Source organism: Halomonas sp. PAMB 3232, from assembly GCF_031954225.1.
In the GTDB taxonomy this organism is placed as follows: domain Bacteria; phylum Pseudomonadota; class Gammaproteobacteria; order Pseudomonadales; family Halomonadaceae; genus Vreelandella.
The window spans coordinates 396,411-453,347 of sequence record NZ_CP134865.1; the positions used below are offsets into that span (position 1 = coordinate 396,411).

Annotated in this window: 50 protein-coding genes, 2 tRNA genes and 3 rRNA genes (2 of these 55 running past the window's edge); 30 read left to right on the forward strand and 25 right to left on the reverse strand. The window is 62.4% G+C overall.

Annotated features, from left to right (window positions below):
* From carA to greA, 3 genes are all read left to right on the forward strand, one after another.
* Positions 1-398, forward strand: partial view of a glutamine-hydrolyzing carbamoyl-phosphate synthase small subunit gene (gene carA / locus RN346_RS01845; RefSeq protein ID WP_311962685.1) — the end only. The gene continues 748 nt to the left of window position 1, outside the view; 398 of the gene's 1,146 nt are visible here — the last part of the coding sequence; its start codon lies beyond the left edge, outside the window; the stop codon is at positions 396-398.
* A 61-nt stretch (positions 399-459) separates the two neighbouring features.
* Positions 460-3,690, forward strand: coding sequence for a carbamoyl-phosphate synthase large subunit (gene carB / locus RN346_RS01850; protein ID WP_311959718.1), 3,231 nt, complete (start codon positions 460-462; stop codon positions 3,688-3,690).
* Complete coding sequence (greA, locus tag RN346_RS01855; protein ID WP_252108378.1) at positions 3,687-4,163, forward strand: transcription elongation factor GreA; 477 nt, start codon at positions 3,687-3,689, stop codon at positions 4,161-4,163. The genes carB and greA overlap by 4 nt, the downstream gene beginning before the upstream one ends.
* 132 nt (positions 4,164-4,295) lie before the next feature.
* Here greA and RN346_RS01860 read toward each other — a convergent pair whose 3' ends face one another.
* Positions 4,296-4,622, reverse strand: coding sequence for a YhbY family RNA-binding protein (locus tag RN346_RS01860; protein WP_263585307.1), 327 nt, complete (start codon positions 4,620-4,622; stop codon positions 4,296-4,298).
* A gap of 122 nt (positions 4,623-4,744) precedes the next feature.
* Between RN346_RS01860 and rlmE the strand changes: the two genes are divergently transcribed.
* The 16 genes from rlmE (at position 4,745) to RN346_RS01940 (ending at position 21,731) form a co-directional block, all read left to right on the forward strand.
* Positions 4,745-5,392, forward strand: a complete 648-nt coding sequence (gene rlmE, locus RN346_RS01865; RefSeq protein ID WP_311961958.1) for a 23S rRNA (uridine(2552)-2'-O)-methyltransferase RlmE — start codon at positions 4,745-4,747, stop codon at positions 5,390-5,392.
* 193 nt (positions 5,393-5,585) lie between these two features.
* Positions 5,586-7,583 carry an ATP-dependent zinc metalloprotease FtsH gene (gene ftsH, locus RN346_RS01870; RefSeq protein WP_311959724.1) on the forward strand — a complete coding sequence of 666 codons (1,998 nt, stop codon included), beginning with the start codon at positions 5,586-5,588 and terminating at the stop codon, positions 7,581-7,583.
* Positions 7,584-7,683: 100 nt separating this feature from the next.
* A complete protein-coding gene (gene folP, locus RN346_RS01875; protein ID WP_263585304.1) occupies positions 7,684-8,589 on the forward strand; it encodes a dihydropteroate synthase in 906 nt (301 codons plus the stop codon).
* Positions 8,586-9,935 (forward strand): phosphoglucosamine mutase, encoded by a 1,350-nt coding sequence (gene glmM / locus RN346_RS01880; protein ID WP_263585303.1) that lies wholly within the window; start codon positions 8,586-8,588, stop codon positions 9,933-9,935. Before folP ends, glmM begins: the two co-directional genes overlap by 4 nt.
* 97 nt (positions 9,936-10,032) lie before the next feature.
* A complete protein-coding gene (gene tpiA, locus RN346_RS01885; protein ID WP_311961959.1) occupies positions 10,033-10,782 on the forward strand; it encodes a triose-phosphate isomerase in 750 nt (249 codons plus the stop codon).
* A 4-nt stretch (positions 10,783-10,786) separates the two neighbouring features.
* Positions 10,787-11,146: a preprotein translocase subunit SecG gene (gene secG / locus RN346_RS01890; protein WP_252108387.1), complete on the forward strand. Its 360-nt coding sequence runs from the start codon at positions 10,787-10,789 to the stop codon at positions 11,144-11,146.
* Between the two features lie 34 nt (positions 11,147-11,180).
* Positions 11,181-11,267 (forward strand) — tRNA-Leu (locus tag RN346_RS01895).
* A 133-nt stretch (positions 11,268-11,400) separates the two neighbouring features.
* A tRNA-Met gene (locus tag RN346_RS01900) sits at positions 11,401-11,477 on the forward strand.
* A gap of 311 nt (positions 11,478-11,788) precedes the next feature.
* Positions 11,789-12,250 carry a ribosome maturation factor RimP gene (rimP, locus tag RN346_RS01905; protein WP_311961960.1) on the forward strand — a complete coding sequence of 154 codons (462 nt, stop codon included), beginning with the start codon at positions 11,789-11,791 and terminating at the stop codon, positions 12,248-12,250.
* Between the two features lie 76 nt (positions 12,251-12,326).
* On the forward strand, positions 12,327-13,841 hold the full coding sequence (nusA, locus tag RN346_RS01910) for a transcription termination factor NusA (protein WP_252108391.1): 1,515 nt from the start codon (positions 12,327-12,329) through the stop codon (positions 13,839-13,841).
* Positions 13,842-13,867: 26 nt separating this feature from the next.
* Positions 13,868-16,402, forward strand: a complete 2,535-nt coding sequence (gene infB, locus RN346_RS01915; protein ID WP_311959732.1) for a translation initiation factor IF-2 — start codon at positions 13,868-13,870, stop codon at positions 16,400-16,402.
* An 18-nt stretch (positions 16,403-16,420) separates the two neighbouring features.
* On the forward strand, positions 16,421-16,828 hold the full coding sequence (gene rbfA, locus RN346_RS01920; RefSeq protein WP_311961961.1) for a 30S ribosome-binding factor RbfA: 408 nt from the start codon (positions 16,421-16,423) through the stop codon (positions 16,826-16,828).
* On the forward strand, positions 16,828-17,748 hold the full coding sequence (gene truB / locus RN346_RS01925) for a tRNA pseudouridine(55) synthase TruB (protein WP_311961962.1): 921 nt from the start codon (positions 16,828-16,830) through the stop codon (positions 17,746-17,748). Before rbfA ends, truB begins: the two co-directional genes overlap by 1 nt.
* A 116-nt stretch (positions 17,749-17,864) precedes the next feature.
* Positions 17,865-18,134, forward strand: coding sequence for a 30S ribosomal protein S15 (gene rpsO, locus RN346_RS01930; protein WP_074397689.1), 270 nt, complete (start codon positions 17,865-17,867; stop codon positions 18,132-18,134).
* Positions 18,135-18,319: 185 nt separating this feature from the next.
* The gene (gene pnp, locus RN346_RS01935; RefSeq protein WP_263585298.1) at positions 18,320-20,482 is read left to right on the forward strand and encodes a polyribonucleotide nucleotidyltransferase; all 2,163 of its coding nucleotides are present in this window, start codon (positions 18,320-18,322) and stop codon (positions 20,480-20,482) included.
* An 82-nt stretch (positions 20,483-20,564) separates the two neighbouring features.
* Entirely contained in the window at positions 20,565-21,731 is a 1,167-nt protein-coding gene (locus RN346_RS01940; protein ID WP_311961963.1) for an MFS transporter, read from the forward strand.
* Between the two features lie 190 nt (positions 21,732-21,921).
* On the opposite strand, the gene RN346_RS01945 is transcribed toward RN346_RS01940, so the two are convergent.
* The 10 genes from RN346_RS01945 to dksA all read right to left on the reverse strand — a co-directional run bounded on the left by RN346_RS01945 (position 21,922) and on the right by dksA (position 33,838).
* Positions 21,922-23,100, reverse strand: a complete 1,179-nt coding sequence (locus RN346_RS01945; protein ID WP_311959744.1) for an acetyl-CoA C-acetyltransferase — start codon at positions 23,098-23,100, stop codon at positions 21,922-21,924.
* Positions 23,101-23,299: 199 nt separating this feature from the next.
* Entirely contained in the window at positions 23,300-24,148 is an 849-nt protein-coding gene (panC, locus tag RN346_RS01950; protein ID WP_311961964.1) for a pantoate--beta-alanine ligase, read from the reverse strand.
* Positions 24,149-24,201: 53 nt separating this feature from the next.
* Positions 24,202-24,993: a 3-methyl-2-oxobutanoate hydroxymethyltransferase gene (gene panB / locus RN346_RS01955; RefSeq protein ID WP_311961965.1), complete on the reverse strand. Its 792-nt coding sequence runs from the start codon at positions 24,991-24,993 to the stop codon at positions 24,202-24,204.
* A 102-nt stretch (positions 24,994-25,095) separates the two neighbouring features.
* Positions 25,096-25,599, reverse strand: a complete 504-nt coding sequence (folK, locus tag RN346_RS01960; RefSeq protein ID WP_311961966.1) for a 2-amino-4-hydroxy-6-hydroxymethyldihydropteridine diphosphokinase — start codon at positions 25,597-25,599, stop codon at positions 25,096-25,098.
* On the reverse strand, positions 25,599-26,984 hold the full coding sequence (gene pcnB / locus RN346_RS01965) for a polynucleotide adenylyltransferase PcnB (protein WP_263585292.1): 1,386 nt from the start codon (positions 26,982-26,984) through the stop codon (positions 25,599-25,601). Before pcnB ends, folK begins: the two co-directional genes overlap by 1 nt.
* Positions 26,985-27,928: 944 nt before the next feature.
* Positions 27,929-29,305 carry a sigma-54 dependent transcriptional regulator gene (locus tag RN346_RS01970; protein ID WP_311959762.1) on the reverse strand — a complete coding sequence of 459 codons (1,377 nt, stop codon included), beginning with the start codon at positions 29,303-29,305 and terminating at the stop codon, positions 27,929-27,931.
* A complete protein-coding gene (locus RN346_RS01975) occupies positions 29,283-32,228 on the reverse strand; it encodes an ATP-binding protein (RefSeq protein WP_263585290.1) in 2,946 nt (981 codons plus the stop codon). Before RN346_RS01975 ends, RN346_RS01970 begins: the two co-directional genes overlap by 23 nt.
* The gene (locus RN346_RS01980) at positions 32,218-32,394 is read right to left on the reverse strand and encodes a hypothetical protein (RefSeq protein ID WP_263585289.1); all 177 of its coding nucleotides are present in this window, start codon (positions 32,392-32,394) and stop codon (positions 32,218-32,220) included. The genes RN346_RS01975 and RN346_RS01980 overlap by 11 nt, the downstream gene beginning before the upstream one ends.
* Before the next feature lies 1 nt (position 32,395).
* Positions 32,396-33,307 carry a tRNA glutamyl-Q(34) synthetase GluQRS gene (gluQRS, locus tag RN346_RS01985; protein WP_311961967.1) on the reverse strand — a complete coding sequence of 304 codons (912 nt, stop codon included), beginning with the start codon at positions 33,305-33,307 and terminating at the stop codon, positions 32,396-32,398.
* Between the two features lie 93 nt (positions 33,308-33,400).
* Positions 33,401-33,838, reverse strand: a complete 438-nt coding sequence (dksA, locus tag RN346_RS01990) for an RNA polymerase-binding protein DksA (RefSeq protein ID WP_263585287.1) — start codon at positions 33,836-33,838, stop codon at positions 33,401-33,403.
* 182 nt (positions 33,839-34,020) lie between these two features.
* Here dksA and RN346_RS01995 point away from each other — a divergent pair, with 182 nt between their 5' ends.
* Together RN346_RS01995 and sfsA are read left to right on the forward strand one after the other, a co-directional pair.
* Complete coding sequence (locus RN346_RS01995) at positions 34,021-35,181, forward strand: aminotransferase class I/II-fold pyridoxal phosphate-dependent enzyme (RefSeq protein WP_311961968.1); 1,161 nt, start codon at positions 34,021-34,023, stop codon at positions 35,179-35,181.
* On the forward strand, positions 35,178-35,909 hold the full coding sequence (gene sfsA, locus RN346_RS02000; protein WP_311961969.1) for a DNA/RNA nuclease SfsA: 732 nt from the start codon (positions 35,178-35,180) through the stop codon (positions 35,907-35,909). Before RN346_RS01995 ends, sfsA begins: the two co-directional genes overlap by 4 nt.
* Here sfsA and metW read toward each other — a convergent pair.
* From metW to RN346_RS02025, 5 genes are all read right to left on the reverse strand, one after another.
* Complete coding sequence (gene metW, locus RN346_RS02005; protein ID WP_263587354.1) at positions 35,906-36,499, reverse strand: methionine biosynthesis protein MetW; 594 nt, start codon at positions 36,497-36,499, stop codon at positions 35,906-35,908. The two genes, sfsA and metW, sit on opposite strands and share 4 nt — an antisense overlap.
* The gene (locus tag RN346_RS02010) at positions 36,499-37,695 is read right to left on the reverse strand and encodes a homoserine O-acetyltransferase (protein ID WP_311961970.1); all 1,197 of its coding nucleotides are present in this window, start codon (positions 37,693-37,695) and stop codon (positions 36,499-36,501) included. Before RN346_RS02010 ends, metW begins: the two co-directional genes overlap by 1 nt.
* Positions 37,696-37,732: 37 nt before the next feature.
* The gene (locus RN346_RS02015) at positions 37,733-38,326 is read right to left on the reverse strand and encodes a YggT family protein (protein ID WP_263585283.1); all 594 of its coding nucleotides are present in this window, start codon (positions 38,324-38,326) and stop codon (positions 37,733-37,735) included.
* Between the two features lie 54 nt (positions 38,327-38,380).
* Entirely contained in the window at positions 38,381-39,205 is an 825-nt protein-coding gene (proC, locus tag RN346_RS02020) for a pyrroline-5-carboxylate reductase (RefSeq protein WP_311961971.1), read from the reverse strand.
* Positions 39,206-39,270: 65 nt separating this feature from the next.
* Positions 39,271-39,975 carry a YggS family pyridoxal phosphate-dependent enzyme gene (locus tag RN346_RS02025; protein WP_263585281.1) on the reverse strand — a complete coding sequence of 235 codons (705 nt, stop codon included), beginning with the start codon at positions 39,973-39,975 and terminating at the stop codon, positions 39,271-39,273.
* Positions 39,976-40,007: 32 nt separating this feature from the next.
* Between RN346_RS02025 and RN346_RS02030 the strand changes: the two genes are divergently transcribed.
* A complete protein-coding gene (locus RN346_RS02030) occupies positions 40,008-41,051 on the forward strand; it encodes a type IV pilus twitching motility protein PilT (protein WP_263585280.1) in 1,044 nt (347 codons plus the stop codon).
* A gap of 7 nt (positions 41,052-41,058) precedes the next feature.
* Here the strand turns inward: RN346_RS02030 and RN346_RS02035 are convergent, their stop codons facing one another.
* A complete protein-coding gene (locus RN346_RS02035) occupies positions 41,059-42,213 on the reverse strand; it encodes an anhydro-N-acetylmuramic acid kinase (protein ID WP_311961972.1) in 1,155 nt (384 codons plus the stop codon).
* A gap of 123 nt (positions 42,214-42,336) precedes the next feature.
* Here RN346_RS02035 and tyrS point away from each other — a divergent pair, with 123 nt between their 5' ends.
* The 5 genes from tyrS (at position 42,337) to RN346_RS02060 (ending at position 50,061) form a co-directional block, all read left to right on the forward strand.
* Positions 42,337-43,533 carry a tyrosine--tRNA ligase gene (tyrS, locus tag RN346_RS02040; RefSeq protein ID WP_311959784.1) on the forward strand — a complete coding sequence of 399 codons (1,197 nt, stop codon included), beginning with the start codon at positions 42,337-42,339 and terminating at the stop codon, positions 43,531-43,533.
* 451 nt (positions 43,534-43,984) lie between these two features.
* Positions 43,985-45,519: ribosomal RNA gene (locus RN346_RS02045) — 16S ribosomal RNA — on the forward strand.
* A 332-nt stretch (positions 45,520-45,851) separates the two neighbouring features.
* A 23S ribosomal RNA gene (locus RN346_RS02050) occupies positions 45,852-48,741 on the forward strand.
* Positions 48,742-48,871: 130 nt separating this feature from the next.
* A 5S ribosomal RNA gene (gene rrf / locus RN346_RS02055) occupies positions 48,872-48,987 on the forward strand.
* The 16S, 23S and 5S rRNA genes sit together here, the layout of an rRNA operon.
* 477 nt (positions 48,988-49,464) lie before the next feature.
* Positions 49,465-50,061: an isochorismatase family protein gene (locus RN346_RS02060; RefSeq protein ID WP_311961973.1), complete on the forward strand. Its 597-nt coding sequence runs from the start codon at positions 49,465-49,467 to the stop codon at positions 50,059-50,061.
* Here the strand turns inward: RN346_RS02060 and yaaA are convergent.
* Complete coding sequence (gene yaaA / locus RN346_RS02065; RefSeq protein WP_311961974.1) at positions 50,033-50,815, reverse strand: peroxide stress protein YaaA; 783 nt, start codon at positions 50,813-50,815, stop codon at positions 50,033-50,035. The genes RN346_RS02060 and yaaA overlap by 29 nt on opposite strands.
* A 117-nt stretch (positions 50,816-50,932) precedes the next feature.
* On the reverse strand, positions 50,933-51,964 hold the full coding sequence (locus tag RN346_RS02070) for an NADP(H)-dependent aldo-keto reductase (protein ID WP_311961975.1): 1,032 nt from the start codon (positions 51,962-51,964) through the stop codon (positions 50,933-50,935).
* Positions 51,965-52,204: 240 nt separating this feature from the next.
* Between RN346_RS02070 and RN346_RS02075 the strand changes: the two genes are divergently transcribed.
* A complete protein-coding gene (locus RN346_RS02075) occupies positions 52,205-52,690 on the forward strand; it encodes a tetratricopeptide repeat protein (RefSeq protein ID WP_263585274.1) in 486 nt (161 codons plus the stop codon).
* Positions 52,691-52,700: 10 nt separating this feature from the next.
* Entirely contained in the window at positions 52,701-53,234 is a 534-nt protein-coding gene (locus RN346_RS02080) for a hypothetical protein (RefSeq protein WP_263585273.1), read from the forward strand.
* 16 nt (positions 53,235-53,250) lie between these two features.
* Here RN346_RS02080 and RN346_RS02085 read toward each other — a convergent pair whose 3' ends face one another.
* Genes RN346_RS02085 through RN346_RS02105 form a run of 5 tightly spaced genes read right to left on the reverse strand, consistent with a single transcriptional unit; the run spans position 53,251 to position 55,985 of the window.
* On the reverse strand, positions 53,251-53,796 hold the full coding sequence (locus tag RN346_RS02085) for a TIGR00730 family Rossman fold protein (protein WP_311959788.1): 546 nt from the start codon (positions 53,794-53,796) through the stop codon (positions 53,251-53,253).
* A 46-nt stretch (positions 53,797-53,842) separates the two neighbouring features.
* Entirely contained in the window at positions 53,843-54,361 is a 519-nt protein-coding gene (locus tag RN346_RS02090; RefSeq protein ID WP_263585271.1) for a DUF501 domain-containing protein, read from the reverse strand.
* 11 nt (positions 54,362-54,372) lie between these two features.
* A complete protein-coding gene (locus RN346_RS02095) occupies positions 54,373-54,675 on the reverse strand; it encodes a hypothetical protein (protein WP_252109432.1) in 303 nt (100 codons plus the stop codon).
* A 29-nt stretch (positions 54,676-54,704) separates the two neighbouring features.
* Entirely contained in the window at positions 54,705-55,106 is a 402-nt protein-coding gene (locus RN346_RS02100) for a thioesterase family protein (protein ID WP_263585270.1), read from the reverse strand.
* Between the two features lie 54 nt (positions 55,107-55,160).
* Complete coding sequence (locus RN346_RS02105) at positions 55,161-55,985, reverse strand: hypothetical protein (protein WP_311961976.1); 825 nt, start codon at positions 55,983-55,985, stop codon at positions 55,161-55,163.
* A gap of 63 nt (positions 55,986-56,048) precedes the next feature.
* Here RN346_RS02105 and RN346_RS02110 point away from each other — a divergent pair, with 63 nt between their 5' ends.
* Positions 56,049-56,402, forward strand: a complete 354-nt coding sequence (locus RN346_RS02110) for a hypothetical protein (RefSeq protein WP_311959796.1) — start codon at positions 56,049-56,051, stop codon at positions 56,400-56,402.
* A gap of 202 nt (positions 56,403-56,604) precedes the next feature.
* On the opposite strand, the gene RN346_RS02115 is transcribed toward RN346_RS02110, so the two are convergent.
* On the reverse strand, positions 56,605-56,937 hold the 3' portion of the coding sequence (locus tag RN346_RS02115) for a hypothetical protein (RefSeq protein WP_263585267.1). 99 nt of this gene lie beyond the right edge of the window; only the last 333 of its 432 coding nucleotides appear in the window; its start codon lies off the right edge, out of view; it ends in the stop codon at positions 56,605-56,607.

The following is a 56,937-nucleotide window of genomic DNA, read 5'->3' on the forward strand; positions in this document are numbered from 1 at the left end:
CCTGCGACTACGCCATCAAGGCGATTCAGGAAGTGCTCGAAACCGACACGCCGGTGTTCGGCATCTGCCTGGGCCACCAGCTGCTGGCGCTGGCAAGCGGGGCAAAAACGGTGAAGATGAGCCATGGCCACCACGGCGCCAACCACCCGGTGCAGGATCTGGACACCGGCACGGTGATGATCACGAGCCAGAACCACGGCTTCGCCGCGGACGAAGCGACGCTGCCCGCGAACGTGCGCGCCACGCATCGCTCGCTGTTCGACGGCACGCTGCAGGGCATCGAGCGCACCGACCGCCCGGCGTTCAGCTTTCAGGGGCACCCGGAAGCGAGCCCCGGCCCGAAGGACGTGTCGCCGCTGTTCGACCGCTTCATCGACCTGATGCAGGCGCGCCGCTGATCCGTCCGGCGCTTTAACCGTTTATTTCGCTGCTCATCGCCACTTTTTTGCGGGAACCGTTATGCCCAAGCGTACCGATATCAACACCATTCTCATCATTGGCGCCGGCCCGATCGTCATCGGCCAGGCCTGTGAATTCGACTACTCCGGCGCCCAGGCGTGCAAGGCGCTGCGCGAGGAAGGCTTCCGGGTCGTGCTGGTGAACTCCAATCCGGCCACCATCATGACCGACCCGGCCATGGCGGACGCCACCTACATCGAGCCGATCACTTGGCAGGCGGTGGAGAAGATCATCGAGGCGGAGAAGCCCGACGCCATCCTGCCCACCATGGGTGGCCAGACCGCGCTCAACTGCGCGTTGGATCTGGAAAAACACGGCGTGCTGGAAAAGCACGGCGTCGAGATGATCGGGGCCAACGCCGACGCCATCAACATGGCCGAAGACCGCGACCTGTTCGACCAGGCCATGAAGCGCATTGGCCTTGAGTGCCCGAAGGCGAAGGTTGCGCACACCATGGACGAGGCCTGGGAGATCCAGGCGGAGCTCGGCTTTCCGACCATCATTCGCCCCTCCTACACCATGGGCGGCTCCGGCGGCGGCGTGGCGTACAACAAGGAGGAGTTCGAGGAGATCTGCACCCGCGGGTTCGAGCTTTCCAACAACCATGAGCTCTTGATCGACGAGTCGCTTTTGGGGTGGAAGGAGTACGAGATGGAGGTCGTTCGGGACAAGAACGACAACTGCATCATCGTCTGCGCGATCGAAAACTTCGACCCGATGGGCGTGCACACCGGCGACTCGATCACCGTGGCCCCGGCCCAGACGCTGACGGATAAAGAGTACCAGATCATGCGCGACGCCTCTCTGGCGGTGCTGCGCGAGATCGGCGTCGAAACCGGTGGCTCCAACGTCCAGTTCGGCATGGACCCGCAAACCGGGCGCCTGGTGGTCATCGAGATGAATCCGCGGGTCTCGCGCTCATCGGCCTTGGCCTCCAAGGCCACGGGCTTCCCGATCGCCAAGATCGCCGCGAAGCTCGCCGTCGGCTACACCCTGGACGAGCTGCAAAACGACATCACCGGTGGCGCGACCCCGGCCTCCTTCGAGCCGTCCATCGACTACGTCGTCACCAAGATTCCGCGCTTCACCTTCGAGAAGTTCCCCCAGGCCAACGACCGCCTGACCACCCAGATGAAGTCGGTGGGCGAGGTGATGGCGATCGGCCGCACCTTCCAGGAATCCCTGCAGAAGGCGCTGCGTGGCATGGAGACCGGCAACGACGGCCTCGACCCGATTTTCGAGCAGTTCACCGATGAGGCGATGGCGCAGATCAAGGGCGAGCTGCAGGCCGCTGGCGCCGAGCGTATCTTCTTCGTGGCCGACGCGATGCGCGCCGGGATGAGCGTGGAAGAGGTTTTCGCGCTGACCAATATCGACCGCTGGTTCCTGGTTCAGCTGGAAGACTTGATCCTGACCGAGAAGGCGGTGGCCGAGCGTAACCTTTCCGACTTCACCGCTCAGGAGCTCTACCGCCTCAAGCGCAAGGGCTTCGGCGATGCGCGGCTGGCCAAACTCCTCAATGTCAGCGAAAAGGCGTTCCGTCAGGCCCGCCAGGCCGCGGGCATTCGCCCGGTCTACAAGCGGGTCGATACCTGTGCGGCCGAATTCGCTTCCAGCACCGCCTACATGTACTCCACTTATGAGGAGGAGTGCGAAGCAGACGTATCCGATCGCCAGAAGATCATGGTGCTCGGCGGCGGACCGAACCGCATCGGCCAGGGCATCGAGTTCGACTACTGCTGTGTTCACGCGGCGTTTGCCATGCGCGACGACGGCTATGAAACCATCATGGTCAACTGCAACCCGGAAACCGTCTCCACCGACTACGACACCTCGGATCGCCTCTATTTCGAGCCGGTGACCCTCGAGGACGTGCTCGAGATCGCGGACAAAGAGAAGCCGGTCGGCGTGATCGTCCAGTTCGGCGGCCAGACGCCGCTGAAGCTCGCCCGCGAGCTCGAAGCCGCCGGCGTACCGATCATCGGCACCACGCCGGATGCCATCGACCGCGCCGAGGATCGTGAGCGCTTCCAGCAGATGATCGACAAGCTGGGGCTCAAGCAGCCGCCCAATGCCACCGCCAGAAGTTTCGACGACGCCTTCGCCAAGGCCGAGACCATCGGCTACCCGCTGGTGGTACGGCCAAGCTACGTGCTCGGCGGGCGCGCCATGGAGATCGTCTACGACGCCTCCGAGCTCGAGAACTACATGACCAACGCGGTGAAGGTCTCCAACGACTCGCCGGTGCTGCTGGATCACTTCCTGAGCGCGGCGGTCGAGGTCGATATCGATGCGGTTTCCGACGGTGAGCAGGTCGTGATCGGCGGCATCATGCAGCACGTCGAGCAGGCGGGTGTCCACTCCGGTGATTCCGCCTGCGCGCTGCCGCCCTACTCGTTGCCGGCGGATGTGCAGGACGAGATGCGCGATCAGGTCAAGCGCATGGCGGTCGAACTCGGCGTGAAGGGGCTGATGAATGTGCAGCTTGCCTGGCAGGACGGCGAGATCTACGTCATCGAGGTCAACCCGCGCGCCTCGCGTACCGTACCGTTCGTGTCCAAGTGCATCGGCACCTCGCTTGCTCAGATTGCCGCGCGCTGCATGGCCGGCACCACACTTGCCGCTCAGGGCTTCGAGCGCGAAATCGTGCCGCACTTCTACAGCGTCAAGGAAGCGGTGTTCCCGTTCAACAAGTTCCAGGGCGTCGACCCGATCCTTTCGCCGGAGATGAAGTCCACCGGTGAGGTAATGGGTTCCGGCGAGACCTTCGCCGAGGCGTTCTTCAAGGCGCAGCTTGGCGCCGGCGAGGCGATTCCGGCCCTCGACGGCCCGCGCAAGGCATTCCTTTCCGTGCGCGAGCCGGACAAGGCGGGGATTATCGAAGTCGGGCGTTCTCTGCTAACATTGGGCTTCACGCTATGTGCCACCCGCGGCACGGCCGCTGCACTCGAAGCGGCCGGTCTCGAGGTCGAGCACGTCAACAAGGTATACGAAGGTCGCCCCCATATCGTCGATTCGCTCAAGAACGATGAGATCGCCTATATCGTGAACACCACCGAAGGTCGTCAGGCAATCAACGACTCTTCGATCATTCGCCGTACTGCTCTCGCGCGCAAGGTGCCCTATGCGACCACTTTGGCGGGCGCCAATGCCGTTTGCATGGCGCTGGAGTACGGCCGGGAGATTACGGTGCGGCGCCTTCAGGATTTGCATGCAGGAGCGAGTCAATGAACAAGGTCCCGATGACCGTTGCGGGCGAAAAAAGCCTTCGCGAAGAGCTCAATCACCTCAAGGGCGAAGCGCGCCCTACGGTGATTGCGGCCATCGCCGAGGCGCGTGAGCACGGTGATCTCAAGGAGAACGCCGAGTATCACGCCGCCCGCGAGCAGCAGGGCTTCATCGAAGGGCGCATTCAGGAGATCGAAAGCAAGCTCTCCGGCGCCCAGGTGATCGACGTGACCAAACTGCCCAAAACCGGCAAGGTGATCTTTGGGGTGACCGTGTCGCTTTTGAATCTCGATAGCGACGCCGAGGTGACCTACCGGATCGTCGGCGAGGACGAAGCCGACATCAAGTCCGGGCGCATCTCGGTCACCTCACCGATCGCCCGCGCGCTGATCGGTAAGGAGGAGGGCGACGTGGTGGTGGTGAAAACGCCAGGTGGCGACGTCGAGTACGAAATCGAAAGCGTCGAGCACATTTAGCTCGTTCGAAGGCCGGCGCGCAAAGCGCCGGCCTTCGAAAAAGCCCGAAGAGCGTGACTCTTCGGGCTTTTTTGATGCCGCCAGGTTTTGCCAGAGCGATGCTTGCCGGTGCGACGCGGCGCCGAGCAGGCGTTAGTGGCGGCCGTGATGGTTCTCGAAGCGGGTCACGTTGGAGAGCTTCGGGTTGGCCTTTGGGTTGCGGCGATAAAACAGCGCCATTTTACCGATGGTTTGAATGAGTTCGGCGCCGCCTTCGGTGGCAAGCTCCTGAATCATCGCTGCGCGGTCGTCCCGCTCGGGTAGGGCCAGCTTGACCTTGATCAGCTCGTGGTCTCTGAGCGCGCGGTCGAATTCGGCGAGCAACGTCTCGGAGATGCCGTTTTCAGAGACCGTCACGACAGGGTTCAGGTGATGGCCAATGCTGCGAAATGCTTTCTTTTGTGCCTGTGACAAGCTCATGGTATCTTGCGGTATCCCGGTTTGCGCTTAACGCTCCATCTTACGGTGAAACGCCGTCGAGTGAAAGCGCCCCTCCCGGCACTTTCGCACATTCACCCTTCACGCCCAGATATAGACGCCCCATGCAGCAAAAGCCCCCAGGTCAAAAACGTGCCGCCAGCAAGACCAGCGCCAGCTGGATGAAGGAGCATTTCGACGACCAGTACGTCAAGCAGAGCTGGCAGGACGGCTACCGCTCCCGGGCAAGCTACAAGCTTCTGGAGCTCGACGAGAAGGACAGGCTCTTTCGTCCCAACATGACGGTGATCGATTTGGGCGCCGCCCCTGGTGGCTGGAGCCAGGTCGCCGCCGAGAAGGTCGGCATCGACGGCGTGGTGATCGCCTCCGACATTCTCGAGATGGACGCTTTGGCCGGCGTGGACTTCGTTCAGGGCGATTTCACCGAAGAGAGCGTGCTGAACGCGATCCTCGAAAAGCTCGGCGACCGCCGGGTGGACCTTGTGATGTCGGACATGGCCCCCAATATGAGCGGTATGGCCGCCATCGACCAGCCACAGGCGATGTATCTGGTCGAGCTCGCCCTGGAACTTGCGCGAGAAACCCTGCCCAAGGGCGGTACGTTTCTGGCCAAGGTGTTTCAGGGCGAGGGCTTCGATGCCTACCTCAAGGAGCTCAAGGGGTCGTTCGACCGCGTGGTGACGCGCAAGCCCGGTGCTTCCCGTGCACGCTCTCGGGAAGTCTACTTCCTGGCCCAGGGCTTTCGCGGTTAACGCCCGTAATACGAAAAACTTATCAAGGCGATTGCCGAGCCGGCAGGCGCAAAGCGTGTCACACTGCTCAAAAGCGGGATGGCACGGATGGCCCAAAGTCGAACGTGCTTTGGCAATGGTTGAACGTAGTACTCTAGTGTAAGGTCTGAGTGTCGACGGTTAACTGACGGATTCTTGTAATGAGGGTAGCCCCTTGAACGATATGGCGAAGAACCTGATTCTGTGGTTGGTCATTGCGGCCGTGCTGCTGACAGTGTTCAACAATTTCAGTACGGAAAGCGCACCTCAATCCACCAACTACTCTCAGTTCGTGCAGCAGGTGCAAAATCAACAGGTCCGCAGCGTGACCATCGACGGCTACACCATTCAGGGTGAGCGTACCGACGGTTCGCAGTTCCAGACCATCCGGCCGGCAGCGGAAGATCCGAAGCTGATGGATGACCTGTTGAGCAACAACGTCACCGTGGTGGGCAAGGAGCCTGAGCAGCAGAGCATCTGGATGCGCCTGTTGATCGCCAGTTTCCCGATCCTTTTGATCCTCGCCATCTTCATGTTCTTCATGCGCCAGATGCAAGGCGGTGCCGGCGGCGGTAAAGGCGGGCCGATGAGCTTTGGCAAGTCCAAGGCCAAGCTCCTCTCCCAGGATCAGATCAAGACGACCTTCGCGGATGTCGCCGGCTGCGACGAGGCCAAGGAAGAGGTCGAAGAGCTCGTCGACTTCCTGCGTGACCCGACCAAGTTCCAGCGTCTGGGCGGCACCATTCCACGCGGTGTGCTGATGGTGGGCCCGCCGGGTACCGGTAAGACGCTGCTGGCAAAATCAATCGCTGGCGAAGCGAAAGTGCCGTTCTTCTCGATTTCGGGTTCCGATTTCGTCGAGATGTTCGTGGGTGTCGGTGCCTCGCGCGTGCGCGACATGTTCGAGCAGGCCAAGAAACAGGCGCCTTGCATCATCTTCATCGACGAGATCGACGCCGTGGGTCGCTCGCGCGGCGCCGGCATGGGTGGCGGTAACGACGAGCGTGAGCAGACGCTCAACCAGCTGCTGGTGGAAATGGACGGCTTCGAGGCCAACGAAGGCATCATCGTGATCGCCGCGACCAACCGCCCGGATGTGCTCGACCCGGCGCTTCTGCGCCCGGGGCGTTTCGACCGTCAGGTGACGGTTGGTCTACCCGATATTCGTGGCCGTGAACATATCCTTGGCGTTCACCTTCGCAAGGTGCCGCTGTCGGACGACGTCAAACCCGTCATCATCGCCCGGGGGACGCCTGGCTTCTCTGGCGCTGATCTGGCTAACCTGGTCAACGAGGCGGCGCTGTTTGCCGCGCGTCGCAACAAGCGTCTGGTCAGCATGGAAGAGCTCGAGCTTGCCAAGGACAAGATCATGATGGGCGCCGAGCGCAAATCCATGGTCATGACCGACAAGGAGAAGCTCAACACCGCCTATCACGAATCCGGCCATGCGATCATTGGTCTGGTGATGCCCGAGCACGACCCGGTCTATAAGGTGACGATCATTCCGCGCGGACGCGCCCTGGGTGTGACCATGTTCCTGCCCGAGGAGGATCGCTACAGCCTGTCGCGCCAGCAGATTATCAGTCAGATCTGCTCGCTGTTCGGTGGCCGTATTGCCGAGGAGATGACGCTGGGTGCCAACGGCGTGACCACCGGTGCCTCCAACGACATCAAGCGGGCAACCGAACTGGCCCACAACATGGTCGCCAAATGGGGACTTTCCGACGAGATGGGCCCGATCATGTACGACGAGGACGAATCACACCAGTTCCTCGGCGGCCCCGGGCAGGGCGGCAGCAAGCTGAAATCCGGCGAAACCACCACGCGTCTGGACAAGGAAGTACGCAAGATCATCGACGACTGCTACGAGCAGGCGCGCCAGATTCTGCACGACAACCGTGACAAGCTGGACGCCATGACTGAGGCGCTGATGAAGTACGAGACCATCGATGCCAGTCAGCTCAAGGACATCATGGAAGGCAAGGACCCGCGTCCGCCGGAAGGCTGGGACGACGGTGACTCCTCTGGTGGCGGTACCCCGGTAGGTGGCGACAAGCCGCAGCCCAAAGCCGACGAGCCGGACACCCACGCTTCCGACGACGACAGCGAAGAGGATGACGACGAGCCGCGCCGCCGCCCGTCCGACCCGCTGGGCGGCCCGGCTGGCCCCTGATCAAAAGAGCCGGTTCATCATCGAGGCGCCCCGCGGGGCGCCTTTTTTTTGCTATGCTGAGCGCCCTCGAGCCGCAACGTTTTTATTTACAGGCTGTGCCATGAAATCAACTACCCCAGCGCTCTTGCCCGAAGCGGCGTCGTCACTGCAGTGCGGTCGCCATCGGCTGGATCTCTCCTTTCCCCGCGTCATGGGCATTCTCAACGTCACGCCCGACTCCTTTTCCGATGGCGGCCGTCACGTCGCGCTCGACGATGCGCTGCGCCACGCCGAACAGATGCTCGCCGAGGGGGCGGCCATGATCGACGTGGGCGGCGAGTCGACCCGGCCGGGGGCCGAGGCGGTGCCCGAGCAGGAGGAGCTCGACCGGGTCGCGCCGGTGGTCGAGGCGCTGGTGCGCGAGCTCGACGCGCTGGTCTCCGTCGATACCAGCAGCGCCCTGGTGATACGCGAGTCCGCCGCCCGCGGGGCGAGCATGATCAACGACGTGCGCGCGCTGGAGCGCGAAGGGGCGCTGGCCGCCGCCGCGCAGAGCGGGCTACCGGTTTGTCTGATGCATCGTCAGGGCGAGCCCCAGGCGATGCAGCACGCCCCTCACTATGAGGTGCCCGTCGAGCAGGCCGTCGCCGAGTTTTTGAGCAAGCGTGTAACCGCCTGCGACGCCGCCGGGCTGCCCCGTGATCGACTGCTGCTCGACCCGGGCTTTGGCTTTGGTAAAAGCGTCGAGCACAATCTGCGCCTTTTGAACCGCATGGATGCACTCGAGGCACTGGGGCTGCCGCTGCTGGTCGGCATGTCGCGCAAGAGCATGATCGGTAAGGTGCTCGGCCGTCCGGTCGAGGAGCGCCTGTTCGGCGGGGTGGCGCTGTCGGCGATGGCGGTCGAAAGAGGCGCAAAAATACTACGAGTGCATGATGTCGGCCCCACCGTGGATGCCGTTACCATGGCGTGGGCAGTTTTACAGGAAGGCTGCGAGCCGTCGATCAACAAGGAACACCTCTCATGACACGACGTTATTTCGGTACCGATGGTATTCGTGGCACGGTGGGCGAGGCGCCCATCACCGCCGATTTCATGCTCAAACTCGGCTGGGCGGCAGGCCAGGTGCTGCGCCGCGAGAAGGGGCGCACCCGCGTGCTGATCGGCAAGGACACCCGCATCTCGGGCTACATGTTCGAATCCGCCCTGGAGGCCGGGCTTTCCGCCGCCGGCGTCGATGTCTCGCTTTTGGGCCCCATGCCGACACCGGGCATCGCGTACCTCACCCGCACCTTTCGCGCCGACGCGGGCATCGTTATCTCCGCCTCGCACAACCCCTTCGCTGACAACGGCATCAAGTTTTTCTCCGCCGAGGGCAAGAAGCTTGCCGACGAAGTGGAGGACCGCATCGAGGCGATGCTGGACGCACCGCTCGACACCGTGGGCGCCGGCCAGCTTGGCAAGGCCGCACGGATCGACGACGCCGCCGGGCGCTATATCGAGTTCTGTAAGTCGACGCTGCCGGATCGCTTGAGCCTGCACGGCTTGAAAGTCGTGCTCGACTGCGCCCACGGCGCGACCTATCACATTGCCCCGAGCGTGTTTCGCGAGCTGGGCGCCGAGGTAAGCGTCATCGGCTGTGCGCCGGACGGACTCAACATCAACCGCGACGTGGGCTCGACCCATCCAGCGGCGCTGCGCGCGGCGGTCATTCAGCAGGGGGCGGATCTGGGGATCGCTTTTGACGGTGACGGCGACCGCGTGCTGCTGGTCGATGCCGACGGCCGCGAAGTCGATGGCGACGACATTCTCTATCTGATCGCCCGCGACCGCTTCGACCGCGGCCTGCTACAGGGCGGCGTGGTGGGCACGCTGATGAGCAACTTCGGCCTCGCCATGGCGCTGGAAAAGCTCGGCATTCCCTTCGAGCGCGCCAAGGTAGGGGACCGTTTCGTCATGGAGAAGATGGCCGCCAACGGCTGGGAGCTGGGTGGCGAGTCGTCTGGCCATATCGTTTGCGCCCACGCGCAAACCACCGGTGACGGCATCGTCTCGGCGCTGCAGGTGCTGGCGCTGATGATGCGTGAGCAAAAAACGCTGGTGACGCTGTTACGTGAGTTCGAGAAGGTGCCCCAGGCGCTGGTCAACGTGCGCCTGCCCGCCGGCACCGATGCCAGGGAAGTCATGAAGGCGCCGGAGCTCGACGCGGCGGTAAGCGGGCTCGAGGCGGAGCTTGGCGACCAGGGGCGGGTGCTGCTTCGTCCGTCGGGTACCGAGCCGTTGATTCGCGTGATGGTCGAGGGGCGCTCGCACCTGGATGTCATGGGGCTTGCCAAAAACCTCGCCCAGCGCGTCGAAGCGCTGCTGGCCTGACGCGACGATTCACCAGAAAAGGCCCTGATGTTGACAGCGGTTGTCTTGACAGGGCCGCTCCTATACCATTTCGCCCCACCTTGAAAGAGGACAACGAATGCGCACACCATTGATCGCCGGTAACTGGAAGATGAACGGCTCCACGTCGTTGATCGAGGACTTTGGCCGCAAATTTGCCGATGCGACATTGTCCGAGGCGGTCAGGGTCGTGGTGATTCCGCCTTTTCCCTACCTGGAGGCGGCCCGTCAGGCGTTTCTCGATACGCCGCTCGCGCTTGGCGCGCAGACGCTCAATCCGGCCGATTCCGGGGCGCATACGGGCGAAGTCAGTGGTCGCATGCTGACCGAGCTCGGCGCTACCTACGTACTGGTTGGCCACTCTGAGCGCCGCGAGCTCTACGGGGAAAGTGATGAGCAGGTGTTCGACCGTTTGCTTGCCGCGCTGAGCGTGGGGCTCGTGCCGATCCTGTGCGTGGGCGAATCGCTTGAAGAGCGTGATGCTGGACGGACCATGGACGTGGTGCTGCGCCAGGTAGGTTACGCCATGGCAAGGCTCGACCCCGAACAGCGTCAAAAGGTCGTCATCGCCTATGAACCCGTTTGGGCCATCGGTACCGGGCGCACGGCGACCCCGGAGCAGGCTCAGGAAGTGATGGCCGGCATCCGCGCCTATCAGGCAGAATTCAATACCGCGCTTGCCGAGCAGCTCACGCTGCTTTACGGCGGCAGTATGAATGTAAAGAACGCGGCTGAGTTACTTGCCCAGCCCGATATCGACGGCGGTTTGGTGGGCGGCGCTTCGCTCAAAACCGATGATTTTTTCGCTATTTGTCAGTCAGCAGGATAACGCCATGCAAGTTGCAATTTTAATGGTTCACGTGGTCATCGCGATCGCGCTCGTTGTACTTATTCTGCTTCAGCAGGGTAAAGGGGCCGATGCCGGCGCCTCCTTTGGCGGTGGTGCATCGCAAACCGTCTTTGGCTCGCGCGGTAGCGGTAACTTCCTGTCGCGCACCACCGGCGTTCTGGCCGCGGGTTTTTTCGTCACCTCGCTGGCGCTCGCCTACTACGCGACCCAGGCGGGACAGTCGCCAGAGGCCGGTATTCCGGACTCGCGTTTGATCGAGCAACAACAAAGCGTGCCAACGCTTGACGAAGGCTCGGAAAGTGTGGATAATGCAGCGCCAGTGCTAGAGGGAAACGGCGAGTAAGTAGTTGAGCCGCTTTCATTTAGCCTCCCCTGATGCCGAAGTGGTGGAATTGGTAGACACGCTATCTTGAGGGGGTAGTGGCCTTACGGTCGTGCGGGTTCAAGTCCCGCCTTCGGCACCAACGAGATACCTGTAACGGGTTCTCAGCGTTCGACGCAGCTGGCAACAGATGTCGTTTGAGCGAGCAGTATCTGCGGCGAGAAAGGCGCTTGACGAAAGCAGTGCAAGTCGCTAGTATCGTCCAGCTTGATTGATGCGGGGTGGAGCAGTCTGGTAGCTCGTCGGGCTCATAACCCGAAGGTCATCGGTTCAAATCCGGTCCCCGCTACCATCTTCTACAAGCGGTGTATGCGCAGCGACGTTTTCAGAATGCTGGCAACCACATCTCACCGGTTTGTCGAAATGGTTTTACAGGTTTCTTTTAAAAAGCCCCTTCCTGTGAAGGGGCTTTTTGTTAGTAGCGCCTTTGCATCGCGGCGCTTTTGACAGTTTAAGAGTAGCTTTTTGCGAGCCAAGCGTGTCTGGCGTGCCGGCAGGGCCGGGCGGTCGAAGACACATTTTCAGGTAACGCCAATCAGCCACCTAGCTTTTCTCATGACTCCTGGCCAGGTGCCTGATGCAACGGCTAAAGGAGCTTCGTCTGTGGCCACGAAACATGCAGCGCTGCACGCGCTGGTCGAGCCCGTTGTTGCCGCCATGGGCTTTGAGCTATGGGGCATTGACCATCTTTCTCAGGGCAAGCACTCCCGGCTTGTGATCTATATCGAGCGTGAAAGCGGCGTCAGCGTCGAAGACTGCGCCGATATCAGCCGCCAGGTCAGCGCCGTTTTGGACGTCGAAGACCCGATTCCTGGCGAGTATCGCCTGGAAGTCTCGTCGCCGGGCATGGCGCGTCCCTTGTACACTCTGGATCATTTTACGCGCTTTCAGGGCCACCAGGTCGCGCTCAAGCTGCGCACCGCCTTCAGTGGTCGGCGCAAGTTTCAGGGCCTGCTTGCCGGGGTGGAAGGCGACGAGGTGTTGCTTCAGTTTGACGACGAAGAGTACTGCTTTCCCATCGAAAGTATCGATGCTGCACACATTGTCCCGCAGTTCGACGACTAGGCTCGACGATTAAAAAAACGGCGGCCCCCCGGTTTGGGCGAGGCATAAAGGACAGGTTTACTGGCGAGGCATACGCATGAGTAAAGAAATTTTAATGGTCGTTGACGCGATCTCCAACGAGAAAGGCGTTTCGCGCGACGTCATTTTTGAGGCGGTCGAAGCGGCGCTTGCCAGCGCCTCACGCAAGCGTTTCGAACACGAAGAAGCCAACGTGCGCGTATCGATCGATCGCCGCAGCGGTGACTACGATACCTACCGTTTCTGGACGGTGGTCGAGGACGACGAGTTCGAAACCCCGGATTACGAAATCAAGCAGACCATCGCCGAGCAGCGCGATCCGCCGCTGGCGTTGGGTGACATCGTCGAAGAGAAGATCGAGAACGCCGTCTTTGGCCGTATCGCCGCGCAAACCGCCAAGCAGGTCATCGTGCAGAAAGTGCGCGAAGCCGAGCGCGCCGAAGTCGTGCGCCAGTACGCCGACCGCGAAGGCGAGCTGGTCGCCGGTATCGTCAAAAAGACCACTCGCGATGGTTTGATCATCGATCTGGGCGAGAACGCCGAGGCGTTTTTGGCGCGTAACGAAATGATCCATGGCGAACGCTACCGCATGAACGAGCGGGTACGGGCGCTACTGGTCAAGGTCGACGCCGACGCGCGCGGTGCCCAGCTTCAACTCTCGCGCACCAATCCGCAGTTCATCATCGAGCTGTTCAAGATCGAGGTGCCGGAAATCGCCGAGCAGCTCATCGAGATCAAGGGCGCGGCGCGCGATCCGGGCTCGCGGGCCAAGATCGCGGTCAAGACCAACGACCGGCGCATCGACCCGGTCGGCGCCTGTGTCGGCATGCGCGGTTCGCGCGTTCAGGCGGTCTCCTCGGAGCTGCAAAACGAACGCGTGGATATCGTGCTGTGGGACGATAACCCGGCTCAGTTGGTCATCAATGCCATGGCCCCGGCGGACGTCGCCTCCATTCTGGTGGACGAAGACGCCCACGCCATGGACGTTGCCGTCGCCCAGGACAACCTCGCCCAGGCCATCGGCCGCAGCGGTCAGAACGTGCGCCTGGCCTCGGAGCTCACCGGCTGGCGGATCAACGTCATGACCGAGGACGAAGCCGAGTCCAAGCGCGAGCAGGAAATCGATAGCCTCGTGGACTCCTTCGTTCACCACCTGAGCGTGGACGAAGACGTTGCCCGCCTGCTGGTTGAAGAAGGGTTCACGACGCTGGAAGAAGTCGCCTACGTGCCGCTTGAAGAGATGCTCGAAATCGAGGAGTTCGATGAAGAGCTGGTCGAAGAGCTGCGCGCACGTGCCAAGGACGAGCTACTCACCATGGCGATCGCCTCGGAAGAAGCACTCGATGGTGCGCAGCCGGCGGACGATCTGCTTGAAATGGAGGGCATGGAGCGCCATCTGGCCTTCATTCTCGCCAGTAAGGGCATCGTTACCATGGAGGATCTCGCCGAACAGTCTGTCGACGATCTGGTCGATATCGAGGAGTTAGACGAAGCGCGCGCAGCGGCACTGATCATGACTGCCCGTGCGCCCTGGTTTGAAGACGATAGCGAAGCGGCTTCGAACACACAGTAAACAGGTCACGGGCTTGGAGGGTCACAATGTCGGATATGACAGTTAAAGATTTTGCAGTAAAGGTGGGCCGCGACGTGCCCCGCTTGCTAGAGCAGATGAAAGAGGCGGGACTCAAGCACGCCTCGGAAAGCGATGCGGTGTCCGAAGAGGACAAGCAGACGCTCTTGAGCTTTTTGAAGAAAAGCCACGGCGGCAGCGACACCGCCGATGCGGGTAAAAACCGGATCACTCTGACGCGCAAGACGCGCAGCCGCATCAAAACCGGCGAGCGCGGCAAGACGATCGAAGTTCAGGTCAGAAAGAAAAAGACCTACGTCAAGCGCGCCGAAGAAGAGAAGCCGAAAGCCCAGGAGCCGGTCCACAGCGGCCCGCGTCAGCTGGTCGGTGACATGGCCGAAGCCGAAGCCGAGCGCAAGGTGCAGCAAGCGCGTGAAGCCGAAGAGCGCGCCGCCGCCGAAAAAGCCCGCGCTGAAGAAGCCGAGCGTCAAAAGCAGGCCGAAGCCTCCAACAAAGCCGTCGCTCCCGAGATCGACGTGCCGGAGCTTCAGATCGACGACAGCGCGCCCTCGGAAGAGATGCCTCCGGCACCGCCGAAGGAAGGCCGTACCGACCGTCGCACCGCGCCGCCGAAGAAAGCCGCGGCGAAGAAGAAGGGGCGTGACGAGGACGATGATCGCGGCGATCGCGAAGAGCGTAAGCGCGGCGGCGGGGCCAAAAAGGCCAAGCGCTCCGAACGCCGCGGCGGCCGCCGTGGCCCGGGCGGCAGCGGCAACGGCAAGCACGGCTTCCAGAAGCCGACACAACCGATCGTGCGCGAAGTCTCGATCCCCGAGTCGATCAGCGTTGCCGAGCTTGCCGACAAGATGTCGATCAAGGCCAACGAAGTGATCAAGGCCATGTTCACCATGGGCGCGGCCGTGACCATCAACCAGACCATCGATCAGGACACTGCCGCGATCGTCGTCGAGGAGATGGGCCACAAGGTCAAGCTGGTCAAGGACGATGCGCTCGAAACCGAAATGATCGAGGGTATCTCCTACGAAGGTGAAGAGATCACTCGTTCGCCGGTCGTGACCGTCATGGGGCACGTCGACCACGGTAAGACGTCTTTGCTCGACTACATTCGTCGTGCCAAGGTCGCCACCGGCGAAGCCGGCGGTATCACCCAGCACATCGGTGCCTACCACGTGGAAGACAACCACGGCGGCGTCACCTTCCTGGATACCCCGGGTCACGCGGCGTTTACCGCCATGCGTGCTCGCGGTGCCAAGGCGACCGACGTGGTGATCCTGGTGGTCGCGGCGGACGACGGCGTCATGCCGCAGACCATCGAGGCGATCGAGCACTCCAAGGCCGCCGAAGTCCCCATGGTCGTGGCGGTGAACAAGATCGACAAGACCGGCGCGGATTTCGACCGTATCCGTAACGAGCTCTCCCAGCACGGCGTGATTTCCGAGGACTGGGGCGGCGATACACAGTTCGTTCACGTTTCCGCGAAAACCGGTGATGGCATCGAAGAGCTGCTGGAAGCGATCCAGCTGGTGTCCGAAGTGCTCGAGCTCAAGGCCGTTCCGTCGGCGCCTGGTAAGGGTGTGGTCGTCGAATCGCGCCTGGACAAGGGCCGCGGTCCGGTCGCCACGGTGCTGGTACAAAACGGCACGCTCAAGCGCGGCGACATCGTGCTGGCCGGCCTGCACTATGGCCGCGTGCGCGCGCTGACCAACGAGCTCGGCCAACAGGTCGAGGAAGTGGGTCCGGCCATGCCTGTGGAAATTCAGGGCCTGGACGGTACGCCGGACGCCGGTGATGACTTCATGGTCGTGGCGGACGAACGCAAGGCGCGCGAAGTGGCCAACTTCCGTCAAGGCAAGTACCGCGAAGTACGCCTGGCGCGTCAGCAGAAAGCCAAGCTCGAGAACATGTTCAGCCAGATGGGTCAGGACGAAGTGGCCAAGGTCAACATCGTACTGAAGGCCGACGTGCAGGGCTCGCTTGAAGCGATCCGTGGTGCGCTCGAAGAGCTCTCCACCGATGAAGTTCAGGTGGCCGTGGTGTCTTCCGGCGTGGGTGGTATCACCGGTACCGACGCCAACCTGGCGCTCGCCTCCGAGGCGATCGTGGTCGGCTTCAACGTCCGTGCCGACGCCGCTGCCCGCGAGATCATCGAACGTGAAGGTCTGGATCTGCGCTACTACAGCGTCATCTACCACCTGATCGACGAGGTCAAGCAGGCGATGAGCGGTATGCTCGCGCCGGAGTGGAAAGAAGAGATCGTTGGCGTTGCCGAAGTGCGCGACGTGTTCCGCGCGCCGAAGATCGGTGCGGTAGCCGGCTGTATGGTCGTCGAAGGCACCGTGTCACGCAGCAAGCGTATCCGCGTACTGCGTGAAAACGTGGTCATCTATGAAGGCGAGCTCGAGTCGCTGCGCCGCTACAAGGACGACGTGCAGGAAGTTCGTAACGGCGTCGAGTGTGGTATCGGCGTGAAGAACTACAACGACGTCCAGGTCGGCGACAAGATCGAAGTCTTCGACCAGGTCAAGGTCGAGCGCACCCTGTAAGGGCCGCGAGGAGCAATCATGCGCGAATTCAAGCGTACCGACCGGGTAGCCGACCAGCTCCAGAAGGAGCTGGCGGTACTCATCCAGCGTGAAATCAAGGACCCGCGCCTTGGCATGGTGACGGTCAGCGGCGCGACCGTCAGCCGCGATCTGGGCTACGCCGACATCTACGTCACCCTCCTAGGTGAACAGGCGCCCGAGCGTATCAAGGAGAACCTGCAGGTGCTCAAGCGCGCCAGCGGTTTTTTGCGAAGCCAGATCGCCAAGCGCATCCAGCTTCGCCATGTACCGGAGCTGCGCTTTCATTTCGATGAAAGCGTGGTGCGCGGTCAGCAGCTCTCCTCGCTGATCGACGAGGCGGTCTCCACTGACCGCGCGCGTCAGGGTGAGGAAGGCGAAGACGCCCAGGGCGAGGAGCCGCGCTAATGGCGCGTCGCCGCAAGGGGTTGCCGGTCAACGGCGTGATGCTGCTGGATAAGCCCAAGGGCCTTTCCAGCAACCACGCGCTGCAGCGCGTACGCCGTCTGTTCGAGGCGCAAAAGGCGGGGCACACCGGCACCCTCGACCCTATGGCGACGGGCCTTTTACCGATTTGCCTGGGCGAGGCGACCAAGTTTTCCGCCCACCTGCTGGAAGCCGACAAGATGTATCGTACCCGAGTCGAACTCGGGGTGATGACCGATACCGGCGACGCCGAAGGCGAGGTGCTGGAGCGTCGCGACGTGCCCGCGCTCACCGAGCACGATATCGAGGCCGCGATCGCGCGCTTTCGTGGAGAGATCGACCAGGTGCCGCCGATGTACTCGGCACTCAAGCACCAGGGTAGAAAGCTCTACGAGCTTGCCCGGGAAGGCAAGGAGGTCGAGCGCAAGGCGCGGCGCGTGTGCATTCACGAGGCGCGCTTGATCGGCTTCGACGGCGCGGCCTTCGAGCTCGAAGTAAGCTGTAGCAAGGGTACCTACATTCGAACGCTGGCCGAAGATATCGGCGCGGCACTCGGGTGTGGCGCCCACATCAGCGCCTTGAGACGGCTCAGGACCGGGCCGTTTGATAGCGAAGCGATGTGGACGCTCGAGGAGATCGAGGCGCTCGCCGATCAGCCCACCCGCGAGGCGAAGCTCATGCCCGTGGACGTGCTGGTCGACCATTTGCCGGCGCTGACGGTAGACGATACCGGTCACCAGCGTCTTTCTCACGGCCAGCCCGCGGCGCTCGACGCCACGGCGCTGGGCCTGGAGAATTTGGCACGTCTTTATCACGCCGACGCGTTTATCGGGCTCGGCGTTGTAAAGGGGCCGCAGGAAGTGGCCCCGAAGCGGCTGTTGAGTACGGTCGCTCGTTCGTAAATTCGTCGGAGAATCGTTGCAAGGATGCGGCGATCTGCGCGAAAATAGCCTTGAGACTGCAAATATGCGTGGTCTCACCCATTCAATGTTAAGCATATTGCTGACTGGAGAGACAGATGGCACTAACCGCTGAGAAAAAGGCCGAGATCGTCAACGAATACGGCCGCGGCGAGAGCGACACCGGTTCCCCCGAAGTGCAGGTTGCCCTGCTGAGCGCCAACATCAACGGCCTGCAGGACCACTTCAAAACCAACAAGCAGGATCACCACTCCCGTCGTGGTCTGATCCGGATGGTAAACCAGCGTCGTAAGCTGCTGGACTACCTCAAGCGCAAGGATTTCGAACGCTATCAGTCTCTGATTCAGCGTCTGGGCCTGCGTCGCTAAGACGCTTTGCCGCTCTTTGGGGTGGCAAGCGCTGCGTGCAGTCGAAACGGGCCGCCTTCTGGGCGGCCCGTTTTTTATGCCTGCCCGGTGCGCGGCCTATTTCGGGTTTCTGGTAGCCGTTGACGGCGACAGCGCCTAGAATAGTGGCAGTCAAAACGACCCCAGAAAAGACAAGTAGCTATTTCATGTTAAAGGAAGTCGCCGTGAATCCGGTAAAAAAGACGTTTGAGTTTGGTCGCAGCACCGTCACCCTGGAAACCGGGCGCATCGCCCGCCAGGCAAGTGGTGCCGTCATGGTCACCATGGATGACACCGTGGTGCTGTGCACCGTGGTGGCAAAGAAGGAAGTGAACCCCCATCAGGCGTTCTTCCCCCTGTCGGTGCATTACCAGGAAAAGACCTACGCGGTCGGCAAGATTCCCGGCGGTTTCTTCAAGCGTGAAGGGCGCCCCACCGAGAAAGAGACGCTCACCTCGCGCCTGATCGACCGGCCGATTCGTCCGCTCTTTCCGAAGGGCTTCATGAACGAAGTGCAGGTGATCTGTACCGTTCTCTCCACCGATCGTAACCACGACCCGGACATCGCCGCCATGCTCGGCACCTCGGCGGCGCTTTCGATCTCCGGCGTGCCGTTCAACGGCCCGATCGGCGCGGCGCGCGTCGGCTTCAGCGAAGAGCAGGGTTACTTTTTGAACCCGACCGTCGAAGAGCTCGCCACCTCCGAGCTCAACATGGTCGTCGCCGGTACCCAAAACGCCGTGCTGATGGTCGAGTCCGAAGCCCAGGAGCTACTCGAAGACGAGATGCTCGGCGCCGTACTTTACGGCCATCAGGAGATGCAGGTCGCCATCAGCGCCATCGACGAGCTGACCCGGGAAGCCGGCAAGCCGCGCTGGGAGTGGCAGGCTGCCCAAGAGAACGCCGCGCTCAAGAGCGCCATGGCCGAGCAGTTCGAAACGAAGGTGGGCGAGGCCTACCGCATCACCGACAAGATGGAGCGCCAGGACGCGCTGGCCGGGCTGAAAGAGCAGGCCATCGAAGCGCTGGGCGCCGTCGAAGGTGAACCGGTCAACGACAAGTTCGACCGCGACGAAGTAAAGGGCGCCTTCTCGAGCCTCGAGAAGCGCGTGGTGCGCTCGCGCGTGGTGAAAGGCGAGCCGCGTATCGACGGCCGCGACAACACCACCGTGCGTCCGCTTTCCATCGAAGTCGGCGTGCTGCCCAAGACCCACGGCTCGGCGGTGTTCACTCGCGGCGAAACCCAAGCGATCGCGGTGGCCACCCTCGGCACGCTGCGCGACTCACAGCTGATCGAGTCGCTGGAAGGCGAGCGCAAGGACCGCTTCATGCTGCACTACAACTTCCCCCCCTACTCGGTGGGCGAAGCGGGCTTCATGGGCGGGCCGAAGCGCCGTGAAATCGGCCACGGCCGTTTGGCGCGCCGTGGCGTGCAGGCGATGCTGCCGTCCGAAGAGGAGTTCCCCTACACCATTCGCGTGGTCTCCGAGATCACCGAGTCCAACGGCTCGAGCTCCATGGCCTCGGTGTGCGGCTCCTCGCTGGCGCTGATGGATGCGGGCGTGCCGCTGAAGGCGCCGGTCGCCGGTATCGCCATGGGCCTGGTCAAGGACCCGGAAGGTTACGCGGTGCTGACCGATATCCTGGGTGACGAAGACCACCTGGGCGACATGGACTTCAAGGTCGCGGGTTCCGAAGAGGGCGTCACCGCTCTGCAGATGGACATCAAGATCGAAGGCATCAACGAAGAGATCATGGAGACCGCGCTGCAGCAGGCCCACCACGCGCGCATCGCGATCCTCGAGCAGATGAACGCCGTGATCAACCACAGCCGCACCGAGGTGTCCGAGAACGCCCCGTCGATGGCCACCATCAAGATCGACCCGGAGAAGATCCGCGACGTCATCGGCAAGGGCGGCGCCACCATCCGCAAGATCTGCGAAGACACCGGCGCGTCGATCGATCTCGACGATGATGGCACCGTGCGCATCTACGCCGAAGACAAGAAAGCGGCCAAGGCCGCGATCGACACGGTACTGGCGATCACCGCCGAAGCCGAGATCGGCAAGCTCTACAACGGCAAGGTGGTTCGGATCGCCGACTTCGGCGCGTTCGTGAACATCATGCCGGGCACCGACGGGCTGGTACACATCTCGCAGATCGTTGCCGAACGCGTCAATAACGTGCGCGACTTCCTCAACGAAGGCGACGATGTGGTGGTCAAGGTCCTCGATATCGACAACCGCAACCGCGTGAAGCTCTCCATCAAGGAGATCACCGAGGAAGAGAAGGCGGCCTTTACCGCTGAAAGCGAAAACGCCGCCGAGTAATTCTCGCCGCGGTGCTCACTCCGCCCCCGCAGCCCCTGGCTGCGGGGGCGGAATCGTTTGGATACGCAGGACAGGAGAGGGCATGGAGCAGCAAGCAAGGTGGTGGGCGGTCATTGCGGTCATGAGCGGCATCTTTCTACTGGTGACCGCCGAGCAGCTGCCGATCGGGTTGCTCTCCCAGGTGGCGTTGGATCTGGGCGTTACCGAGGGCACCGCCGGGCTGATGGTCACGGTGCCCGGGGTGGTGGCGGCGCTCTCGGCACCGCTTCTGCCGGTGGCGGTGGGGCGGCTCGACCGGCGGGTGATGCTCACCGGCCTGATGATCATCATGACGCTTGGAAGCGTGCTCTCGGCGATGGCGGAAAGCTTTGGGCTGCTGCTGGCCGCACGTGCGCTGATCGGCATGAGCATCGGCGGTTTTTGGGCCATCGCCGGCAGTATCGCACCGAGGCTGGTGCCCGAGGAGAAGGTCGCCCGCGCGATGACGATCATTTTCGGCGGCGTGACCGCGGCCTCGGTGCTCGGCGTGCCGCTGGGCACGCTGCTGGGTGATATCAGCAGCTGGCGCTGGGTGTTCGGCGGGCTCGGCGCTTTTAGCCTGCTGACCGCCGGGCTGATCTGGTTGTGGCTGCCGACGCTGCCGCCTCGCGAGCCGGTACGCCTTGGCATGCTCTTCCAGCAGGTGTTCAACCGCGGCGTGCGCGTTGCGGTACTCACCACTGCCTGCGTGGTCGTGGGCCACTTCGTCGCCTACACCTTCATCAGCCCGATTTTGCAGAACATCAGCGGCATCGAACAGCGCAATGTCAGCACGCTGCTGTTGCTCTACGGCGCCGCCGGCCTCATCGGCAACGTGGTGGCGGGCATGAAGGCCGCGCGCAACCCCTACGCCGCCGTGCTGGCCATTCCGGTGCTGTTGCTGCTGGTAGTGGCGAGCTTTCCGCTTCTGGGCACCCGTCCGGTCAGCGGCGTTTTGCTTTTGATGGTGTGGGGGGCGATCTTTGGCAGTATCTCGGTGAGCATTCAGACCTGGATACTGCGTACCGCGCCGAATACCGAGGCGGCCACCGCGCTGATGGCGTTCGTGTTCAACATGTCGATCGGCCTTGGGGCGCTGATCGGCGGGCGAGTGGTCGACGCCACCAGTCTGCCCACCACCATGTGGGCCGCCGCGGCGCTGTTTCTGGTCGGCGTGGTGCTGGTCGGGCGCACGCCGTCGCGGCTGGTCAACGGGGGGCGGATTCGCTGATCCGCACGTGCAGGCAATAGAAAACCCCGCTTTCAAGCGGGGTTATTTGTTTTATCTGTACTGGCACACTGTCAGCTGAGGCCAGAAGGACCCGTAGCGAGGGTCTTTCGCCAGGGATGGCGAAAGTAGCGTACAGGGACGTATTCACAGCGCCCTCGCGTAGGGTCGCTTCTGGCCGGAGCACAGAAGCTTAAGGACGCTCGATCGCCAGCGCCACGCCCTGACCGCCGCCGATGCAAAGAGTGGCGAGGCCCTTTTTGGCATCGCGGGCGATCATCTCGTGAATCAGCGAAACCAGTACGCGACAGCCCGAGGCGCCGATGGGGTGGCCAAGGGCGATGGCGCCGCCGTTGACGTTCACTTTCGAGACGTCCCAGCCAAGCTCCTTGTTGACCGACATCGCCTGAGCGGCAAAGGCTTCGTTGGCCTCGACCAGGTCCAGGTCCTCAAGGCTCCAGCCCGCTTTCTCCAGGCAGCGCCGGGTCGCCGGTGCCGGGCCGATGCCCATGATCGCCGGATCCACGCCGGCGTTGGCGTAGGCCTTGATACGTACCAGCGGCTCGAGTCCCAGCTCTTTCGCCTTCTCGGCGGAGCAGACCATGACCACCGCGGCGCCGTCGTTGAGCGACGAGGCGTTGCCCGCCGTCACGGTGCCATCCTTCTTGAACGCGGGCTTCATGCCGGCGAGCTTCTCGGCGGTCACTTCGCGCGGATTCTCGTCGGTATCGAACACGATCGGATCACCCCGGCGCTGGGGGATTTCGACCGGCACGATCTGGCTTTTGAACTTGCCTTCCTTGATCGCGTTGGAGGCGTTCTGCTGCGACTGGGCAGCGAATTCGTCCATCTGCTCGCGGGTGATGCCGTACTTTTCGGCCAGATTTTCTGCGGTGATGCCCATGTGGTAGTCGTTGAAGGCATCCCACAGGCCGTCATGCACCATGGTGTCGATCGCCTTCCAGTCGCCCATGCGCTGACCATTACGCGAATTCGGCAGCACGTGGGGAGAAAGCGACATGTTCTCCTGGCCGCCGGCAATGATCAGGTCGGCGTCGCCGCAGAGAATCGCTTGGGTCGCCAGATGAACGGCCTTGAGACCAGAGCCGCACACCTTGTTGATGGTCATCGCCGGGACGGAGTCCGGCAGCCCCGCCTTGATCGAGGCCTGGCGCGCCGGGTTCTGGCCCACGCCCGCGGTCAGCACCTGACCGAGCAGCACTTCGTTGACCTGCTCCGGTGGGACGCCGGTGGAGGCGAGGATGTCCTTGATGACGTATGAGCCGAGATCACTTGCAGGAATACCTGCGAGCGAGCCGCCGAAGCTACCCACCGCGGTGCGCCGCGCGGCGACAATGACCACTTCTTGCATGACAGAACTCCCGATATGAATAAGGCCGTGGGCCTGTGAACGCGCTCGTTTGTTTCAAGCGTTAGCTGTTTCAAGCGTTTGGTTATTTTAAGCGCCTGATTGTTTCAACCTGGTTGTTTCAAGCGTGTTCTTTCAGCATAGGGAAAGTTGTGCGTTGCGACAATACGCCTTTGGCTCGCGCGCCGCCGGGTTGAGTAGGCTATTGGCCCAGCGTGACGCGGACGTTGTCGATCAGCCGCGCCGGGCCGAGCTTGGCCGCGGCCAGCAAAATGGCCTCGCGCGTTTGCGGGGTGACCGGGCCGAGCTCGGCGCTTTTGAGCTCCACGTAGTCCGGCGCAAAGCCGGCCGCCCCGAGCGCCTCAATCGCCCGATCCAGCACGTTGGGCGCCGGCTCGCCACGCTCGAGTGCCGCCCTGGCCGACATGAGCGTTTGGTAAAGCGCCGGGGCGGTGGCGCGCTCGGCCTCGCTTAAATAGCCGTTGCGCGACGACAGTGCCAGCCCGTCCTCGGCACGCTGAGTCGCCACGCCGAGAATCTCGATTGGCAGGTGCAGATCCGCCGTGAGCTTTCGAATGACCGCCAGCTGCTGGTAATCCTTCTCGCCGAACAGGGCGATGTCTGGCTGCACCAGGTTGAACAGCAGTGTCACGACGGTCGCCACGCCATCGAAGTGGCCAGGGCGTGCGCCTCCGCAGAGCCCTTCGGACACCAGAGGCACCTGCACGCGGGTCTGGCCCTGGAGCCCGTTGGGGTAGAGCGCGGCGGTGGACGGGGCGAACAGCAGGTCACAGCCGGCCTCGGTGAGTTTGACCTGGTCCGCTTCGAGAGTGCGCGGGTAGGCGTCGAGATCTTCGCTGGGGCCGAACTGCATCGGGTTGACGAACAGACTCGCCACCACGACATCGGCGTGGCGGCGCGCGGTTTCCACCAGCGCCACGTGGCCGGCGTGAAGATTGCCCATGGTGGGCACCAGCGCGATGCGCTTGCCGGCGCGGCGGTGCTGGGTCAGCGTGGCACGTAAATCGCCCAGGTCGTGCAGTGTGCGCATGATGAAGTCGCCTGACAGTGAAGCTGAAAAGTTAACAATGGGGCAAGGCCGCGTTAGAAGCAGTGCTCGGCGGCGGGAAAAGCGCGGCTTTTCACCGCCACGTGGTAGCGCTCGAAGGCCCCCGGAATGCTGTCGGCATCCATCATGAAGTTTTTGACGAAGCGCGGGGTATGGCCGTGGGTGACGCCGAGCACGTCGTGCATTACCAGTATCTGCCCGTCGGTATCGGGCCCGGCGCCGATGCCGATCACCGGCACCGACAGCGCCTCGGTCACGGTCTTGCCAAGGCTTGCCGGCACGCACTCGAGCAGGATGATCGAAGCGCCAGCGTCCACCAGCGTTTTGGCATCGTCGAGGATTCGCTTTGCCGTCGCGCCGTCGCGCCCCTGTACCTTGTAGCCGCCGAGCTGGTGCACGGTTTGCGGCGTTAGCCCCAGATGCGCGCACACCGGCACGCCTCGGCGAGTCAGCTCGCGCACGCCCTCGGCCATCCACGCCTCGCCTTCGACCTTGACCATTTCGGCGCCGGCGCGCATCAGCCGCCCGGCATCCTTCAAAAGGCTCTCAATCGTGGCATTGCTCATGAAGGGCACATCCACCATCAACAGGCTCTCGCCCTTTCCGCGGGCGGCGCACGCGGTGTGGTAGCAGATGTCGTCGACGGTTACGGGAAGGGTACTGGTATGGCCTTGCAGCACCATGCCCAGCGAGTCGCCCACCAGCAGCACCTCGATGCCGGCGCGGCTGGCCGCACGGGCAAAGGAGGCATCATAGGCGGTCAGGCAGCTAAACGGCTCGTTGGCGCGCTTCAGGGCGCCGAGCGTGCTGAGGGTAACGGGTTTCATGGCGAGCTCTCTGTCCTGGGGAGCGCTAGGGCACTCGTCGGTTCGCAATAGAGAGCCCGATTGTTACTCGGGAAAGCGCGCGGTGTCGAGCGGGCAAAAGGTCTAGCCCCGACTGTTTCCGATCCTTTGAAGGCCGGGGTCATCGAGGCGCTGGAGCCAGTGGTCGGGCGCTTGCTCGAACACGGCGAGCGAGGGGTCGAGCTCTTGTAACGGCACCAGCACGAAGGCGCGCTCACGCATGTGCGGGTGCGGCACCTTCAGGCGTGGGTGCTCGATGCGGGCATCGTCGAAGAGCAACAGATCCAGGTCGAGGGTGCGTGGGCCCCAGTGCCGGAGCCGACGGCGGCGGTGGCGCTGCTCGAGGGCCTGAAGCTGATCCAGAAGCGCAAGGGGCGAAAGCGTGGTCTCGAGTTCGACGACCGCGTTGACGAAATCCGGCTGATCCTGCGGCCCGACCGGGCGGCTCGAGTAGAGCGACGATGCGGCCTTGACGGACGTCAGTGGCAGCTCGTCAAGCTCTTTCATCGCCAGGCTTACCTGGCGCACCGGCTCATCGAGGTTGCTGCCAAGGCCAATATAGGCCCGCGCGGTTTGTAGGCCACCCATTAGTCAGGCTTGCGCGACGGCTTGCGGCGCTTCTTGCGCCGCCGGTCGCCCTGGCTTGCCGGGTCGCCGCCGACCTTTTGCAGAAGACGGCGCTGTTCGTGCTCGTCGCCCTGCTGGAACGCTTCCCACCAGTCGCCCAAGCCACGGGGAATCTCGCCGGCCTGCTCGCGCAACAGCAGCAGATCGAAGGCGGCGCGAAAGCGCGGATGTTCGCGACTCTGGAACGCGCGCTTGCCGCGGCGCTGGGGCAGGCGCGCCTGGAGCTCCCAGATCTCACGCATCGGCATGCCGAAGCGTTTGGGAATCGAGATGTGCTGGAGCTGGCGCATGACCACCTGTTGGGACGCGGTTTGCAGCGCGGGAACCGCGGGCATGCCCTCGTTTTCAAGCGTAGCGGCGCGAAGCGCTACCGGCCCCCACAAAAACGCGGCGAACAGAAACGCCGGGGTGACGGGGCGGTCGTTGGCGATGCGCTGGTCGGTGTTTCTCAGCGCCTGCTCGATCAGCGTTTCGACCCAAGCCGCGTCCGCCATCGCCTCTTCGGCTTCCGGGAAGAGCATGCCGAACAGGCCGTAGTGGCTGAGCAGTTGGAACGTGAGCAGCCCCTGGCCGGACATGAAAAGCTTGAGCGCTTCATCGAACAGCCGCGCCGGCGGTATCTGCAACAAAAGCGGGGCGAGATCGTACATCGGCGCTTCGGTGTCCGGGGCGATCTCGAAGCCGAGCTTGGCGGCAAAGCGCACCGCGCGCAGCATGCGTACCGGGTCCTCGCGATAGCGGGTCGCCGGATCGCCGATCAGGCGCAGCGTGCGCGCGTTGATGTCGCCGATGCCGCCGGCGAAGTCGTGGATCGAGAAGTCGGCGATGCTGTAATAAAGCGCATTGACGGTGAAGTCGCGACGCAGCGCGTCCTCTTCGATGCTGCCCCAGACGTTGTCGCGAAGCAGCAGCCCATCGTCGGACTGCTGAGCGATATTGTCGCCGTGCTCGTCTTGAGGCTTGCCGCGAAAGGTCGTGACTTCGATGATCTCGCGCCCGAAGCGTACGTGAACGATGCGAAAGCGCCGGCCGATCAGCCGCGAGTTGCGGAAAAGGTCGCGCACTTGTTCCGGCGTTGCGTTGGTGGCGACGTCGAAATCCTTGGGCGTTTCACCCAGCAGCGCATCGCGAATGCAGCCGCCGACCAGGTAGGCCTCAAAGCCCGCGCCGTCCAATCGATAAAGAACTTTCAAGGCGGCATCGCTGATCTGCTTGCGCGACACAGGGTGCTCGGAGCGGGGGATGACTTGGGGCGTCAGGGCCTCGACGGGGCTGTCTGGGGAATCGAGCAGCTTTTTCAATTGCTCTCCCGAACCAGGTAAAAAACGGGTAAGTCCTCTAAACATGCGATGGTATCGACTCGCAGTTAAAACGTAGGGTATTTAACAAAAGATTTGGTAAATGATAAGTCGACGAGTGTAGCCGACCCCCAACGCCTTGCAAAGCATTGAAACCAGGATTGCCTAAAACCACCGCGGGTTGGCGGGCGGATCGCAGCGTTTTAAAGCCTTTTAGGGCGATATTTGCGACATGATCTTCGATGCAACGTAAAAAAACACAGGGGCCAGACGCGGAAAGGGGAGGCCAAGTGGGCCTCCCCTGTCAATTCGTTTAGTTCAGCATCCATGCTGCTGTTTTTCTTCATGATGGCACATCGCCCTGAATACGCACCGCAGTCAAAAACTGTACTTGTTGGGCCTCGTGTAGCGAGCCTTGACCGCCTCGTATTCAAAACAATAATCCAACCGCGAACTTTTCTCTCCCGGCGAGTTGTTATTGGCTCCGGGGGTGTACGGCTCGAAACGCTTGTTGTTGTTCGTCGTCTCTTGCGTACGTCGCGTCCATTTTCGGGCTTTGCTATCGATTGTTGTTATTGTTGCGCCATTCTCAGCGCCAGCACTTTTGAGACATTAGCCCGTTGTTGTTGTTAGTGCCTTGTCTCACCCTCGCCCTGTTGTTTTTGTTGTGGCGAGGTTTTCGCGGTACGGCTCGTTGTTATTGTTGTGAGCGCTATCAAACCGCTGCCCGATTTATTCTTCTTGCCGAGTAATAGTGCACCTGCCGTGCCACTTGTTGAAAAAAAGTGCTATTTCATCGGCTTGTAAAATTTCAGAAAATTTTGGGCGGGCCAGGCGATTGAAGTGTTACCTGCAAAACGGCGTTTTTTAACCCTGGATGTGTGGGAAGGTAACAGGGGGGTGAAACCGAAATTCAGGATATTTCTTTTTCAAATCAGGCTATTGGACGTTAGTTGTAAACGATGTAGCGCGGTTCCAGGAAGGCGCCGCCTTCAGGCCTGATCCGGGCGCCTGGCGGTCTTTTTGCGCGGAATGCCCAGCCGCTGGCGCCGCTCCCACAGGTTTTTGCGGCTGATGCCCAGTTTTTGTGCAAGCTCGGTTTCGCTCATCTGATCCTGGTGCTCCAGGACGAAATGCTGGAAGTAGTCCTCGAGCGACAGATCCTCTTCGTCCTCGAGCGCTTCCTTTGCATCCGGCGCAGCGGGCGCCGGCGCCGAGCGGTGAGTCACCGGACCAAGGCCCAGATCGTCCGGGTGAATCAAATGGCCCTCGGCGAGAATCACGCCGCGCTCCAGCGCGTTTTCCAGCTCGCGCACGTTGCCAGGCCAGGGGTAGTCCTGCAGATCCTGGCGCGCGGCTCGGGAGAGCCGTAGGCCCTGGCGTTCGTGGCGCTTGCAGGCCTTCTCCAACAGGATGTCGGCGATTTTCAGCACGTCCTCGTCGCGCTCGCGAAGCGGAGGCAGGGCGATCTGCATGACGTTCAAGCGGTAGTAAAGGTCCAGACGAAACTCGCCGCTTTTGGACAGCGCGCGCAGGTCGCGGTGGGTCGCGGTGATCAGGCGTATATCGACATGGCGGGTTTCGACGGAGCCGATCTTGCGGATTTCGCCCTCCTGCAGCACGCGAAGAAGCCGCGCCTGGGCATCCAAAGGAAGCTCGCCGATTTCGTCGAGAAACAGCGTGCCGCCGTCGGCGGCTTCGACCAGTCCCGTGCGGGCGGCGCTGGCCCCGGTGAAGGCGCCTTTTTCGTGGCCGAACAGCTCGGATTCGATCAGCGTTTCGGGAATCGCGGCGCAGTTGACGCAGATCAAGGGGGCCCTGGCGCGCTTGCTCTGCTGGTGAAGCGCTCTGGCGACCAGTTCCTTGCCGGTACCGGACTCGCCCTGGATCAGCACGCTGACGTCCGCCGGCGCGGTCTTTTTGATGCGCGTGTAGACGTGCTGCATGGCGGCGCAGTCGCCGATCATCATGGACTGGGTGCCGCGTTCGTCGGTGATCGAAGGGGCGCTGCCCGAGGCCATCGCGCGCTTGTGCAGAATGCCCTGAACGGTTTCGAGCAGTTCGTCGTGATCAAAGGGCTTGGCGACGTAGTCCACCGCGCCGAGCTTGAGCGCCTCGATGGCCGAGCGCATGCTGGCGTAGCTGGTCATCATCAAAACCGGCGCCGGGGCGGCGGCCTCGATCAGCGCGGTGCCCGGGGCGCCGGGCAGGCGCAGGTCGCTAATGATGAGATCGAACTCCGATAGGGCATGCGTTTGGGCCTGCTCGACGCTGTCTGCCTCGACGACCTCGAACTGGCTTCGCTCCAGAAGGCGCTTCAGGGCGCTGCGAATAATCGCTTCGTCTTCAACAATCAGTATCCTGGCCATGTGAGGGTCGATCATCCTGTTGGTAAAGCGGCAGCCACAGTGTGATGGCGGTGCCGCGCGATTGTCCGCTGGGGGGCGAGGCGCACTCGATCCGGCCCTGGTGTTCGCTGATGATTTGGTACGCCACCGACAGCCCAAGCCCGGTGCCTTCCCCCGGCGCTTTGGTGGTGGTGAAGGGCTCGAACAGGTGATCCTTCACGCTCGGCGCAATGCCCTCGCCGTCGTCGGTCACCCGCCACCACACGAGCCCGTTTTGCTCGCCGGCCTCGACGGTGACCCGCCCCGGCGTCTGGCAGGCGTCGCGGGCGTTACCCAGCAGGTTCACCATCACCTGGGTCAAGCGCTGGCGATCCCCCTGGACCATGAGCGCGGCCGGGCAGGCGTTCTCAAAAGTGACATCCTCGCCCGAGCGGGCCAGATGGATCAAGTGCAGCGCATCGTCGGTGATTTGGTTCGGTGCGACCGGCTCGGCAGGCGGGGCCAGCGCCTGGCGCCCGCCGTGGGCGAAGCCGACCAGTGAGTTGACGATCTTGCTCACGCGCTCGGTCAGCGTCTGGATATGGTCGGCAGTTTCCAGCAGCGCCGGGTCGTCGGTGTCAAAGCGCAGGTTCTGCGCCAGCGACGAAATCCCGGTGATCGGGTTGCCGATCTCGTGGGCAACCCCGGCGGCGAGCTGGCCGATCGAGGCAAGCCTTGCGGCGTGCACCAGCTCCTCTTCCAGCCACTTCATTTCGGTGTGATCCTCGACGAGAATCACGCTGCCGCCACGGCTATCGAGTCCGCTCAACGCCGCCTTGTGCAGCGTAAGAAAATGATCGCGGCCGTGCAGATTGACCGGCTGTTTATAGAGCGGCGCGCCGGTGGCGCTGAGCGCCTGGGCCAGCAGCGCCGGCCAGGGGGCGGGCAGGCTGTCTCGATGGGCACCGATGACGCTTTCGCCGCTGATGCCGGAAAGCTCGGACAGCGCCTGATTCCAGAGCGTGAGTTCGTCGTCGTCGCCGAGTACGCAGAGCCCGACCGGCAGGTAGGCGAGCGTCTGGCGGTGGTGGCGGCGAAGCCCATCGAGCTCGCGGGCAAGGCCGGTGAGCCGCGAGCGGTAGGCCTCGAGCCGGCTCTCGACGAAGTGGATGTCGTCGGTGCCCGGTGTGTCGTCGTGGCGGTAGGGCAGGTAGCGGTCGACGATGTCGCGGGCCACCGACGGGCCCATTAGCCCGGAAAGGTTCGCCTGAATGCGGTCGCGCAGCCGGCGCAGGGCGTAGGGACGGCGCTCCTCCGGGCCGAGGTTGAGCGCCTTGAGCGCGCGAGCGACCTCGCGGTCGGCGGCTTCGTCGCCCAGCGCCTGGGCCAGCGGTGCGTGGAAGTCGCGGGCGCTGGCGGCTTCCAGCGGCAGACGCTTGGAGCGGATCACCGCGTCCACCGAGCAGGCCTCGGCGGCGCTGCGCTCGCCTTCCGAGGTGCGGGTGAAAAGCGACACCACGATCAAAAGCACGATGTTGACCGAAAGCGAGATCAGCGTGGTGGTGTACCAGTCTGGCGCATCGGGAGGCATCAGGTCGCTGAAGACCAGCGCCGGCAAGGGGGTGCTTACCAGCAGCGGCAGCCAAAGCCCCCAGAGCCAGATCAGCGCGCCGCCAATGAGGCCTGCGACCATGCCGTTGCGGTTGGCGCCGGGCCAGTAGAGCAGCGCCAGCATGCCCGGTAGGCACTGGGCGATGCCGACGAACGCGGCCAGCCCCAGATCGGTCAGGGTGTGATCGCGGCTGATGCCTTCGGCAAAAAGCCAGCCGCTGGCCACCACCGCCACGATGAGCGCGCGACGAAGCCACAACAGCCAGCCGTAAAGGTTGCTGCGCGCCTCTGGCGGCCGGGCGACGAGCACGCCGTGGTTGAGCACCATGCCCGAAAGCGACAGCGCCATCATGATCATGGTACCGCTGGCCGCAGCAAGCCCGGCGACAAAGGCGAGCGCACCAACGCCCCAGTGGCTCGAGAGCAGATAAGCGGCGTACGCGGGCAGCGGTATGTCGCTTGCAACCGACTGCGCCGCCCACCACACCAGCGGCACCGGCAGCGCCAGCAGCAGTAGATAAAGCGGCAGCGTCCAGCTCGCCTGCAACAGCGTATGGCGCGACAGGTTCTCGGCGAAGGTGATCTGAAAAAGATGCGGCATCATGAAGGCGCCCGCGAAGAACAGCAGCAGCAGCGTACGCCACTGGGCGGATTCGAGCCGGGGGGTGGCGGCCTGTAGCGCGGCTCCCGGGCCGTCGAGCCACTGCTGCAGATCCTGGGGGCCGCTGAACACCCACCAAAGCGCCACGCCTCCGAGTGCCAGCATCGCCGCGAGTTTGATGAGTGATTCCAGCGCCAGGATGCCCAGCAGCGTGTCGTGACGGTGCTGGTGGCGGTGGCGCGCGCCGCAGAGAATCGCGCCGAGCGCGATAGCGGCGCAAAACAGCAGCGCGATACCGTCGCTGTGGCGGCTTTGCGTCAGCTCAAATACCGCCTCGCTCAGGGTTTTGACCTGAATGCCCAGAAGCGGCAGCACCGCTAAAAGGCTCAACAGCGTGACCAGCGACCCCACCCAGCGCGAGCGAAAGCGAAACGCGAACAGATCGGCGATCGAGGAGAGCTGGTAGGTGCGGGTGATGCGCTGGATCGGCACCAGCAGCACCGGGGCGAGCAAAAATGCACCGGCCGCGCCCAGGTAGTAGGCGAGATAGCCAAAACCCGCCTTCGAGGCGAACTCGATGCTGGCGTACACCGCCCAGGCGCTGGCGTAGATGCCGAGTGCCAGGGTATAGACCAGCGGATGGCGCGTCACGCGTACCGGGATCCGCCCGCGCTCGATCGCTACCCCGCAGCCGAGCAAAAACGCGAAATAACCAAGGCCCAGGCCGAGAACGACGATCAGCTCAGCGCTCATCCAGCTTCCTTTTCTGCTCGAGCCACAGCGTCAGCGCGATCAAGGCGCCCCAGATCAAAAACGGCCGGTACCACACGGTGCCCGGCTCGTTCCAGCCGCCCATCAGCACCGGCGACAAAAGATAGCCACCGAACACCAGAAACAGCAGCAGACGATAGACGTACATGTCACCTCTCTTCTTGGTGCGCGTCGGGGGCGGGGCGCTCGCGAGCAGGCGCTATGCGCTCGACGCGCCAGTGCGCCACCGCCCAGGCGAGCTGCTCGGCGGGCGCGGCGCCCTTGAGCTCGACGGGCGGCGCCTGGTCGAGCGTTTCGATCGCCTGGAAAAGCTGGCGGGCGATGGCGACCGGCTCGCTTGCAAGCGCCGGCGCCAGATTCTGCTTGGAGAGTTTCTGGCCATCTGGCGACATCACCAGCGGCAGGTGCAGGTAGCGGGGCACCGGGTAGCCAAGCGCGCCTTGAAGCTGCATCTGCCAGGGCGTGTTGTCGAGCAGATCGACCCCGCGCACGATATCGCTGATGTGTTGATCGGCATCGTCTACCACCACGGCGAGCTGGTATGCCCAGAGGCCGTCCTTGCGCTTGAGCACCACGTCGCCCAGATCCGCCGGGTCGAAGCGCTGCGCGCCAAGGAGGCGGTCCGGCCATATGATCGGGCGCTGGCCGAGATCGGTTCGAAGCCGCCAGGCGATGGGTTTGCCTGGCTCGCGAAGTCCATCGCGACACCAGCCGGGGTAGACGTCATACGCTTGCCACTGCTTGCGCGAGCAGCTGCACGGGTAGCTCAGGCCCTGTTGGCGAAGGCGCTCGAGTGCCGCCTGGTAGGCGTCGCTGCGCGCGCTTTGCCAAACGACGGGGCCGTCCCAGTGCAGGCCGAACGCCTCGAGCTGGCGCAAAATGGTGGTGTCGGTGCCCGGCGGGCAGCGCGGCGGGTCGATGTCCTCGATGCGCACGAGCCACTGCCCGCCCACGGCGCGGGCGTCCAGGTAGCTTCCAAGCGCGGCCACTAACGAGCCAAAGTGCAGCGGGCCGGAGGGCGTGGGCGCAAAGCGGCCCCGGTAGTGAGAAAAAGTGGTCATGAGGGGCATGATGCGGCAGGTGAAATGACCCGGCAAGCCATAAAAAAGCGGGCACCCATGAGGGTGCCCGCTTTCAGGACATCGAGGCGGTGCTTAGCCGCCGAGCTGCTTCTCCTTGAGCTCGGCAAGCGTCTTGCAGTCCACGCAGAGCGTGGCGGTGGGGCGCGCTTCCAAACGGCGAATGCCGATCTCGACGCCGCAGGCCTCGCAGAAGCCGTAGTCGTCCTCGTCGATGTTCTCGATGGTCTCATTGATCTTTTTCAAAAGCTTACGCTCGCGGTCCCGGGTGCGCAGCTCCAGGCTAAAGCCCTCTTCCTGGGTCGCCCGGTCGGCGGGGTCGGCGTAGTTATTGGCGTCTTCCTGCAGGTGGCGCACGGTGCGGTCCACCTCTTCCATGAGGTCCTGCTTCCAGTTGAGCAGCAGCTGGCGAAAGTGCGCAAGCTGCTTGTCGTTCATGTACTCTTCACCCGGCGCCGGCTCGTACGGAGTGAAGGATGTGGACGCTTCCGGTTTTTGTTCCGCTACAGACATGGGAGTGCCCCTTGCTCGAGTGACTGTGTTCCATCGCGACAACACCACGATTTCACGCCAAAGGGATGCTTGTTTAGCCTAAAATGCATCGCCATGCAAGCACAACCGGCTGTCTACGACGAACGTCTAGTTTCTTAACGCACTTTACTACCTCTCATCGATAGAGCGCTCAAGGAGTTTAAATGGGCTGGAATCCCCGCCTCGACCAGGTCGCGCCGTTTCGCGTGATGCACCTGCTGGAAATGGCCCAGGCCCGCGAGGCCCAGGGCTTCGATGTCATCCATCTGGAAGTGGGCGAGCCGGACTTCCCCACGCCTGCGCCGATTCTTGCCGCCGGTCAGACTGCCCTGGCCGACGCGAAAACCCGCTATACCCCCGCCGCGGGATTGCCGGCGCTGCGCGAGGCGATCAGCGGTCACTACCGGGATCACTTCGGGGCCGAGGTGGATCCGGCGCGCATCATCGCCACCCCCGGCGCGTCCGGAGCGCTGCTGCTTGCAAGCCAACTGCTGGTTAGCCCTGGCGACCGGGTGTTGATGGCAGACCCGAACTACCCCTGCAACCGCCACTTCATGGCGCTGGCCGGCGCCGAGGTAGACGCCATCCCGGTCGGCGCCGACACCGGCTGGCAGCTCGATGCCGGGCTGGTCGAGCGTCACTGGCAGCCGGCCACGCGCTTGGCCATGCTCGCCACGCCGTCAAACCCCACCGGCCACACCCTGAGCCGGGCGGGGCTTGCCGGCGTGTGCAAGGCGGTTGCGGCTCGCGGCGGCGAGCTTTTGGTCGACGAGATCTATCAGGGGCTCAACTTTGACGGTGCGCCGCTTTCGGCCACGGCGCTTTCAAGCGAGGCATTCGTCGTCAATAGCTTCTCGAAGTACTTTGGCATGACCGGCTGGCGCTTGGGTTGGCTGGTGGCGCCTGAGCGCGCGATCGAGCCCTTGACGCGGCTGGCCCAAAACGTCTTTCTGGCGGCATCCACGCCCGCCCAGCACGCCGCGCTTGCGGCCTTCACGCCTGAGTGCCGTGAGGAGCTGGAGCGTCGCCGCGCCGTGCTGAAAGAGCGCCGCCGAGTGCTGCTAGACGGTCTGGCCTCGCTGGGTTTGGCGCCGGACGTGGCGCCCCAGGGCGCGTTCTACGTGTGGATCGATATTTCGCGCTACAGCCGCGATAGCCAAACGTTTTGCCAGCGGCTGCTCGAAGAGGAGAACGTGGCGATCACGCCGGGCATCGATTTCGCCGTTGAGGGCGGCGAGCGCTTCGTGCGCATCGCCTTCACCGCGGACGTGGCACGCCTGGAGGAAGCGCTGGTGCGCCTGGCCCGCTTCGTGGCGCGCGCATGATTTACCATGACGCCCTGGTGCCGGGCATCCTGCTGCGCCGCTACAAGCGCTTTTTTGCCGATGTGCGGCTGGACGACGGCCGCGAGGTAACTGCCCACTGCCCCAACACCGGCTCGATGAAAAGCGTCAACGTGCCGGGGTGTCGGGTGTGGCTCTCGCCAAGCGACAACCCCAAGCGCAAGCTGGCCTGGACCTGGGAGCTGATCGAGCTGCCGAAGGCGAGCGGCCAGGTGGCGCTTGCCTCGATCCACACCGGCCGCGCCAACCGCATCGTCGAGACGGCGCTCGAGGAGGGCAAGCTCGACGCGCTGGCCGGGTTCGATACGCGCCGCCGCGAGGTGACGGTCGATGACTCGCGGCTCGACTTTCTGCTCGAGGACTCAAGGAGCGGGCGCCGCGCCTATCTCGAGGTCAAGCAAGTGACGCTCCTTGAGGACGACGGCCACGGCTACTTTCCGGCCTCGGTCAGCACCCGCGGACTCAAGCATCTTCAGTCGCTCGAGGCGCTGGCGCGGCGCGGCGAGCGCGCGGTGCTGGTGTTTTGCGTGGCGCACCAGGGCATCGACGATGTCGGCCCGGCCACGCACATCGACCCGGCCTACGCCGCGGGCTTGCACGCGGCGGTGGCCCAGGGGGTGGAAGTGCTGGCCTACGGTATCGGCATCGGATGGGAGGCGGGCGCGCCGACATCGATCTTCATCGAGCGCGCCCTGGACGTGCGCCTTTAACGTCGACGGACGCGGAAGATGGCGATCTCGCCGAAGAGGTTGGGCCACCACTTGGACGTCCAGTGGCCGCGATGCTCACCGACACCCACGGCGCGGTCGACGATCACCAGCCCCTTCTCGCGACACAGCTGCTCGAAGTCGTTGAAGGTGGAGAGGTGAATGTTGGGCGTGTCGTACCAGGCGTGGGGCAGCGACTTCGACACCGGCATGTAGCCGCGCAGGCCCAGGTACACCCGGTGGCGCCAGTAGGCGAAGTTCGGAAAAGTGATGATGCCTTCGTTGGCCACCCGCAGCATTTCGTCGAGCATCTTGTCCGGGCGGCGCAGCGCCTGCAGCGCCTGGGTCATGATCACCTGGTCATAGCTCTGGTCGCAGAAGTTGCCAAGGCCATCGTCCAGGTTGTGCTCGATCACCGAGACGCCGCGCGCCACGCACGCTGTGATGCCCGCCGGGTCGATCTCCAGGCCATAGCCGGTCACCGCTTTTTCGCGGCCCAGGCGCTCGAGCAGCGCGCCGTCGCCGCAGGCCAGATCCAGCACGTGCGCGCCTTTGGGAATCCAGTCGAAAATCTGCTCGAGGTCGGTGCGCATCATGACCGGGGCTCCTGGCGAGTGGCATCGAGCCCGAGCTCCTCGGCGGCGCGCGCCATGAAGGCGCTAAACAGCGCCTCGTAGCGCGGCTCGGGCAGCAAAAAGGCGTCGTGGCCGTGGGGGGATTCGATGTTGGCGTAGCTGACCGGCTTGCCCGCGTGAATCAGCGCATCGACCAGCTCTTTTGATCGCGAAGGCGGAAAGCGCCAGTCGGTGGTGAAGCTGACGATCAAAAACGGGCACTGCGCCGGCGCTACGGCCCTGGCCAGCTCGCCGCCGTGCAGCGCCGAGGGGTCGAAGTAGTCCAGCGCCTTGGTCATCAACAGATAGGTGTTGGCATCGAAGGCGGTGGAGAAGGCGTCGCCCTGGTAGCGCAGGTAGGATTCGACCTGAAACTCGACGTCGAAGCCGAAGTTGAGATCCTCGCTACGCAGATCGCGGCCGAACTTGGTGCCCATGGCGTCTTCGGAGAGATAGGTGATGTGACCCACCATGCGCGCAAGCTTCAAACCCCGTTTGGGCACCGTGTCGTGCTCGGCGTACCAGCCGTCGAAAAACTCCGGGTCCGAGCGAATCGCCTGGCGGGCGACCTCGTTGAAGGCGATGTTCTGCGCCGAGAGTCTGGGCGTGGCCGCGATGATCACCGCGTTGGCGACCCGCTCTGGATGGGTGATCGTCCACTGCAGCACCTGCATGCCGCCCAGGCTTCCGCCGACCGCCGCCGCCCACCGCTCGATCCCCAAGTGATCCGCCAGGCGCGCCTGGCTTGCCACCCAATCGCTCACCGTCACCATGGGGAAGTCCGGCCCCCACTGACGGCCGGTGTCCGGGTTGTGGCTAACGGGCCCGGTGCTTCCGTGGCAGCCGCCCAGGTTGTTCAGCGATACGACGAAAAAACGGTTGGTGTCGATCGGCTTGCCCGGGCCGATGTGCGCGTCCCACCAGCCGGGCTTTTTATCGTCCGGATGGTGGTAGCCCGCGGCGTGATGGTGGCCCGAAAGCGCGTGGCAGATCAGCACGGCGTTGGTGCGCTCGGCGTTCAACGTGCCGTAGGTCTCGAAAATCAGCTCGTACGCCGGCAGCACCCGGCCGCAGGCGAGCGGCAGCGGCGTGTCGAAGCGGGCCATGTGGGGTGTGACCAGCCCGACGGAGTCCGGCGGGTAGTCGCGCCCGGGGCGCGTATCCAATTCAGGCATCAATGGCGTCAATCCTGCAAAATCCGGGTGAAGGCGCTCACAGCCCGACCAGCGCGCCGGGCGCGCCCGCCTGGCGAATCAGCGAGCCCACGACGAGTCCATCGATCAAATTGATGGCGATGAACACCACGATCGGCGAGAGATCGATCATGCCCAGCGGCGGAATCACCTTGCGCACCGGCGCCATGATCGGCTCGACCAGCTGCATCACCAAAAGCGCGCCCGGGTGGCTTGCGTTGGGCGCCACCCAGCTCAGAATGATCATCACGATCAGGGCGAAGAAGTAGATCTTCAAAATAGCGTTGGCAAGGGACGCGATGCCGGCGATGACCAGCTGCACCACCGGCGGCATGCCCAGGCCAAACAGCATGAAAATGGCGATGATGCTGACCACCTTCAGCACGAACGCCGCCGCCAGTGTGGCCAGATCGAAGCGCCCGGCCACCGGCCCTAAAAAGGCCTGGAAGGGCCCGACCACCGGCTGGGTGATCTTGACCACCGACTGGCTCATCGGGTTGTAGTAGTCCGCGCGCGAGGCCTGCAGCAGAAAACGCAGCATTAAAAGAAATAAATAGATGTTGATGAGCGTGTTGACGATCATCAACCCGGCGCTACCCACTTGGCTGCCCATTGCTTGCGTCTCCGTTGAGTTAAGTCGTGCTGAGTGTGGAAGGTTTGGCGCCGCTTAGTGGCCGCGCAGCTCGCGGGCCATGTCATCGGCGCGGTCGGCGCAGGCCTGCATGGCCGCTTTGATCGTTTCACGCAGCTTCGCCGACTCCATGTGCTCGATCGCCCGTTCGGTAGTGCCGCCGGGCGACATGACGTTGCGCTTGAGCGTGGCCGGGTCGTGTTCGCTTTGCGCGGCCATGGTCGCCGCGCCCAGCGCGGTTTGAATCGCCAGGCGCCGCGCGGTCGCCGCCGGCAGCCCCTGGGCCACTGCGGCCTCTTCCATCGCCTCGAACATCAAAAAGAAGTAGGCCGGGGCGCTGCCGGATACCGCGGTGACCGCACTCAAGAGCGCTTCGTCTTCGACCCATTCGACGATGCCTACCGCTTCCATGAGCTCGCCGGCCAAGCGGCGCTGGTCGTCACTGACGTTGGCGTTGGCGTAGAGACCGCTGGCGCCGACGCCAACCAGCGAGGGCGTGTTGGGCATGCAGCGCACCAGCGCCGTCTCGCCGCCAAGCCAGCCGTCGATTGTAGCGGCTTCAAGGCCCGCAGCAATCGAAATGACCAGCGGCTTGCTTGCCTGTACGGTTTCTCTCAGCGCCGCGCATACGTCCTGCATGATCTGCGGCTTGACCGCGAGGATCACCACGTCCGCATTTTTGACCGCCTCGAGGTTGTCGGTATGGGTGTGAATGCCCAGGGTCTCGCGAAGCGGCGCAAGCTCCTCCTGTTTCGGCGCGGTGGCGGTGATCTGTGCCGCGGAAAAGCCGCTGTCGAGCAGGCCGCCGATGATCGCCTTGGCCATGTTGCCCGCGCCGATGAAGGTAATGTTGTTCGCCATTAATGATGCTCCTGATTGAATAAAAGTGGCCGCTCGCAGCGGTTACCGTGATCGAGTACCTGGATTCACGCCTGAACGCGGGCGCCAAAAATCGCGCTGCCCAGGCGTACCAGCGTCGCGCCTTCGAAAACGGCGGCTTCCAGATCGTCGCTCATGCCCATGGAGAGCGTATCCAGCGGCGCGTCGGGCAAGGCGGTCTGCAGCTCAAAAAGAAGCGCCTTGAGCGCGGCGAAGGGTTCGCGCTGGCGCTTGGGGTCATCACAGGGTGCGGGAATCGCCATGAGCCCGCGCAGCGAAAGACGTTCGAGAGTGGCGATCTCCCTGGCGAGTGCCAGCGCGTCTTCCGGTGCGACGCCAGCCTTGCTCGCCTCGCCGCTAATGTTCACCTGCAAACAGACGTTGAGCGGGGGGAGATGTGCGGGGCGCTGCTCATCGAGTCGCCTGGCGATCTTTTCGCGCTCGACGGTGTGCATCCAGTCGAAGTGCTCGGCCACCGCCCGGGTCTTGTTGGACTGCAGCGGGCCGATGAAATGCCACTCGATATCGTCGAGATCCGCAAGCTCGCGCTGCTTGTCGAGCGCCTCCTGCAGGTAGTTTTCACCGAAGGCGCGCTGACCGTGCTGCCAGGCCTCGCGCAGCATCGCGGCGGGTTTGGTCTTGCTCACCGCCAGAAGTCTGGCGCTGCCCGCCGGGCGATCGGCGGCGTCGAGCGCCCGCTCCAAACGCCGGTGGGCGGCGTCAAGCGACGTGCAAAGCGCGATCTCTGCCATACTGAAGTACCTTTAACCGCCAGGGAAGTGAGATGGATATTACCGAACTGCTGGCATTCTCGGCAAAACAGAATGCCTCCGACCTGCATCTGAGCGCCGGTTTGCCGCCCATGATTCGCGTCGATGGCGATATTCATCGGCTCAACGTCCCCGCCATGAGCCACGAACAGGTGCTGTCGCTGGTTCACGCCATCATGAACGACCGTCAACGCCAGGAGTATGACGAGCATCTGGAGATCGACTTCTCCTACGCCTTGGCGGAGGTCGCACGCTTTCGCGTCAACGCCTTCACCCAGGGGCGTGGCGCCGGGGCGGTGTTTCGCACCATCCCAAGCCAGGTGCTGTCGATGAAAGCGCTGGGCCTGGGAGAGGTATTCGAGCGCCTGGCAATGCTGCCGCGTGGGCTGGTGCTGGTCACCGGCCCGACCGGGTCGGGCAAGAGTACGACCCTGGCCGCGCTGATCGACTACATCAACGAATACCGCTATGAGCACATTCTCACCATCGAGGACCCGGTGGAATTCGTCCACGAAAGCAAGAGCTGTCTGGTCAATCAACGCGAAGTGCACCGCGACACCCACAGCTTCGCCAATGCCTTGAAAAGCGCGCTGCGTGAGGATCCGGACGTGATCATGGTGGGGGAGCTTCGCGATCTCGAAACCATTCGGCTGGCGCTGACCGCGGCGGAAACCGGGCACCTGGTCTTCGCCACGCTGCACACCACCTCGGCGGCGAAGACCATCGATCGCATCATCGACGTTTTCCCCGGCGAGGAGAAAGCCATGGTGCGCTCGATGCTATCGGAGTCGCTGCAGGCGGTCGTCGCCCAGACGCTGTTAAAGCGCGAAGGCGGCGGGCGCGTGGCGGCCCACGAAATCCTGATCGCCACCTCGGCGGTGCGCAACCTCATCCGCGAGGACAAGGTGGCGCAGATCTACTCGGCGATGCAGACCGGCGTCAATCTCGGCATGCAGACCCTCAACGCTTCGCTATTAAAGCTGGTCAAGGAGGGCGCGGTCAGCTTCGAGGAGGCTCAGACCCGCGCCCAGGGCGCGCTTACTCCGCCCCGCGACTAACTCAGGCTCAGCGCGCGTAGATCCCGCCGAGCACGCGGGGGCCACGCGCGCCGGTCACCGAGGGCAGGTTGCCGGGCAGGTTTTCCAGCCGCCGGTGGGCCAGCCAGCCAAACGCGCCGGCTTCGATCCAGTCCGCCGGCCAGCCGTACGCTTCTGGCGAACTCAACGTCGCACGCGGCAGGTGATGGCCCAGTCTCTCCATCAGGTGGGCGTTATGGGCACCGCCGCCACCGGTGATCAAATTGATCCGGGTAATGCTGGGTAAAAGCTCGCCGATGGCGCGGGCGACGCTCACCGCGGTCAACTCGGCAAGCGTGGCCTGCACGTCGGCCGGGTTCTCATCGCCGTTAAGCCGTTTGAGCAGCCACTCGAAATGAAACAGTTCGCGCCCGGTGCTTCTCGGCGGCGGCTGGCGGAAAAAAGGCTCGTCGAGCAGCCGGTCGAGCAGGGCGGTATCGATGCGCCCGCTTTTCGCCCAGGCGCCGTTTTTATCGAAGCGCTCGGTCGCTCCCTTTGAGCAGTGGTGCGCAAACCAGGCGTCCATCAGCACGTTGGCCGGGCCAGTGTCGAAGCCGATGACCGGCTCGTTGGGGGCGCCGGGAAGCCAGGTGACGTTGGCGATGCCGCCGAGATTCAGCACCAGCTGCTCGGCCCCGGCCGCCGAAAAAAGCGCCTGATGAAAGGCCGGGGCAAGCGGCGCGGCCTGTCCACCGGCGGCGAGATCACGCCGGCGAAAATCCCCCACCACGGTGATGCCGGTAAGCTCCGCCAGAAGGCTCGGGTTGTCGAGCTGGAGCGTATAGGCCGGGCCGTCGGTGTGGCCTTGCGGGGCGTGTTCGATGGTTTGGCCGTGGCTGCCGATCGCGCGAATTTCCTCATTTGAGACGCCGGCCTTGCCGAGCAGCGCCTGAACCGCTTCCGCCTGCAGCGCGCAAAACTGCGTCTCGACGCTTGCAAGCTCGGCAAAGCGCGCCTGATCCGAGTGGCACAGCGTTAGTAGTGCCTGGCGCATCGGCTCGGGCATCGGCTCGGCGTGGGTCTCGAGCAGTCTGGGTGCGGCCGTGGAGGCGATGGCCACCAAAGCGGCGTCGATGCCGTCGAGGCTGGTGCCGGACATCAGCCCGATATAGAGCAGCGTGTCCGGCGCCGGGGGCGTCTTCATGGGTGAATCCATGGGCGTATCCAGAGTAGTGAAGGCTCAACCGGTGTCGATTGGCGTGATAACATTGGCGGCTATCGATCGTTTCCGCCCCGAACGGGCAAAGCTTACCAGTGGAGAGAGGCAATGAGTGAGGTGGATCAGGCGCTAGCGCTGCTGTCGCGCGGCACACACGAAATTCTGGTCGAGGACGAGCTGCGCAAAAAGCTCGAGTCCGGCCGCAAGCTGCGCATCAAAGCAGGCTTCGATCCCACCGCACCGGATCTGCATCTGGGCCACAGCGTTTTGCTCACCAAGATGCGCCAGTTTCAGGACCTGGGCCACACCGTCATCTTTTTGATTGGCGACTTCACCGGACGTATCGGTGACCCGACCGGCAAGAACGTGACGCGCAAGCCGCTCACCGAGGCCGACGTCAAGGCCAACGCCGAGACCTATAAAGAGCAGGTGTTCAAGATCCTTGATCGGGAAAAGACCGAGGTGCGCTTCAACGCCGAGTGGTTTGGCGAAATGGGGGCGGCCAAAATGATCGAGCTGGCCGCGCAAAGTACCGTGGCGCGCATGCTCGAGCGCGACGACTTCGAGAAGCGCTACAAGGCCAATCAGTCGATCGCCATTCACGAGTTTCTCTATCCGCTGGTACAGGGCTACGACTCCGTGGCGCTCGAAGCGGATGTGGAGCTGGGCGGCACCGACCAGAAGTTCAATCTCCTAATGGGGCGCGAAATCCAGAAGCACTTCGGCCAGGAGCCTCAGGTCGTCATCACCATGCCGCTGCTCGAAGGGCTCGACGGCGTGCAGAAAATGTCGAAGTCGCTGGGCAATTACGTCGGCGTCGATGAGTCACCGGGGTCGATGTTCAACAAGCTGGTCTCCATGCCGGACAGCCTCATGTGGCGCTACTTCGAGCTTCTGTCGCTGAAGTCCAACGAGGAGCTCGAAGCGCTCAAGCAACGCGTCGAGCAGGGTGCCAACCCGCGCGACATCAAGATGGAGCTCGCCCGCGAGCTGATCGCCCGCTACCACGGCGACGAGGCCGCGGCCAACGCGCACAAATCCGCCGGCAACCAGCTGGCCGATGGCGAACTGCCGGAAGACCTGCCGGAGGTCGAGGTCGACTTTGAAGGAGGGGAGGCGCCGATCGCAAGCGTTTTGACCCGGGCGGGGCTGACCAAAAACAGCGCTCAGGCCAAGGACATGCTCAAGAATGGCAGCGTGAAGGTCGACGGTGAAGCGGTCGCGCCCAGCACCATGCTGACCACGAATAAGGCCTACGTCATTCAGGCCGGTAAGAAGCGCTACGCTCGTGTCACGCTCAAATAACGCTTTTTGAAAAAAGCCCTTGCGCTCGCCCGGCCAAATCCGTAAAGTACGCATCCGCTGCCGGGGACGCCAAGCGTTTCCAGCGGTGGATGAAGGTGAAAACCTTCGATTTGTCAGGAAGTTAGAGCACTGTTCGGCAGGTTTGAATGGCTCGCTTCACTCGCTGAAATCAGCGGTTGACAAATTCACCGGAATGCGTAGAATGCGCCTTCCTCGACGGGCAAGCGGTTCAGGTCATCGAACGGTTCGTCGAACAGCTCTTTAACAATTTGATCAGGCAATTCATGTGGGCGTTTGCCGATGAGGGTGACAAGTCACCTTATATCAAGGCAGACGAACACAGCGATACCTTTCGAGGTATCACGGTAAATTCGTTTGAACCTTGAGCCAGGATTGATTCGCCTCTGCGTCATGTCGTCGTACATGGGCAGGCAAGAATCACACTGATTTTAAACTGAAGAGTTTGATCATGGCTCAGATTGAACGCTGGCGGCAGGCTTAACACATGCAAGTCGAGCGGCAGCACGGGAAGCTTGCTTCCTGGTGGCGAGCGGCGGACGGGTGAGTAATGCATGGGAATCCACCCGATAGTGGGGGATAACCTGGGGAAACCCAGGCTAATACCGCATACGTCCTACGGGAGAAAGGGGGCTTCGGCTCCCGCTATCGGACGAGCCCATGTCGGATTAGCTAGCTGGTGAGGTAACGGCTCACCAGGGCGACGATCCGTAGCTGGTCTGAGAGGATGATCAGCCACATCGGGACTGAGACACGGCCCGAACTCCTACGGGAGGCAGCAGTGGGGAATATTGGACAATGGGCGCAAGCCTGATCCAGCCATGCCGCGTGTGTGAAGAAGGCCCTCGGGTTGTAAAGCACTTTCAGTGGGGAAGAAGGCCTGCCGGTTAATACCCGTCAGGAAGGACATCACCCACAGAAGAAGCACCGGCTAACTCCGTGCCAGCAGCCGCGGTAATACGGAGGGTGCAAGCGTTAATCGGAATTACTGGGCGTAAAGCGCGCGTAGGTGGCTTGACAAGCCGGTTGTGAAAGCCCCGGGCTCAACCTGGGAACGGCATCCGGAACTGTCAGGCTAGAGTGCAGGAGAGGAAGGTGGAATTCCCGGTGTAGCGGTGAAATGCGTAGAGATCGGGAGGAATACCAGTGGCGAAGGCGGCCTTCTGGACTGACACTGACACTGAGGTGCGAAAGCGTGGGTAGCAAACAGGATTAGATACCCTGGTAGTCCACGCCGTAAACGATGTCGACCAGCCGTTGGGTGCCTTGTGCACCTTGTGGCGAAGTTAACGCGATAAGTCGACCGCCTGGGGAGTACGGCCGCAAGGTTAAAACTCAAATGAATTGACGGGGGCCCGCACAAGCGGTGGAGCATGTGGTTTAATTCGATGCAACGCGAAGAACCTTACCTGCTCTTGACATCCTGCGAACCCGGAAGAGATTCCGGGGTGCCTTCGGGAACGCAGAGACAGGTGCTGCATGGCTGTCGTCAGCTCGTGTTGTGAAATGTTGGGTTAAGTCCCGTAACGAGCGCAACCCTTGTCCCTATTTGCCAGCGCGTAATGGCGGGAACTCTAGGGAGACTGCCGGTGACAAACCGGAGGAAGGTGGGGACGACGTCAAGTCATCATGGCCCTTACGAGCAGGGCTACACACGTGCTACAATGGCCGGTACAAAGGGCAGCGAACTCGCGAGAGCAAGCGAATCCCGAAAAGCCGGTCTCAGTCCGGATCGGAGTCTGCAACTCGACTCCGTGAAGTCGGAATCGCTAGTAATCGTGGATCAGAATGCCACGGTGAATACGTTCCCGGGCCTTGTACACACCGCCCGTCACACCATGGGAGTGGACTGCACCAGAAGTGGTTAGCTTAACCCTCGGGAAAGCGATCACCACGGTGTGGTTCATGACTGGGGTGAAGTCGTAACAAGGTAGCCGTAGGGGAACCTGCGGCTGGATCACCTCCTTAAACGATGCGTCATCCTCGCGGTAAACGTCCACAATGAATTGCCTGATCAAGAAACTGTTAAATGAGCAGTGACAAACGTTTTGTCCTTCACGCTTCAAAAGAAAAATCCCTAAAGGTCTTCTTTTTTTAACGTGAAAAAACGCTTGTCACTGCTTATGGCAGTCGCTCTTTAACAATGTATATCATGCTGACAGTATCGAATGACGATACGGTGACATGAGCTTCGGCTCCTGTAATCGTGACGTGATCTCGATACGCAATTGTTTTGTGATACGTCTCAAGCGTATCCGGCAATCGTTGTCATTGCGGGCCCGGACTCCTTCGGGTTATAGGGTCAAGCAATGAAGCGCACACGGTGGATGCCTAGGCAGCCAGAGGCGATGAAAGACGTGGAAGCCTGCGATAAGGTCCGGTGAGGTGGCAAACGACCTGTGACCCGGACATCTCTGAATGGGGAAACCCACCGACCACAAGGTCGGTATCGTATCCTGAATACATAGGGATACGAGGCGAACCGGGGGAACTGAAACATCTAAGTACCCCGAGGAAAAGAAATCAACCGAGATTCCCCCAGTAGCGGCGAGCGAACGGGGACCAGCCCTTAAGTTGTGCAATCGATAGGCGAACAGTCTGGGAAGTCTGACCATAGCGGGTGATAGTCCCGTAGCCGAAATCCGAGCACAGTGAAATCGAGTAGGTCGGGGCACGAGAAACCCTGATTGAAGACGGGGGGACCATCCTCCAAGGCTAAATACTCCTGGCTGACCGATAGTGAACCAGTACCGTGAGGGAAAGGCGAAAAGAACCCCGGCGAGGGGAGTGAAATAGATCCTGAAACCGTGTGCGTACAAGCAGTGGGAGCAGACTCGTTCTGTGACTGCGTACCTTTTGTATAATGGGTCAGCGACTTATATTCAGTGGCGAGCTTAACCGAATAGGGGAGGCGTAGAGAAATCGAGTCTTAACTGGGCGACCAGTCGCTGGATATAGACCCGAAACCGGGCGATCTATCCATGAGCAGGGTGAAGGTTGAGTAACATCAACTGGAGGCCCGAACCAGGATCTGTTGAAAAAGATTTGGATGACTTGTGGATCGGAGTGAAAGGCTAATCAAGCCCGGAGATAGCTGGTTCTCCTCGAAAGCTATTTAGGTAGCGCCTCACGTATCACCACCGGGGGTAGAGCACTGTTTCGGCTAGGGGGTCATCCCGACTTACCAACCCGAGGCAAACTCCGAATACCGGTGAGTGCAGCGTGGGAGACACACGGCGGGTGCTAACGTCCGTCGTGAAAAGGGAAACAACCCGGACCGTCAGCTAAGGTCCCCAAATCCTGGTTAAGTGGGAAACGATGTGGGAAGGCTCAGACAGCCAGGAGGTTGGCTTAGAAGCAGCCATCCTTTAAAGAAAGCGTAATAGCTCACTGGTCGAGTCGGCCTGCGCGGAAGATGTAACGGGGCTAAACCAGGTACCGAAGCTACGGGTGCATCCTTATGGATGCGCGGTAGAGGAGCGTCGTGTACGCCGACGAAGGTGGATCGAGAGGTCTGCTGGAGGTATCACGAGTGCGAATGCTGACATGAGTAACGATAAGGGGAGTGAAAAACTCCCCCGCCGGAAGACCAAGGGTTTCTGTTCGATGCTAATCAGAGCAGAGTGAGTCGGCCCCTAAGGCGAGGCCGAAAGGCGTAGTCGATGGGAAACGGGTCAATATTCCCGTACCGGACATGATTGCGATGGGGGGACGGAGAAGGCTAGGTGAGCCGGGCGCTGGTTGTCCCGGTGAAAGCAGGTAGGCTGAATGCTCAGGCAAATCCGGGCGTTCAAGGCCGAGATGCGAGACGAACGGCCTTTGGGCCGGAAGTCACTGATGCCACGCTTCCAGGAAAAGCCTCTAAGCTTCAGATCATGTGCGACCGTACCCCAAACCGACACAGGTGGTCAGGGTGAGAATCCCAAGGCGCTTGAGAGAACTCGGGTGAAGGAACTAGGCAAAATGGTGCCGTAACTTCGGGAGAAGGCACGCCGGCGTAGGGTGAAGGGACTTGCTCCCCGAGCCCGAACCGGCCGAAGATACCAGGTGGCTGCAACTGTTTAGTAAAAACACAGCACTCTGCCAACGCGCAAGCGGACGTATAGGGTGTGACGCCTGCCCGGTGCCGGAAGGTTAAGTGATGGTGTTAGCCCTCGGGCGAAGCTCCTGATCGAAGCCCCGGTAAACGGCGGCCGTAACTATAACGGTCCTAAGGTAGCGAAATTCCTTGTCGGGTAAGTTCCGACCTGCACGAATGGCGTAATGATGGCCACGCTGTCTCCACCCGAGACTCAGTGAAATTGAAATCGCCGTGAAGATGCGGTGTACCCGCGGCTAGACGGAAAGACCCCGTGAACCTTTACTATAGCTTCACACTGGATACTGATGTTGCCTGTGTAGGATAGCCGGGAGGCTAGGAACTCCGGACGCCAGTTCGGAGGGAGCCACCCTTGAAATACCGGCCTGGCATCATTGGTGTTCTCACTCCGACCCGTCATCCGGGTCGAGGACAGTGTGTGGTGGGTAGTTTGACTGGGGCGGTCTCCTCCCAAAGAGTAACGGAGGAGCACGAAGGTACCCTCAGCACGGTCGGACATCGTGCAATGAGTGCAAGAGCATAAGGGTGCTTGACTGCGAGACAGACACGTCGAGCAGGTGCGAAAGCAGGTTCTAGTGATCCGGTGGTTCTGTATGGAAGGGCCATCGCTCAACGGATAAAAGGTACTCCGGGGATAACAGGCTGATACCGCCCAAGAGTTCACATCGACGGCGGTGTTTGGCACCTCGATGTCGGCTCATCACATCCTGGGGCTGAAGTCGGTCCCAAGGGTATGGCTGTTCGCCATTTAAAGTGGTACGCGAGCTGGGTTTAGAACGTCGTGAGACAGTTCGGTCCCTATCTGCCGTGGGCGTTGGATGTTTGAGAAGGGCTGCTCCTAGTACGAGAGGACCGGAGTGGACGCACCTCTGGTGTTCCGGTTGTCACGCCAGTGGCATTGCCGGGTAGCTATGTGCGGACGGGATAACCGCTGAAAGCATCTAAGCGGGAAGCCCCCTTCAAGATGAGACATCCCCGAGGCCTTGAGCCTCCTGAAGGGCCCAGCGAGACCAGCTGGTTGATAGGCACGGTGTGGACGCACCGCAAGGTGTTGAGCTAACGTGTACTAATGGCCCGTGAGGCTTGACCCTATAACACCCAAGGGGTTCGGCCCGCAGTGACAACGAAGCAGGAACCGGATACGCACGAACATGAAGCAAAAGGCTTCATGTCGAACGAGACGATCACGAAACCGTCAGCCGATATACATTGAAAGTTACGCCTGACGACCATGGCTTGCGTGAACCACCCGATCCCTTGCCGAACTCGGAAGTGAAACCGCAACGCGCCGATGGTAGTGTGGGGTCTCCCCATGCGAGAGTAGGTTATCGTCAGGCACCTATTCGAAAAAGCCCCGAGCACTCTGTGTTCGGGGCTTTTTTTTATGCGTGGAAAAAGGAAAACGCGGATGGAGAGCCGGTCGGCCGCCCCGGCGGCGCGGTGCGCCGCATCGCTGGCTGACGCCTGCTCCTACAGGACAATCGCGCCCCGATCGACTGCAGGAGCCCGATTCATTGGGTGATGGCGGCATCAGCCACCCGGGTGGGATTTGCTGCCACCGTGCCTGCTGTCCACCCAAGCGACGCGTTGCGCCGCATCGCTGGCTAGCGCCTGCTCCTACAGGGCAATCGCGCCCTGATCTACTGTAGGAGCCCGATTCATCGGGCGATTGCGCCTGCAGGTGCCTTGGATCGCCATACCGAAGTCGGCCATGCGCCACAGCGCGTTTCAGCGGCCGGCAATGGCGCTGGGATTTGTGCTCTATTGGCGAACGCGCTAAAAGAGAGCGACACTCCCCAACGAATGTCACGCTCATGCGCTTGCACGCCGATCAAAGTTTGCTTCTACTCATCGATTTTCAGTCGCGGCTGTTGCCTGTCATTCCCGGTGCGGAGCAGGGCATTTGTGAAGCCGGGTGGCTGGCCGGCGTCGCCTGTGAGCTCGGCATGCCGGTATGGCTGACCGAGCAAAATCCGGCTCAGCTCGGCCACACCGAGGCGTCGCTAACGCAGGCGCTGGGTGAGTATGAAGTGTGGGAAAAGCAGCACTTCAGCATTACCGAGGAGCCCGCGTTCATGCGTGCGCTGGAAAAAACAGGGCGGCGACAAATCGTGCTGTGCGGTACGGAGGCGCATATCTGCGTGCTGCAAAGCGCGCTGGGGTTTTTGGAGGCGGGATTCGAGGTGTACTGGCTGGTGGAGGCCACATTAAGCCGGCGCCCGGCAGAGGCCGAGCTTGCAAGAGCGCGTGCCGGCCAGCACGGCGCGGTGAGCATAAGCGCCGACATGGCGGCTTACGAGTGGCTCCACCGCTGCGACACCGCGCTTTTCAAACGCATCCACCGTCAGTTTTTGAAGCCGCGCGCCGGGCGCGCGCTTTCGTTTACGGGCGATCCTTTTCGCGGCGCGTAAAGACCAGCTCGCGCTCGTTTGAGGCGGCCTTGTCGAAGCCGTACCCCGCCACATCGAACGCCTTGAGCGCCTCTGGCGAGTTGACCTGCTCGCGAATGATCCAGGCACTCATCAGCCCGCGCGCCTTCTTGGCGTAGAAGCTGATGATCTTGTAGCTCCCGTTTTTCTCATCCTTGAATACCGGCGTTACGATCTCGGCGTCGAGCTTTTTAGCGTCGACCGCCTTGAAGTACTCGTTGGAGGCCAGGTTGACCAGTGCGTTTGATCCGCTCTCATCAATCGCCTCGGCAAGTGCCGGCGTCAGAATCGGTTTCCAGTAGGCGTAAAGATCCTTGCCCGCGGCGTTGGGCAGTTTGGTGCCCATCTCCAGTCGGTAGGCCTGAATCAAATCCAGCGGGCGCAAAAGCCCATAAAGTCCGGAGAGAATACGCAGATGTTTCTGGGCGAAGCGGTTATCCGTCTCGCTGAACGACTCGGCCTCGAGCCCGGTATACACGTCGCCCTGAAACGCCTGGGCCGCCGGCTTGGCGTTGTCCAGCGAAAACGGCGGCTGCCATTCCTTGAAGCGTGCAGCGTTGAGCCCGGCAAGCTTATCGCTGATGCCCATTAGCTCGCTGATCTGCTGGGGGGAGTAGTCGCGCAGAATATCGATCAGCGGCTGGCTCTGCTCGATAAAATCCGGCTGTGTAACGTTGTCCGTCGTAGGTGGCGTTTCAAAATCCAGCGTCTTGGCTGGTGAAATGACGCTTAGCATCGCGAGCTCCTTGAGCGCGGCGTATAAAAGAGATAATAGCGGCCCATGATACCAGGCCCCGGCGAGTGCCGGGGCTATGGCGTTGATAGTCAAAGCGTTCGCTTGGCGGGGTAGGGCTCAGGGGCTTGGGTTGGAGATGCGCTGATGGATCGCGTCGATGCCTTCGAGCACCTCATCATCGAGCTTGAGCGCTTCGCTTTCGAGGTTGGCTTCAAGCTGCTCCATGGTCGTCGCGCCGATGATGTTGCTGGTCAAGAACGGCCGCGAGTTGATGAAGGCGAGCGCCATTTGCGCCGGGTCCAGCCCGTGCTTCTGGGCCAGCGCGACGTACTCCTGAGTTGCCTGATCTGCCTGGGGCGAGGTGTAGCGCTTGAAGCGCTCGTAAAGCGTCAGCCGACCTTTGGCAGGGCGAGCGCCGTTCAGGTACTTGCCCGACAAAACGCCGAAGGCCAGCGGCGAGTAGGCCAGAAGGCCGACGTCCTCGCGGTGAGCGATTTCGGCAAGGCCGACCTCGAAAGAGCGGTTCAGCAGGTTATAGGGGTTTTGTATCGAGGCCACGCGGGGCAGGTCGAACTCCTCGGCCAGTTGGAGCATGCGCATCACGCCCCAGGGCGTGTCGTTGGAGACGCCGATGGCGCGCACCTTGCCCGCATCGACCAGCTCCTTGAGTGCGCCAAGCGTCTCTTTCAACGGTGTGGCATCTTGATCATCGGCGGCGGTGTAGCCAAGCTGACCGAAGAAGTTGGTTTTGCGCTCGGGCCAGTGAAGCTGATAAAGATCCACGTAGTCGGTTTGAAGGCGCGCAAGGCTTGCATCGATCGCCTCATGAATGTGGGCGCGGTTCATGCGCGAGCCGCCGCGAATATGCTCGACGCCGGGGCCAACGATCTTGGTCGCCAGTTTGATGTCGTCGCGGGCGCCGCGCGCCTTGAGCCAGCTGCCCACGTACTTTTCGGTCAGGCCCTGGGTCTCGGCCTTGGGCGGAACCGGATACATTTCAGCGGTGTCGATAAAATTAATGCCGAACGCCACGGCGCGGTCGAGCTGTTCATGGGCCTCGGCTTCGCTGTTTTGCTCACCATACGTCATGGTGCCCAAACACAGGCGGCTGACATCGAGTCCGGTTCTGCCAAGTGGACGGGTCTGCATTCTTATCTCCTGGACGGCGTAAAGGGGCCTAACGGGCGGACTTCAACGCCCGTGCGGCGATGGCGTCAGAGCATGTTAGCGACCCCCGCTTCAACCGGCAAATGAAGGGGGTTGAGTCAAAGCGAAGGCAGGCGTATGCTTGCCAGCCCATTTGCCGACCCAGGGTCGGTTTTCCGTAGGGTTAGCCATTCAGGTGGTTGGCTAGCTAAAGCTTTCAACAGATAGGCAGGGTGGTTTGCCATGCCGCAGGCATCATCTTTGTTTATTCGGCTCGAGTTTCGTTTGGCCGAACAGCTGTTTCGTTCCCGGTGGTTGCTTCCCCATTCGCCCCGCACTCAGCGTTTGACCATGCGCCTTTACAAGCGCTGCGCCGAGGCCGGGCATCCGGATGCGCTCTCCACCTACGGCCAGATGCTGTTTCACAAAAGCCGTTCGCCCCAGGACAAGGCGCGGGGTGCGCGCTACGTGCTGGAAGCTGCTCAGGCCGGCGACGTTCAGTCGCAGTACCAGGCGGCGCGCATTCACGAGCACGGCTGCGTTCAGTACCCGTGTCGCGAGGATTACGCGGTGACCTGGTACGCCCGCGCTGCCCAAAAGGGCCACCGGCTTGCCGCTGAGCGCCTGTCGCGCGCCTATGAGCGCGGCGAGCTGGGGCTTGGCATCGACCGCGAGCGCTCCGCTTACTGGGAAAGCATTGCCAACCCCACCCAGGTGGTAGCGGCATGACGGTAAAGCGATGACACACTCTGCAGGTGAGCCGCTGCCGACCGTACTGGATATCGAAGCCTCGGGCTTTGGTCGCGGAAGCTATCCCATCGAGATCGGCCTGGCCCGCGCCGATGGGAGCTGCTGTGCGTTTCTGGTACAGCCGCTTGACGAGTGGACGCACTGGGACCCGAAGGCGGAGCTTCTGCACGGCATTTCGCGCGAGCGGCTTTTTCAGGAAGGGTACCCGGTGCGCCAGGTCGCCTGCTGGCTCAATGACGAGCTTTCCGGGCTTGGCAAGGCCTACAGTGACAGCTGGGGCTACGACAACACCTGGCTTTCACTGCTGTTCCATCACGCCGGCATGCTGCCGCGCTTTCGCCTCGAGGCCCTGCGGATTCTGATGACCGAACCCCAGCAGGCGCTTTGGAGTGAGACCAAGGAAGCGATCATCGGCGACCAGCCCATTCAGCGCCACCGGGCCGGCGACGATGCGCGCCTGCTTCAGCTTACCTTCGAGCGCACCCGCGCCGATATTCAGGGCGTGAGCACCAGGCCCTCTTGAGCGTTTCTCTCAACGCCTATCTAAGCTCGCTCTCCAGCGCCTCGATGAGCGCTGTCGGGGTAGCCGCGTCCATCAGCATGGCGCGGGTGGCCGGCGCTAGAAAACCGTGCTCGACGGTGTTGTCCAGAAAGGCCAACAGCGGCGCGTAGAAGCCTTCGGTATCCAGCAGCGCCAGGGGCTTTTCGTGCAGGCCCAGATACCCCCAGGTCCAGATTTCGAACAGCTCTTCGAACGTGCCGATACCGCCGGGCAGCGCCACGAAAGCGTCGGCGTGGGCCGCCATGGTGGCCTTGCGCTCGTGCATGTTGGCGACCCGAATCAGCTCGGTCAGCCCGAAGTGGGCCTGCTCGCGTTCGACCAGATGGGTCGGCATCACGCCGATCACCTCGCCGCCGGCCTCGAGAGCGGCATTGGCCAGCGCCCCCATGAGCCCGACGCGCGCGCCGCCGTAGACCAAAGTGTGGCCGCGCGTCGCCAGGGTTTCGCCAAGCGATCGGGCCGCTTGCATGAAGGCGGGGCGTTGGCCCTCGCGCGAGCCGAGATAAACGCAGATGCGCGACATGGCGTGATTCCTGTAATGCAGTGGTCTATGTGAAGGGAAGAGAGCGCTAGACGTGGCGGTCGATCTGGTAGTGCTCGTCCATCCAGGCGCCGATCACGTTGTGGCTGCCCAGGTGATGGGCGTACTGGGTGTGCAGGCAGCGTATCTGCTGCCAGTTGCTGATGCCGCCGATGCCGCGCTCGGTGAGCACCTCACGATAGCCAAGACGCTCGACCTCACTGCGCTGCGACTCGCTCATGAACGACCAGCGCGCGGCGACGTAGTCACGGTGGCTTTGGCGGTAGCGCTCCAGAAACTCGGGCTCTTCCTGCAGGCGCTGCTCCAGCGACTTGATCACCCCGACCGCCTCGACCCGCGAGATTTCGATCTTGAGCACGTCCGAGCAGAGCCAGTACAGCGTGGGGAAGGGCTTGCCGTCGACGATCGGCGCCATGCGCAGCGCCAGGGGCGTGCCGTGTTCGTCTTCGGCGGCGACGGCTTCGATACCGCGGGGCGCCCGGCCCAGCTGTCGGGTGATGATCTCAAGCTGGTGCTCGGTGGGGGCGTGGTCGGTACGGATTACCATCAAAAAATCTCTTAGCGTTGCTCGTCTCGAACAAATTTATTGGAGCGGCCCACGGCGCGGAAAAAGCAGCGGTTGAGCTGCTCCGGGGAGGCGACGTAGGACCAGGTGCGCTCGCAGTACTCGGCGGCGCGCGCGATCAGCACGTCATACAGACGATTGAACGGGGCATCATAATCGTAGGGGTCGGCGCCGAACAAGCGGATATGCGGATAGTCGGCGAAACGCTCCACGAAATAGCGCTCCAGGTCCGCCTCCACGGTCTTGTGTCTGGCCGTGTTGTCCGGCTCGAGCCAAAGGTTGTAGCGTATGGCCATGGTCTCTCCTGCGCCCGGCGGGCGGTGGATCAGGCGGGCGCGTCCTGCAGGTGCGCCTCCAAAGCGGCTCGCAGCTCGCCTTCGATGGGCAGCGCGCGCTTGGCCTGATGATCGTATTGCAGCATGACGGTGTGGCCCACGTTGGTCAGTTTACCCAGCTGATGCGCTTCCTGAGTCACCGTGAACGAGCTGTTGCCCAAGCGCGTCAGGTAGGTACGTAGTTCGACGGGGTGACCGTAAAACAGTTCAGCACGGTAGTCGACTTCCATGCGCGCCATCATCAGGCGCCACTTTTTGGGGTCGAGATCCGGCGTGAACAGCGTGAACAGGTCGTTGCGCGCAAGCTCGAACCAGGCGGGCAGGCGCGTGTTGTTGATGTGGCCGAGCGCATCGGTGTCGTAAAAAGCGGGGTCGATGGTGCGTGTGAACATGGGCGTCCCTTCTACAGAGTGGAATACCTGGCATAGATGCCTGGTCGCGTTTGGTCAAACGCCGGGCCTTGCTTTGAGCCGGCGTGCGCTCCACCAGCGTTGAAGCTTCATCCAACCAAGAAGCCAGAGCGTTGCGACCAGAAAGCCTGCCAGCGTTCCAGGCACCAGCCCCCAGGCGTCGTAAGTATAGGAAACGCACAGCGCATAGCTCCAGAGCGAGCCAAGCCCCATGGGGTAGTGCTTGATGACCGTGGCGGTCGGGGCGGGCCCCTGGCTCAGATGAAGAATCAGCAAAAAGGGCAGCATGGTGATCGGAAAGGCGGCCAGCGTCCCCGCCCAGGCGGTCGGTACCCAGTGAGCCAGCGTGGTAATGACGAAAATGATCGCCGTTGCCAGCAGCGCGCGCGCGAAAAGCGCCCGCCAGGAGAACGGCGCTCGGGCGCTCGCCACGCTGTCGGGAATACGCCGAAACAGAAGACTGAACACCACGATGGCGCACAGCGTTACAAGCGTGCCGGAGAGCCGCGTGAAATCGAACTGAGCGAGCACCAGGCTTACGGCGAACCAGGCCGCCAGGCCTCCGCAGGTTCCCAGCAAGACGCCTCTCATACCGGGCGTTCGCCCGCAAAGCCAGTAGCCCGCGCCCAAGGCCATGGTGGCGGTAAAGCCTGCCAGAGTATGGACCGCGCTTTGCGCGGCATAGAGCGGTGAGATTTCAAGGCCAATGAAAAAAAGCGCCAGCGCCGTGCCCAGCGGATAGCCCGCCAAAAGCCCCGCGACCCGAGGGCTCACGCGCACCGCGATGACGCCCAGGCCCAGCACCATACTTACCGAGGCGGCAATCTTGGCCAACTGCCAGCTGAGAGGAACTTCCAGCATTCTCGATTATCCTTATACGTATTAATGATGTTTAAGTTCCTTCGTTCAGGAGATCCAGGCTTCGTGGATACCGCGTCCTCATCCGGCCATTCGCTGTCGCCGCCCGCCAAACCGGCGCAGTGCGAGCTATGCCATCGAGCCGCAGCGCTCACCAAGCACCACCTGATTCCCCGTACGCTGCACAACAAGCCGCGCTATCGAAAACGCTACAGCCGCGAGGAGCGCCTGACCGCCATTGCCTGGCTTTGCCACCCCTGCCACAAGCACCTTCACCGGCTTTACAGCGAGCGCGAGCTGGCCGACCGCTTTCCAAGCGTCGAGTCGCTGGCCCAGGACCCGGACATTCGTGCCTTCGTCGAGTGGCTGTCCACCAAGCCCGCCGGATTCAAGCCGAAATCGCCGGTGCGCAAGCGCTAAGCGCAGGCATCGATGCGCGTCGCCAGCGGGTCGGCGCTGCCACTCTGCACTCCATGGTCGTTTATATTCGCGGCGCGTCATATAAGCACTTTGTATACAGGCGGGCGAAAAGCCGGAAACGAACAGCCGGTAGTAAAAACGAGGAGCATGAAGACGGGGTAATGAAAACGAAGAGACACGCCGGATCCACCGGCGCGGCGGGTTAGATCAGGCGCAGGCCCTGCTGGTCGCGCCAGGCCGCGTCGAGCGCCTGCTCGAGCGGGGCCTGAAGGTGGGCGGGCAGGGCGGCGCGAGCGGCCTCTTGTGAATCGAACGCGCGGTTCTTGAGCCAGCAGTAGGCCCAGGCGCACGCCTCTTCATCGCTTTGCGGCGTCGGGCGGGCAGGCATCTGATTGAGCAAAAAAACCGCGGTGCGCGGTGCCCAAAGCGGCATGGTGCCCTCGGTGTCATCGCTCCAGCGCTCGAGATCCCGCCCGCTGGGCGTGGCGTCCGGCGTGCCCAGCTTGGCGACCCGCGCGGTTTCCGCCAGAATGAG

Bases quoted from the DNA above. Each gene is read 5' to 3' on its own strand.
- carB (WP_311959718.1), top strand. From the start codon at position 460: ATGCCCAAGCGTACCGATATCAACACCATTCTCATCATTGGCGCCGGC.
- greA (WP_252108378.1), top strand. From the start codon at position 3,687: ATGAACAAGGTCCCGATGACCGTTGCGGGCGAAAAAAGCCTTCGCGAA.
- RN346_RS01860 (WP_263585307.1), bottom strand. From the start codon at position 4,622: ATGAGCTTGTCACAGGCACAAAAGAAAGCATTTCGCAGCATTGGCCAT.
- rlmE (WP_311961958.1), top strand. From the start codon at position 4,745: ATGCAGCAAAAGCCCCCAGGTCAAAAACGTGCCGCCAGCAAGACCAGC.
- folP (WP_263585304.1), top strand. From the start codon at position 7,684: ATGAAATCAACTACCCCAGCGCTCTTGCCCGAAGCGGCGTCGTCACTG.
- glmM (WP_263585303.1), top strand. From the start codon at position 8,586: ATGACACGACGTTATTTCGGTACCGATGGTATTCGTGGCACGGTGGGC.
- tpiA (WP_311961959.1), top strand. From the start codon at position 10,033: ATGCGCACACCATTGATCGCCGGTAACTGGAAGATGAACGGCTCCACG.
- secG (WP_252108387.1), top strand. From the start codon at position 10,787: ATGCAAGTTGCAATTTTAATGGTTCACGTGGTCATCGCGATCGCGCTC.
- nusA (WP_252108391.1), top strand. From the start codon at position 12,327: ATGAGTAAAGAAATTTTAATGGTCGTTGACGCGATCTCCAACGAGAAA.
- infB (WP_311959732.1), top strand. From the start codon at position 13,868: ATGTCGGATATGACAGTTAAAGATTTTGCAGTAAAGGTGGGCCGCGAC.
- rbfA (WP_311961961.1), top strand. From the start codon at position 16,421: ATGCGCGAATTCAAGCGTACCGACCGGGTAGCCGACCAGCTCCAGAAG.
- truB (WP_311961962.1), top strand. From the start codon at position 16,828: ATGGCGCGTCGCCGCAAGGGGTTGCCGGTCAACGGCGTGATGCTGCTG.
- rpsO (WP_074397689.1), top strand. From the start codon at position 17,865: ATGGCACTAACCGCTGAGAAAAAGGCCGAGATCGTCAACGAATACGGC.
- pnp (WP_263585298.1), top strand. From the start codon at position 18,320: ATGTTAAAGGAAGTCGCCGTGAATCCGGTAAAAAAGACGTTTGAGTTT.
- RN346_RS01940 (WP_311961963.1), top strand. From the start codon at position 20,565: ATGGAGCAGCAAGCAAGGTGGTGGGCGGTCATTGCGGTCATGAGCGGC.
- RN346_RS01945 (WP_311959744.1), bottom strand. From the start codon at position 23,100: ATGCAAGAAGTGGTCATTGTCGCCGCGCGGCGCACCGCGGTGGGTAGC.
- panC (WP_311961964.1), bottom strand. From the start codon at position 24,148: ATGCGCACACTGCACGACCTGGGCGATTTACGTGCCACGCTGACCCAG.
- panB (WP_311961965.1), bottom strand. From the start codon at position 24,993: ATGAAACCCGTTACCCTCAGCACGCTCGGCGCCCTGAAGCGCGCCAAC.
- folK (WP_311961966.1), bottom strand. From the start codon at position 25,599: ATGGGTGGCCTACAAACCGCGCGGGCCTATATTGGCCTTGGCAGCAAC.
- pcnB (WP_263585292.1), bottom strand. From the start codon at position 26,984: ATGTTTAGAGGACTTACCCGTTTTTTACCTGGTTCGGGAGAGCAATTG.
- RN346_RS01970 (WP_311959762.1), bottom strand. From the start codon at position 29,305: ATGGCCAGGATACTGATTGTTGAAGACGAAGCGATTATTCGCAGCGCC.
- RN346_RS01975 (WP_263585290.1), bottom strand. From the start codon at position 32,228: ATGAGCGCTGAGCTGATCGTCGTTCTCGGCCTGGGCCTTGGTTATTTC.
- RN346_RS01980 (WP_263585289.1), bottom strand. From the start codon at position 32,394: ATGTACGTCTATCGTCTGCTGCTGTTTCTGGTGTTCGGTGGCTATCTT.
- gluQRS (WP_311961967.1), bottom strand. From the start codon at position 33,307: ATGACCACTTTTTCTCACTACCGGGGCCGCTTTGCGCCCACGCCCTCC.
- dksA (WP_263585287.1), bottom strand. From the start codon at position 33,838: ATGTCTGTAGCGGAACAAAAACCGGAAGCGTCCACATCCTTCACTCCG.
- RN346_RS01995 (WP_311961968.1), top strand. From the start codon at position 34,021: ATGGGCTGGAATCCCCGCCTCGACCAGGTCGCGCCGTTTCGCGTGATG.
- sfsA (WP_311961969.1), top strand. From the start codon at position 35,178: ATGATTTACCATGACGCCCTGGTGCCGGGCATCCTGCTGCGCCGCTAC.
- metW (WP_263587354.1), bottom strand. From the start codon at position 36,499: ATGCGCACCGACCTCGAGCAGATTTTCGACTGGATTCCCAAAGGCGCG.
- RN346_RS02010 (WP_311961970.1), bottom strand. From the start codon at position 37,695: ATGCCTGAATTGGATACGCGCCCCGGGCGCGACTACCCGCCGGACTCC.
- RN346_RS02015 (WP_263585283.1), bottom strand. From the start codon at position 38,326: ATGGGCAGCCAAGTGGGTAGCGCCGGGTTGATGATCGTCAACACGCTC.
- proC (WP_311961971.1), bottom strand. From the start codon at position 39,205: ATGGCGAACAACATTACCTTCATCGGCGCGGGCAACATGGCCAAGGCG.
- RN346_RS02025 (WP_263585281.1), bottom strand. From the start codon at position 39,975: ATGGCAGAGATCGCGCTTTGCACGTCGCTTGACGCCGCCCACCGGCGT.
- RN346_RS02030 (WP_263585280.1), top strand. From the start codon at position 40,008: ATGGATATTACCGAACTGCTGGCATTCTCGGCAAAACAGAATGCCTCC.
- RN346_RS02035 (WP_311961972.1), bottom strand. From the start codon at position 42,213: ATGAAGACGCCCCCGGCGCCGGACACGCTGCTCTATATCGGGCTGATG.
- tyrS (WP_311959784.1), top strand. From the start codon at position 42,337: ATGAGTGAGGTGGATCAGGCGCTAGCGCTGCTGTCGCGCGGCACACAC.
- RN346_RS02060 (WP_311961973.1), top strand. From the start codon at position 49,465: ATGCGCTTGCACGCCGATCAAAGTTTGCTTCTACTCATCGATTTTCAG.
- yaaA (WP_311961974.1), bottom strand. From the start codon at position 50,815: ATGCTAAGCGTCATTTCACCAGCCAAGACGCTGGATTTTGAAACGCCA.
- RN346_RS02070 (WP_311961975.1), bottom strand. From the start codon at position 51,964: ATGCAGACCCGTCCACTTGGCAGAACCGGACTCGATGTCAGCCGCCTG.
- RN346_RS02075 (WP_263585274.1), top strand. From the start codon at position 52,205: ATGCCGCAGGCATCATCTTTGTTTATTCGGCTCGAGTTTCGTTTGGCC.
- RN346_RS02080 (WP_263585273.1), top strand. From the start codon at position 52,701: ATGACACACTCTGCAGGTGAGCCGCTGCCGACCGTACTGGATATCGAA.
- RN346_RS02085 (WP_311959788.1), bottom strand. From the start codon at position 53,796: ATGTCGCGCATCTGCGTTTATCTCGGCTCGCGCGAGGGCCAACGCCCC.
- RN346_RS02090 (WP_263585271.1), bottom strand. From the start codon at position 54,361: ATGGTAATCCGTACCGACCACGCCCCCACCGAGCACCAGCTTGAGATC.
- RN346_RS02095 (WP_252109432.1), bottom strand. From the start codon at position 54,675: ATGGCCATACGCTACAACCTTTGGCTCGAGCCGGACAACACGGCCAGA.
- RN346_RS02100 (WP_263585270.1), bottom strand. From the start codon at position 55,106: ATGTTCACACGCACCATCGACCCCGCTTTTTACGACACCGATGCGCTC.
- RN346_RS02105 (WP_311961976.1), bottom strand. From the start codon at position 55,985: ATGCTGGAAGTTCCTCTCAGCTGGCAGTTGGCCAAGATTGCCGCCTCG.